At 52.5% G+C, this 56974-nt stretch carries 56 protein-coding genes (2 of these 56 running past the window's edge); 27 read left to right on the forward strand and 29 right to left on the reverse strand.

Going from position 1 to position 56974, the window contains the following annotated elements; genetic code table 11:
- Positions 1–36, forward strand: partial view of an aldehyde dehydrogenase gene (locus tag ABDW13_RS03895; protein WP_343551099.1) — the 3' portion only. Its footprint begins 1437 nt before the window's first position; 36 of the gene's 1473 nt are visible here — the last part of the coding sequence; the start codon falls outside the window, past its left edge; the stop codon is at positions 34–36.
- Positions 37–49: 13 nt separating this feature from the next.
- Positions 50–1627, forward strand: coding sequence for an aldehyde dehydrogenase (NADP(+)) (locus ABDW13_RS03900; RefSeq protein WP_343551100.1), 1578 nt, complete (start codon positions 50–52; stop codon positions 1625–1627).
- Positions 1628–1668: 41 nt separating this feature from the next.
- On the opposite strand, the gene ABDW13_RS03905 is transcribed toward ABDW13_RS03900, so the two are convergent.
- The gene (locus ABDW13_RS03905; protein ID WP_343551101.1) at positions 1669–2364 is read right to left on the reverse strand and encodes an N-acetylmannosamine-6-phosphate 2-epimerase; all 696 of its coding nucleotides are present in this window, start codon (positions 2362–2364) and stop codon (positions 1669–1671) included.
- The gene (locus ABDW13_RS03910; protein ID WP_343551102.1) at positions 2361–3917 is read right to left on the reverse strand and encodes a maltose/glucose-specific PTS transporter subunit IIC; all 1557 of its coding nucleotides are present in this window, start codon (positions 3915–3917) and stop codon (positions 2361–2363) included. The genes ABDW13_RS03905 and ABDW13_RS03910 overlap by 4 nt, the downstream gene beginning before the upstream one ends.
- 154 nt (positions 3918–4071) lie before the next feature.
- Here ABDW13_RS03910 and ABDW13_RS03915 point away from each other — a divergent pair, with 154 nt between their 5' ends.
- Entirely contained in the window at positions 4072–4899 is an 828-nt protein-coding gene (locus tag ABDW13_RS03915; RefSeq protein WP_343551103.1) for a MurR/RpiR family transcriptional regulator, read from the forward strand.
- Here the strand turns inward: ABDW13_RS03915 and ABDW13_RS03920 are convergent, their stop codons facing one another.
- Both ABDW13_RS03920 and ABDW13_RS03925 read right to left on the reverse strand, forming a co-directional pair.
- On the reverse strand, positions 4900–6837 hold the full coding sequence (locus ABDW13_RS03920) for a MacB family efflux pump subunit (RefSeq protein WP_343551104.1): 1938 nt from the start codon (positions 6835–6837) through the stop codon (positions 4900–4902).
- The gene (locus ABDW13_RS03925) at positions 6834–8009 is read right to left on the reverse strand and encodes an efflux RND transporter periplasmic adaptor subunit (protein WP_343551105.1); all 1176 of its coding nucleotides are present in this window, start codon (positions 8007–8009) and stop codon (positions 6834–6836) included. The genes ABDW13_RS03920 and ABDW13_RS03925 overlap by 4 nt, the downstream gene beginning before the upstream one ends.
- 173 nt (positions 8010–8182) lie before the next feature.
- On the opposite strand from ABDW13_RS03925, the gene ABDW13_RS03930 reads away from it, so the two are divergent.
- The 4 genes from ABDW13_RS03930 to ABDW13_RS03945 are packed head-to-tail and all read left to right on the forward strand — an operon-like array spanning position 8183 to position 10634.
- The gene (locus ABDW13_RS03930) at positions 8183–8773 is read left to right on the forward strand and encodes a cytochrome b (protein WP_343551106.1); all 591 of its coding nucleotides are present in this window, start codon (positions 8183–8185) and stop codon (positions 8771–8773) included.
- Positions 8773–9309 (forward strand): hypothetical protein, encoded by a 537-nt coding sequence (locus tag ABDW13_RS03935; protein WP_343551107.1) that lies wholly within the window; start codon positions 8773–8775, stop codon positions 9307–9309. The genes ABDW13_RS03930 and ABDW13_RS03935 overlap by 1 nt, the downstream gene beginning before the upstream one ends.
- 3 nt (positions 9310–9312) lie before the next feature.
- The gene (locus ABDW13_RS03940) at positions 9313–9840 is read left to right on the forward strand and encodes a sigma-70 family RNA polymerase sigma factor (RefSeq protein WP_343551108.1); all 528 of its coding nucleotides are present in this window, start codon (positions 9313–9315) and stop codon (positions 9838–9840) included.
- Entirely contained in the window at positions 9837–10634 is a 798-nt protein-coding gene (locus tag ABDW13_RS03945) for a hypothetical protein (protein WP_343551109.1), read from the forward strand. Before ABDW13_RS03940 ends, ABDW13_RS03945 begins: the two co-directional genes overlap by 4 nt.
- Positions 10635–10769: 135 nt before the next feature.
- On the opposite strand, the gene ABDW13_RS03950 is transcribed toward ABDW13_RS03945, so the two are convergent.
- Together ABDW13_RS03950 and ABDW13_RS03955 are read right to left on the reverse strand one after the other, a co-directional pair.
- On the reverse strand, positions 10770–12476 hold the full coding sequence (locus ABDW13_RS03950; RefSeq protein WP_343551110.1) for an ATP-binding cassette domain-containing protein: 1707 nt from the start codon (positions 12474–12476) through the stop codon (positions 10770–10772).
- 296 nt (positions 12477–12772) lie between these two features.
- Positions 12773–13450, reverse strand: a complete 678-nt coding sequence (locus ABDW13_RS03955) for a hypothetical protein (protein WP_343551111.1) — start codon at positions 13448–13450, stop codon at positions 12773–12775.
- Between the two features lie 178 nt (positions 13451–13628).
- On the opposite strand from ABDW13_RS03955, the gene ABDW13_RS03960 reads away from it, so the two are divergent.
- Entirely contained in the window at positions 13629–13982 is a 354-nt protein-coding gene (locus ABDW13_RS03960; RefSeq protein WP_343551112.1) for a DUF1428 domain-containing protein, read from the forward strand.
- A gap of 346 nt (positions 13983–14328) precedes the next feature.
- The gene (locus ABDW13_RS03965) at positions 14329–15192 is read left to right on the forward strand and encodes a substrate-binding domain-containing protein (protein ID WP_343551113.1); all 864 of its coding nucleotides are present in this window, start codon (positions 14329–14331) and stop codon (positions 15190–15192) included.
- A 34-nt stretch (positions 15193–15226) separates the two neighbouring features.
- Here ABDW13_RS03965 and ABDW13_RS03970 read toward each other — a convergent pair whose 3' ends face one another.
- Complete coding sequence (locus tag ABDW13_RS03970; RefSeq protein ID WP_343551114.1) at positions 15227–15403, reverse strand: DUF1289 domain-containing protein; 177 nt, start codon at positions 15401–15403, stop codon at positions 15227–15229.
- A gap of 100 nt (positions 15404–15503) precedes the next feature.
- On the opposite strand from ABDW13_RS03970, the gene ABDW13_RS03975 reads away from it, so the two are divergent.
- Both ABDW13_RS03975 and ABDW13_RS03980 read left to right on the forward strand, forming a co-directional pair.
- Complete coding sequence (locus tag ABDW13_RS03975) at positions 15504–15779, forward strand: metal/formaldehyde-sensitive transcriptional repressor (RefSeq protein WP_343551115.1); 276 nt, start codon at positions 15504–15506, stop codon at positions 15777–15779.
- 9 nt (positions 15780–15788) lie between these two features.
- Positions 15789–16139 carry a DUF3147 family protein gene (locus tag ABDW13_RS03980; protein ID WP_343551116.1) on the forward strand — a complete coding sequence of 117 codons (351 nt, stop codon included), beginning with the start codon at positions 15789–15791 and terminating at the stop codon, positions 16137–16139.
- 26 nt (positions 16140–16165) lie between these two features.
- On the opposite strand, the gene ABDW13_RS03985 is transcribed toward ABDW13_RS03980, so the two are convergent.
- From ABDW13_RS03985 to ycgZ, 3 genes are all read right to left on the reverse strand, one after another.
- Positions 16166–16702, reverse strand: a complete 537-nt coding sequence (locus tag ABDW13_RS03985; RefSeq protein WP_343551117.1) for a cysteine hydrolase family protein — start codon at positions 16700–16702, stop codon at positions 16166–16168.
- Between the two features lie 245 nt (positions 16703–16947).
- The gene (locus ABDW13_RS03990; RefSeq protein WP_343551118.1) at positions 16948–17238 is read right to left on the reverse strand and encodes a hypothetical protein; all 291 of its coding nucleotides are present in this window, start codon (positions 17236–17238) and stop codon (positions 16948–16950) included.
- A 113-nt stretch (positions 17239–17351) separates the two neighbouring features.
- Positions 17352–17603 (reverse strand): regulatory protein YcgZ, encoded by a 252-nt coding sequence (gene ycgZ / locus ABDW13_RS03995; RefSeq protein WP_343551119.1) that lies wholly within the window; start codon positions 17601–17603, stop codon positions 17352–17354.
- A gap of 268 nt (positions 17604–17871) precedes the next feature.
- On the opposite strand from ycgZ, the gene ABDW13_RS04000 reads away from it, so the two are divergent.
- Positions 17872–18264 (forward strand): type II toxin-antitoxin system RelE/ParE family toxin, encoded by a 393-nt coding sequence (locus ABDW13_RS04000; RefSeq protein ID WP_343551120.1) that lies wholly within the window; start codon positions 17872–17874, stop codon positions 18262–18264.
- Positions 18248–18574 (forward strand): helix-turn-helix domain-containing protein, encoded by a 327-nt coding sequence (locus ABDW13_RS04005; protein ID WP_343551121.1) that lies wholly within the window; start codon positions 18248–18250, stop codon positions 18572–18574. The genes ABDW13_RS04000 and ABDW13_RS04005 overlap by 17 nt, the downstream gene beginning before the upstream one ends.
- Before the next feature lie 37 nt (positions 18575–18611).
- Here ABDW13_RS04005 and ABDW13_RS04010 read toward each other — a convergent pair whose 3' ends face one another.
- Entirely contained in the window at positions 18612–19445 is an 834-nt protein-coding gene (locus tag ABDW13_RS04010) for an oxidoreductase (RefSeq protein WP_343551122.1), read from the reverse strand.
- A 92-nt stretch (positions 19446–19537) separates the two neighbouring features.
- Between ABDW13_RS04010 and ABDW13_RS04015 the strand changes: the two genes are divergently transcribed.
- Entirely contained in the window at positions 19538–20494 is a 957-nt protein-coding gene (locus ABDW13_RS04015; protein ID WP_343551123.1) for an AraC family transcriptional regulator, read from the forward strand.
- 70 nt (positions 20495–20564) lie between these two features.
- Positions 20565–21767, forward strand: a complete 1203-nt coding sequence (locus ABDW13_RS04020) for an FAD-dependent oxidoreductase (protein WP_343551124.1) — start codon at positions 20565–20567, stop codon at positions 21765–21767.
- Between the two features lie 157 nt (positions 21768–21924).
- On the opposite strand, the gene yddG is transcribed toward ABDW13_RS04020, so the two are convergent.
- From yddG to ABDW13_RS04040, 4 genes are all read right to left on the reverse strand, one after another.
- On the reverse strand, positions 21925–22812 hold the full coding sequence (gene yddG / locus ABDW13_RS04025) for an aromatic amino acid DMT transporter YddG (protein ID WP_343551125.1): 888 nt from the start codon (positions 22810–22812) through the stop codon (positions 21925–21927).
- A gap of 80 nt (positions 22813–22892) precedes the next feature.
- The gene (locus ABDW13_RS04030) at positions 22893–23867 is read right to left on the reverse strand and encodes an AEC family transporter (protein WP_343551126.1); all 975 of its coding nucleotides are present in this window, start codon (positions 23865–23867) and stop codon (positions 22893–22895) included.
- A 185-nt stretch (positions 23868–24052) separates the two neighbouring features.
- Entirely contained in the window at positions 24053–24766 is a 714-nt protein-coding gene (locus ABDW13_RS04035) for an SDR family oxidoreductase (RefSeq protein ID WP_343551127.1), read from the reverse strand.
- 16 nt (positions 24767–24782) lie between these two features.
- A complete protein-coding gene (locus tag ABDW13_RS04040) occupies positions 24783–25532 on the reverse strand; it encodes an SDR family oxidoreductase (RefSeq protein WP_343551128.1) in 750 nt (249 codons plus the stop codon).
- A 163-nt stretch (positions 25533–25695) separates the two neighbouring features.
- Between ABDW13_RS04040 and ABDW13_RS04045 the strand changes: the two genes are divergently transcribed.
- Both ABDW13_RS04045 and ABDW13_RS04050 read left to right on the forward strand, forming a co-directional pair.
- Complete coding sequence (locus ABDW13_RS04045) at positions 25696–26619, forward strand: AraC family transcriptional regulator (RefSeq protein ID WP_343551129.1); 924 nt, start codon at positions 25696–25698, stop codon at positions 26617–26619.
- Positions 26620–26808: 189 nt separating this feature from the next.
- On the forward strand, positions 26809–28149 hold the full coding sequence (locus ABDW13_RS04050; protein WP_343551130.1) for a hypothetical protein: 1341 nt from the start codon (positions 26809–26811) through the stop codon (positions 28147–28149).
- 9 nt (positions 28150–28158) lie between these two features.
- Here ABDW13_RS04050 and ABDW13_RS04055 read toward each other — a convergent pair whose 3' ends face one another.
- Both ABDW13_RS04055 and ABDW13_RS04060 read right to left on the reverse strand, forming a co-directional pair.
- Positions 28159–28881: a substrate-binding domain-containing protein gene (locus ABDW13_RS04055; RefSeq protein ID WP_343551131.1), complete on the reverse strand. Its 723-nt coding sequence runs from the start codon at positions 28879–28881 to the stop codon at positions 28159–28161.
- Positions 28850–29920, reverse strand: a complete 1071-nt coding sequence (locus tag ABDW13_RS04060) for an ABC transporter substrate-binding protein (RefSeq protein ID WP_343551132.1) — start codon at positions 29918–29920, stop codon at positions 28850–28852. The genes ABDW13_RS04055 and ABDW13_RS04060 overlap by 32 nt, the downstream gene beginning before the upstream one ends.
- A gap of 139 nt (positions 29921–30059) precedes the next feature.
- On the opposite strand from ABDW13_RS04060, the gene ABDW13_RS04065 reads away from it, so the two are divergent.
- Positions 30060–30395, forward strand: coding sequence for an SMR family transporter (locus ABDW13_RS04065; protein ID WP_343551133.1), 336 nt, complete (start codon positions 30060–30062; stop codon positions 30393–30395).
- Positions 30396–30437: 42 nt separating this feature from the next.
- On the opposite strand, the gene ABDW13_RS04070 is transcribed toward ABDW13_RS04065, so the two are convergent.
- The gene (locus ABDW13_RS04070) at positions 30438–31487 is read right to left on the reverse strand and encodes an SDR family oxidoreductase (RefSeq protein ID WP_343551134.1); all 1050 of its coding nucleotides are present in this window, start codon (positions 31485–31487) and stop codon (positions 30438–30440) included.
- A 97-nt stretch (positions 31488–31584) separates the two neighbouring features.
- Between ABDW13_RS04070 and ABDW13_RS04075 the strand changes: the two genes are divergently transcribed.
- The 4 genes from ABDW13_RS04075 (at position 31585) to ABDW13_RS04090 (ending at position 36245) form a co-directional block, all read left to right on the forward strand.
- Positions 31585–32481: a LysR family transcriptional regulator gene (locus tag ABDW13_RS04075; RefSeq protein ID WP_343551135.1), complete on the forward strand. Its 897-nt coding sequence runs from the start codon at positions 31585–31587 to the stop codon at positions 32479–32481.
- 336 nt (positions 32482–32817) lie between these two features.
- Positions 32818–34266 carry an amidase gene (locus tag ABDW13_RS04080; RefSeq protein WP_343551136.1) on the forward strand — a complete coding sequence of 483 codons (1449 nt, stop codon included), beginning with the start codon at positions 32818–32820 and terminating at the stop codon, positions 34264–34266.
- On the forward strand, positions 34259–35569 hold the full coding sequence (locus ABDW13_RS04085) for a cytosine permease (RefSeq protein ID WP_343551137.1): 1311 nt from the start codon (positions 34259–34261) through the stop codon (positions 35567–35569). The genes ABDW13_RS04080 and ABDW13_RS04085 overlap by 8 nt, the downstream gene beginning before the upstream one ends.
- Complete coding sequence (locus tag ABDW13_RS04090; RefSeq protein ID WP_343551138.1) at positions 35562–36245, forward strand: isochorismatase family cysteine hydrolase; 684 nt, start codon at positions 35562–35564, stop codon at positions 36243–36245. The genes ABDW13_RS04085 and ABDW13_RS04090 overlap by 8 nt, the downstream gene beginning before the upstream one ends.
- Here the strand turns inward: ABDW13_RS04090 and ABDW13_RS04095 are convergent.
- The 4 genes from ABDW13_RS04095 to betI all read right to left on the reverse strand — a co-directional run bounded on the left by ABDW13_RS04095 (position 36216) and on the right by betI (position 41160).
- The gene (locus ABDW13_RS04095; protein ID WP_343551139.1) at positions 36216–37136 is read right to left on the reverse strand and encodes an alpha/beta hydrolase; all 921 of its coding nucleotides are present in this window, start codon (positions 37134–37136) and stop codon (positions 36216–36218) included. The two genes, ABDW13_RS04090 and ABDW13_RS04095, sit on opposite strands and share 30 nt — an antisense overlap.
- A gap of 235 nt (positions 37137–37371) precedes the next feature.
- Positions 37372–39051 (reverse strand): choline dehydrogenase, encoded by a 1680-nt coding sequence (gene betA, locus ABDW13_RS04100; protein WP_343551140.1) that lies wholly within the window; start codon positions 39049–39051, stop codon positions 37372–37374.
- A 29-nt stretch (positions 39052–39080) separates the two neighbouring features.
- Positions 39081–40553: a betaine-aldehyde dehydrogenase gene (gene betB / locus ABDW13_RS04105; RefSeq protein ID WP_343551141.1), complete on the reverse strand. Its 1473-nt coding sequence runs from the start codon at positions 40551–40553 to the stop codon at positions 39081–39083.
- A gap of 13 nt (positions 40554–40566) precedes the next feature.
- Positions 40567–41160, reverse strand: a complete 594-nt coding sequence (betI, locus tag ABDW13_RS04110) for a transcriptional regulator BetI (protein WP_343551142.1) — start codon at positions 41158–41160, stop codon at positions 40567–40569.
- Between the two features lie 232 nt (positions 41161–41392).
- On the opposite strand from betI, the gene ABDW13_RS04115 reads away from it, so the two are divergent.
- Positions 41393–43423 (forward strand): choline transporter, encoded by a 2031-nt coding sequence (locus tag ABDW13_RS04115; RefSeq protein ID WP_343551143.1) that lies wholly within the window; start codon positions 41393–41395, stop codon positions 43421–43423.
- A 59-nt stretch (positions 43424–43482) separates the two neighbouring features.
- Here the strand turns inward: ABDW13_RS04115 and ABDW13_RS04120 are convergent, their stop codons facing one another.
- Positions 43483–44121 (reverse strand): methyltransferase domain-containing protein, encoded by a 639-nt coding sequence (locus ABDW13_RS04120; protein ID WP_343551144.1) that lies wholly within the window; start codon positions 44119–44121, stop codon positions 43483–43485.
- Between the two features lie 18 nt (positions 44122–44139).
- Positions 44140–46416, reverse strand: a complete 2277-nt coding sequence (locus ABDW13_RS04125) for a glycosyltransferase (protein WP_343551145.1) — start codon at positions 46414–46416, stop codon at positions 44140–44142.
- Positions 46417–46623: 207 nt separating this feature from the next.
- Between ABDW13_RS04125 and uvsE the strand changes: the two genes are divergently transcribed.
- Entirely contained in the window at positions 46624–47598 is a 975-nt protein-coding gene (uvsE, locus tag ABDW13_RS04130) for a UV DNA damage repair endonuclease UvsE (protein WP_343551146.1), read from the forward strand.
- Here uvsE and ABDW13_RS04135 read toward each other — a convergent pair.
- Genes ABDW13_RS04135 through ABDW13_RS04145 form a run of 3 tightly spaced genes read right to left on the reverse strand, consistent with a single transcriptional unit; the run spans position 47585 to position 49831 of the window.
- A complete protein-coding gene (locus ABDW13_RS04135) occupies positions 47585–48058 on the reverse strand; it encodes an OmpA family protein (protein ID WP_343551147.1) in 474 nt (157 codons plus the stop codon). The genes uvsE and ABDW13_RS04135 overlap by 14 nt on opposite strands.
- Positions 48055–49269 (reverse strand): diguanylate cyclase, encoded by a 1215-nt coding sequence (locus ABDW13_RS04140; RefSeq protein WP_343551148.1) that lies wholly within the window; start codon positions 49267–49269, stop codon positions 48055–48057. Before ABDW13_RS04140 ends, ABDW13_RS04135 begins: the two co-directional genes overlap by 4 nt.
- A gap of 1 nt (position 49270) precedes the next feature.
- On the reverse strand, positions 49271–49831 hold the full coding sequence (locus ABDW13_RS04145) for a YfiR family protein (RefSeq protein ID WP_343551149.1): 561 nt from the start codon (positions 49829–49831) through the stop codon (positions 49271–49273).
- 492 nt (positions 49832–50323) lie between these two features.
- Between ABDW13_RS04145 and ABDW13_RS04150 the strand changes: the two genes are divergently transcribed.
- Positions 50324–52423, forward strand: a complete 2100-nt coding sequence (locus tag ABDW13_RS04150) for an FUSC family protein (RefSeq protein WP_343551150.1) — start codon at positions 50324–50326, stop codon at positions 52421–52423.
- 30 nt (positions 52424–52453) lie between these two features.
- On the opposite strand, the gene ABDW13_RS04155 is transcribed toward ABDW13_RS04150, so the two are convergent.
- Both ABDW13_RS04155 and ascF read right to left on the reverse strand, forming a co-directional pair.
- Positions 52454–53878, reverse strand: coding sequence for a 6-phospho-beta-glucosidase (locus ABDW13_RS04155; protein ID WP_343551151.1), 1425 nt, complete (start codon positions 53876–53878; stop codon positions 52454–52456).
- Between the two features lie 11 nt (positions 53879–53889).
- A complete protein-coding gene (gene ascF, locus ABDW13_RS04160; protein ID WP_343551152.1) occupies positions 53890–55329 on the reverse strand; it encodes a PTS cellobiose/arbutin/salicin transporter subunit IIBC in 1440 nt (479 codons plus the stop codon).
- A 257-nt stretch (positions 55330–55586) separates the two neighbouring features.
- Between ascF and ABDW13_RS04165 the strand changes: the two genes are divergently transcribed.
- Together ABDW13_RS04165 and ABDW13_RS04170 are read left to right on the forward strand one after the other, a co-directional pair.
- A complete protein-coding gene (locus tag ABDW13_RS04165; protein WP_343551153.1) occupies positions 55587–56615 on the forward strand; it encodes a LacI family DNA-binding transcriptional regulator in 1029 nt (342 codons plus the stop codon).
- A gap of 250 nt (positions 56616–56865) precedes the next feature.
- A protein-coding gene (locus ABDW13_RS04170) for an acyltransferase (protein WP_343551154.1) crosses the window boundary here: on the forward strand, positions 56866–56974 show its beginning. It continues 959 nt past the right edge of the window; the window shows 109 of its 1068 coding nt (coding positions 1–109); its start codon is at positions 56866–56868; its stop codon lies beyond the right edge, outside the window.

Genomic DNA, 56974 nt, shown 5'->3' on the forward strand with positions numbered 1-56974 from the left:
ACACAATTAAAAACCATCTGGGTTTCACTGAGCTGAAACGGGAGCCAGCATGAAGATTAGCGGTTTGAATTTTATTAATGGCGAGCGCAGCGGCGAAAATCCGCAAACGCTCTCCAGTTTTGACGCCCACACCGGGGAAGCTTTACCGTGGCAATTCCATCAGGCCAGCCGTAAAGAAGCCGAAGCCGCTTGTCACGCGGCAGCGGCGGCTTTCACGGCGTATCAAGCCACTTCGCCCGCGCAACGCGCCGAGTTTCTTGATGCGATTGCCGATGAGTTAGATGGATTAAATGATGAGTTTATTCAGTTAGTGATGCGTGAAACCGCGCTGCCGGAAGGGCGCATTCGTGGAGAACGCGCACGTACCAGCGGCCAGATGCGCTTGTTCGCTAGCGTGCTACGGCGCGGCGATTTCCTCGGTGCACGTATCGATCAGGCGTTGCCGGATCGCACGCCGCTGCCGCGTCCAGATTTGCGCCAGGTTAAGCGCGGCATCGGCCCAGTCGCGGTATTTGGTGCCAGCAATTTCCCGTTGGCGTTTTCCACTGCCGGCGGCGATACCGCAGCAGCGCTGGCGGCGGGTTGTCCGGTGGTGATGAAGGCGCACAGCGGACACATGGCGACGGCGGAATGTGTGGCGCAGGCCATCACCAATGCCATTACACGCTGCAATCTGCCTGCGGGCGTGTTCAATATGATTTATGGCGGTGGCATTGGCGAAGTGCTGGTGCGCCATCCGTTGATTCAGGCGGTGGGTTTCACCGGATCGTTGAAAGGCGGCCGTGCGTTGTGCGACATGGCGGCGGCGCGTCCCAGCCCGATTCCGGTGTTTGCCGAGATGAGCAGCATCAACCCGATGATCGTGCTACCTGCGGCACTCAAAGCACGCGGTGCCAGTATCGCCGCCGATTTATCCGCTTCGGTGGTGATGGGATGCGGGCAATTCTGCACCAATCCCGGCTTGTTTATTGGTATCAAATCGCCGGAGTTCTCGCAGTTACTGGAAAAGATGAAAACGCGCCTGGCGCAAAGTCCGGCGCAAACCATGCTCAATCGCAGCGTGTTGAGCAGCTACGAAAAAGGGTTGAATCATCTGCATCTTCATCCCGAAGTGACGCATTTAGCTGGCGAATTGCAGCAAGGTTTCCAGGCGTTTCCGCAGCTCTTTCAGGCATCCGCGCAGATGCTCATTAGTGGCGATGCGTTGTTGCAGGAAGAGGTGTTTGGCCCGGTGACCATCGCGGTGGAAGTCGCTGATCGGCACGAACTTGAGCGGGCGCTGGCAGGTTTGCGCGGTCAGTTAACGGCGAGCCTGCTGGCCGACCCTGAGGACTTGCAGCAATTTGGCGCGCTGGTGCCGCTGCTGGAGCAAAAAGTTGGGCGCTTGCTGCTGAACAGTTATCCAACCGGTGTGGAAGTGAGTGATGCGATGGTGCACGGCGGGCCGTATCCAGCGACATCTGATGCGCGCGGCACATCGGTGGGAACCTTGGCAATTGATCGCTTCTTGCGCCCGATTTGTTATCAGGGTTATCCGCAGGAATTACTACCCGATGCGCTAAAAGACGCCAATCCGTGGAATATCCGTCGTTTAGTGAATGGCGAGTGGAGCGAGGCGGCATTGTAATGTCAGCAGGTCACCATAATTGGTGACCTGATTTGAAACGCTTACATCGCGTTTATAGCTTTCACAAAACGCTGAGTGATCTGCTGCGGGCGGGTGATTGCGCCGCCGACCACAACGGCGTGCGCGCCTAATGCCAGACAGTGGGCGGCCATTTCTGGCGTTTCCACATTTCCTTCGGCAATCACTGGCACCTTCACAACCGCGAGAACCTCGCGCAGGAAACGGTAATCATCCGCCGCTAAATAACAGCCTTGCGTTTCAGCGGTGTAACCGTGCAGCGTGGTGCCGACGCAATCAAAACCTAACTCGGATGCCTGGCGCGCTTCCTCCACGGTGGCGATATCCGCCATCAACAACAACTGCGGATAGCGTTTACGAATAGCCGCCACTAATTCTGGCAACTGCAAATCGCCCGGACGCTGATGCAGCGTGGCATCCAGCGCAATCATCGCCGGATTCGCCGCCATCAACTCATCCACTTCGCGCAGGGTTGCGGTGATGTAAACATCGCTGCCCGCGTAATCGCGTTTGATGATGGCGATGATCGGCAAATCCACGGTTTGCATGATGTGCTGCACATCAATTAGGCTGTTGGCGCGAATCGCTACCGCGCCGCCTTGCATTGCCGCCAAAGCCATACGCGACATAATCAACGGGCTGTGTAACGGCTCGTCTTCCAGAGCCTGGCACGAGACCACCAGTTTTCCTTTAATCTGTGCCAGCATCGGTGCTTTCATAGCGCGAGTAACTCCTCTACTTCATTTTTGATAATGGTGACGTGCGGGCCATAAATCACCTGCACACCATTGCCACGTTGGATCACGGCACGTGCGCCGGTGGCTTTTAATCCGGGTTCATCAAGTTTGCTGCTATCGATCAGCGTGATGCGCAAGCGGGTGGCGCAGCAATCCAATTCGGCGATGTTTTCTCGTCCACCCAAGGCTTCGATCACTTGTTGTGGCCGTTCACCGGCGGCGATTGGTGCGCTTTCAACGCTGACATCTTCGCGGCCCGGCGTTTTGAAATTGAAGCGAGTGATCAGCAAACGGAAGGTGAAGTAATAGAGCAGGAACCACGGCACGCCGACCAACGGCACATACCACCAATGGGTTTTTGCTTCGCCTTGCAACACGCCGAACAGGATGAAATCAATCAATCCACCTGAGAAGGTTTGCCCGATGGTGATGTGCAGCATGTGAGCGATCATAAAGGCCAAACCATCGAACACCGCGTGAATCACATACAGCACCGGCGCGACAAACAGGAACGAAAACTCAATCGGTTCGGTAATGCCGGTCAGGAATGAGGTCAAGGCGGCAGAGAGCAGCAAACCGGCGACACGTTTGCGGTTCTCTGGCTTCGCGGTGTGATACATCGCTAAACATGCGCCAATCAGGCCAAACATCATGGTGATGAAGCGTCCTGACATAAAGCGCGAGGTGCCGACATAGAACTGCTGGGTATTGGGATCGGCGAGTTGCGCAAAGAAGATGCGCTGCGTACCTTCGACTAAATGCCCATTGATCACTTCGCTGCCGCCGAGCGCGGTGGTCCAGAACGGTAAATAGAAAATGTGATGCAGGCCAAACGGGCCAAGCATGCGCAGTACGAAGCCGTAAATAAAGGTGCCGAAATAGCCAGTGGCATCGACTAATCCGCCTAAGCCAAAGATCACTTTCTGGAAATGCGGCCAAACGATGGTCATCGCCGCTCCCACCAGAATCGCCACCAATGAACTGATGATCGGCACAAAGCGTGAGCCGCCAAAGAAGCCGAGGAACTGCGGCAGGGCGATTTTGTTGTAGCGGTTATGCAACATTGCCGTGACTAAGCCAATCACCACGCCGCCAAATACGCCGGTTTCCAACGTTTGAATGCCGAGCGCCATGCCTTGCCCGACGGCGCTGAGATTGCCTTGCGCCAGCACGCCGGTCAGCGTCAATAGTGCATTGATGGTGGCGTTCATCACCAGATAAGCCAGCAAAGATGCCAAGCCCGCGGTGCCTTTGTCGCTTTTCGCTAATCCCACCGCCACGCCCACCGCGAACAGCACCGCGAGGTTGGCAAACACTACCGAACCGGCGCTGGCCATGATGGTGAACACGCCTTGTAACCACGCCACATCAAGGAACGGATAGGCTTTAACGGTGTTGGGATTGGATAACGCGCCGCCAATGCCCAGCAGCAAACCGGCGGCAGGTAACACCGCAATCGGTAACATGAACGATTTGCCAAAACGTTGTGCTTTCTCGAACCAGCCTCCCGAAGAGGCACCGCTGAACAATGACATAAATTTTTATCCCCGAAGTGTTGTTATGGTAAAAATTATTACCACAATCTAGTTCATCGGTTGAAAATTTCCATCATTATTGTGATAGCTTTCACTTATAGCCCGATCTGCTGCACACTGTGCGCCATTAACGACGTGAAGAAGGACCGCCGCCATGACGGATAATGAAAACATTCTGTTGCACCTGCGCCAGGGTTTACCGGGATACAGCCCAACGCTGCAAAAGCTGGGCGACTTCATCCTGACTGAACCGCAACGCGTGCTGTATCTCACCATCACCGAACTGGCGCGCGAGACCGATACCAGCGAAGCCAGTGTGACGCGCTTGTGCCGCCATCTGGGCTGCAAAGGCTATACCGAATTCAAAATGGCGCTGGCGTTGGACGTGCAACACAGCCAACCGGCGGCGATGGCCAGCGGTGATAGCATTGACATGCTGGTGGAAGAAACGGTACAGGCGCTACGCGATACCGGTAAATTCATCAATCGCGAGGTGTTGCAGCAAGCGGTTGAAGCGTTGCATCAGGCGAAAACTATCCAAATTTATGGCGTGGCCGCCAGCGCGATCACCGGCGAATATTTGCACTATCGCCTGTTGCGCTTAGGTAAATCGGCGCAGTTGTTTGGTGATATGCATCGCGCAGCGATGAATGCCGCAACGTTGCAGCAGGGCGATTTGGTGATCGCTATCTCAGCATCAGGTTCGACCAAAGATGTAATGCATGTGGTCAAGGTGGCGAAAAAGCAGCAGGCGCAAGTGCTGATGTTGAGTAACACGCTGCGCAGCCCGATGGGCAATCTAGCCGATATGTTGCTGGTGGCAGCGCGCCCCGAAGGGCCATTTAATGCCGGTGCGTTGAGCGGCAAAGTGGGCGCGATGATGCTGGTGGAAGTGTTGATCAACGAATTGATGACGCATGATGCGCGGTATCTGGCGGCCAGCCAGCAAACGGCAACCGCTACGTTGCCGATGCTGATTTAATTATTCACTGGCCAATGCCGCTACCGGATCCATGCGTGCGGCTTTGCGAGCGGGCAGATAACCAAAAATCATGCCGATAATAGTCGAGCAGGCAAACGCCGCGCCTGCCGATTGCCATGAGAAAATCGCGGTGATTAAGCCACCGGCGAGCAAGCCGATAATTGGGCCAATCACCAACGCCAGCGCTACGCCGAGCGAACCGCCAACCAAACACACCAGCACCGCTTCAATCATAAATTGCTGCATGATGTCGCCGCGCCGTGCGCCCACCGCCATACGTACGCCGATTTCATGAGTACGTTCGGTGACGGACACCAGCATGATATTCATCACGCCGATGCTGCCAATCATCAACGCAATCGACGCCACCAACAGAATCAGCAACGTCAACGTGGCGGCGGCATCCTCAATCGCTTTGCGGTATTTGTCGCGGTTGAACATCAGAAAATCTTTGGTGCCGTGGCGCGCGGTGAGCAGTTGCGTCAGCGATTCAACCGCCGGGCCACTGACCACATCGTCTTTTAACTTGATGCTGATGCTGGTGAGCGCGGTTTGCCCGCTGATGCGATACATCACCGTGCTCCACGGCAACCACACGCTGAGGCGATTGGGGGAAATGCCGTCGTTATTATCTGCTACGCCAATCACCCGCACCGGCACCGAACCCAGCACGATCATCTTACCAACCGGGCTGCCGCTGTCGGCACCAAACAGCTTATTGCGCGTGTTGGTATCAATAATGATCTCCTGGCGCGCATGGCGTTCATCGCTGAAGTTGCTGCCTTCCAGCAATTTGATGCCCTGAATCTGGAAGTAATCCTTACCCACGCCATACACCGCGGTTTTCGAGGAATTAGAAAGATAGCGAATCGGCTGATTAGCGATCATTTCCGGGCTGACCGCCGCCACAAACTGCTGGCGCGCAATCACTTCCGCATCGGCCATCACCAACGTCAGCACCGGATGCGCTTCATCTTCCACGAAATCGCCCCCGGCATACACTGACACCACATTGGTGCCGAGCCCGGAGATGCTTTCCAGCGTTTTTTGGCGCGCGCCCTGGCCGAGCGCCACCACAGTGACCACCGCCGCAATGCCAAAAATAATCCCGGTCATGGTGAGCGCAGTACGCAGGCGATGCGCATTCATGGCATTCAGCGCCATACGCAGCGATTCGCCCAGGCGATCAAGGAAACCCCGCAGTGGGCTCTGCTTTTTGCGCGCTGGCGGCACAAAACGCGCCGTAACTTTATCGGCGCTGCGCCCGCTATCGGCAACGATCTCGCCGTCCTGAATCTCAATGATGCGATCAGCATGCTGCGCGACTTTCATGTCGTGCGTGACGATGATCACCGTGTGGCCCTGGCGATTGAGATCGTGCAAGATGCGCAGCACTTCTTCGCCGGAGTGCGAATCCAGCGCGCCGGTCGGTTCATCGGCAAGGATGATCTCCGCGCCGTTAATCAAGGCACGCGCGATACTGACGCGCTGCTGCTGGCCGCCTGATAATTCACCGGGTTTGTGCTGCTCGCGGCCTTGCAAGCCCAAACTCGCCAGTAAATCCGCCGCGCGCTGCAAGCGTGCTTTGCCTTGTGCATTGGCGTAAATCGACGGGATTTCAACGTTGCTCAATGCGCTGAGATCCGGCATCAAGTGATAACGCTGGAAGATAAAACCGATATGCTCGCGGCGCACTTTCGCCAGCGCATCCGGCGATAAACTGGCGGTATTTTGTCCGCTAATCCAGTAGTCGCCGCTGTCCGGCGCATCGAGGCAACCAAGAATATTCAGCAGCGTTGATTTCCCCGAACCGGAAGGGCCGATAATTGCCACTAATTCGCCACTGCTGATGCTGAGATTGATATCTTTCAGCACATGCAACGCTTCCGCACCGTTCACATAGCTGCGCTGAATGTTTTTCAGTTCGATGATGTTCACATCACCACCTTGTCAGCACCCGCCGTTTGTGTGGCAAGAATCACTTTCTCGCCGGCTTTTAACCCGCTCAGCACCTGAATATCCACGCTGTCGGTGATGCCGGTGGTGATGATGCGTTTCACCGGTTTGTTGTCGTTATCCGGGATTTCGACGTAGGTTTTGCCATCGGCATCCTTTTTAGTGGCTTGCACCGGCACCAACAACACATCTTTAGCGGAGTCGCGTAACAGATTGACCTGCGCCGTCATGGAGATGCGCAACGCGTTGTCCGGATTAGGCACATCCAGCAGCGCGTTGTAATAGACCGCCGCGTTGCTGTTACTGCTTGCTGTGCTCTCGGCGTTGCCCATCAGCGCGTCATCTTTCATCACCGATTCCGGCGCCAGTTCGAGGCTACGCAAGGTGGCGTTGTAGCGTTTATCGGGATTGGAGAAGGTGGTGAACCACGCTTGCTGGCCCGGCTGCACGTTATTGATATCCGCTTCGGAGATCTGCACTTTGATGGTCATGGTGCCGAGCTGTGCCAGCTTGGCGATGGTCGGCGCAGTTTGCACCGCATTCACCGTTTGGCCTTGCTTGGTGACGATGGCAATTACCGTGCCGTCCATCGGCGCCATAATGCGGGTGTAACCGAGATCGAGCTGTTTCTTATCGACTTCAATTTGCGCCTGAATTACGCGCGCCTTTTGCGCGGTTAACTCAGCACGCGCGCTGCGCCAATCGTTTTCCGCAGTATCAAAATCCTGGCGTGAAACCGCATTGGTTTTCACCATCTGCTGTAAACGCTGGAATTGCGCCTGCTGGCGCACCAGCGCGGCTTCGCGGGTTTCCAAATCGGCCTGCGCCACGCTGAGTGCTGCTTGCGCATTACGCAAATCGCTGCGTTGCGGTTGATCGTCGATTTCCGCAATCAGCTGGCCTTTTTTCACCACATCGCCGGCTTTGATATACAGCTGTTTAACCTGGCCGGAAACCTGCGCACCAACATTAACGCGTTCGACCGCATCCATTTTGCCGGTGGCGGCAATCACGTTTTCGATATTGCCCTGACGCACCACGGCAGTCACCACCGCATTGGGCTGATGGCTTGAAGCGGCGTAGCGCCAGACAATCAGGATGATGACCAGTACGGCGGCAGCGATTAGCCACCGCTTCTTAGAGATATTGAGCATAAGCGTCCCTTTTATGAAGCGAGAATAGTAATCACTAAACGCAATAAAAAGGAGGAACTTCGTCAGAAGATTCTCAGTAAATCGTCAGCGTTGAGAAAAGATTAAAAATTTCCGAATAGAAACTCAGGCTGAGTTGTTTACAGCGTATCTGAGTGACTTTTTGGGAAAACACCATGCCTGCAAAACCTGCTTCACCGCGTCAACGCTACGATGCTTTCAGCATGACGCTGCATTGGATCACCGCCTTGAGCGTGATTTTTCTCTTTGCTTCCGCGCACATTTGGGAGCAGTTGGAGAAGGGCACGCCGCTGCGCAAAGGCTTACAGGCCTGGCATATTTCGTTTGGCATTTTATTAGCGCTAGTGATGATTGTGCGTCCGCTGTGGCGCATTTACAGCCAGCGCAATTCGCAATTGGCGGTGACGCCTGCGGAGAACAGCGTGGCGATGCGTGTGATGGCGCACGCGGTGCACGGCGCGCTGTATCTGCTGTTGTTCCTGCAAGTTGCGCTCGGCTTTATGTTCCGCTGGTCGCAGCAGGAACCGTTTCAATTCTTCGGTTTGTTCAACATTCCACTGATTTATGTTGATCCGGCGCTACGTCATACGTTGGGCGGCTTACACAACAATGTGGCGTGGGCGCTGATCGTGCTGGCTGGTGCGCACGCGCTGGCAGCGTTGTTCCATCACTATGTTATGCGTGACAACGTGCTGCGCCGCATGCTGCCGTTGCGCGACTCCGTACCACTCCGCGAGGATAAATGATGAAAACGATCACCAAAGTTCGCTGGTTTGCCGTTTCTACTTTGCTGCTGACGCTGCACGCGCCGGTTGCTATGGCGATGGGCGATGATGACAGCGACAAGAAAACGCCGGATTGCCCGAAAGGCCAGGTTTATGACAGTAAATCTAAGTCCTGCGTGCCGGAAAAAACCAGCATGCTGAGTGACAGTGATAAGACCAATTACGCTTATCACCTGGCGAAGAAGGGCGAATATCAAGCAGCCCTCAATTTGCTGGATACGCTGCATAATCAAAACACCAAAGAAGCGTGGAATTATCGCGGATACGCCACGCGTAAGCTGGGCCGCACCGACGAAGGCATGAGCTACTATCAGAAATCGATCGCCTTAGATCCAAAATATGCCAAAGTGCGCGAATATCTCGGCGAAGCCTGGATGATTAAGGGCCGCCCGGATTTGGCGAAGCAACAGCTGACGATTATCAAATCGTTGTGTGGTGTGAATTGTGAAGAGTACCGCGATTTGGATGCGGCGATTCAGGGGCATCCAGAAACGTGATGTTTGGAGGACGAGAAAATCACCAGCACTGAAGTCCGCCAGCACTTAGCGGCGCATTTGGCGCGCATGTGGCGTTACGCGATGGTGTTATCGCGCAACCGCGACGTGGCCGAAGAACTGGTGCAATCCACCTGTGTACGGGCGCTGGAACGCAGCGCTCAGTACCAGCCCGGCACGCGAATTGATCGCTGGTTGTTTACCGTGCTGCATTCAGTGTGGATCAACGAACTGCGTGCCCAACGGGTGCGCAGCGGGCAAGGTTTTGTCGCCAGCGACGAGTTGATAGCGCCAGATCGCCAGCACCATGACGAGCAACGTCGCCAATACGAGAAAGTGATGCAGCGCGTTAGCCAGTTACCCGAAGCACAGCGAAACGCGGTATTTCTGGTTTACGTAGAAGGGTTTACTTATCAGGAAGCCGCAGACACGCTGGCGGTGCCGATTGGCACCATCATGAGTCGCCTTGCGGCGGCGCGCACCACATTAGCCAGCGCGGTTGCGCGACCGGCGGTACAGGAGAAGCGTTTGTGAAGGCTGCACGTTTTAGTTTGCCCTATGCGGATGAAGCCATTGTTGCCTGGCTGGACGGCGAAATGCGTCCGGACGAAGCGCAGGCGTTTGAAGCGGAGCTCAAGCGCAGTGAAGTGCTGTCGGCGCGCACTGCTGAGCTGATGAAAAGCAATCAACCTTTTGCTGAGGCGTTTGCGCCGCTGCTGGATGAAGCGCCGCTGGAGCGCATGTCGCAACGTGTAGATTATCTATTGGCGAATACGCCAGCGAAGCCCGCAGGGCAAGTCAGTCGCCGCGCGTTGATTGCTGCTTCAGTAGGATTTTTATTGGTTGGCAGCGGCGTGGGATTTTTGGCGCGACCGGTGGCGCAGGTTGAGCAGGGTGAAAGTGCGCGCATTCGGGAATTAGAGGCGCAATATATGTCGCTTTACAGTCCGGAAACATTGGCCGATGTTGATAGCTCGCCTGCGACGTTACAACGATCGCTGGCGCGAACCGCGCGTGATTTGGATTTGCAGCTTAGCGCGGCGCAATTAACCTTGCCGGAAGCCAGTTTGAAAAGCGTGCGCATGTTGCGTTACGACGATGCGCTGATCACGCAAATCGCCTGGAATCACAGCAATTATGGCCCGATGGCGCTGTGCATTTCGCGTGAAGATCATCAGCGCACCAGCGATGTGGCGCTGGAAAAACGTCACGGCATGAACGTGGTGTGGTGGCATCGTGCGGGATATCAATATGTGTTGATTGGCCGTAATCCGGCGGATCAATTAAAGAGAACCGCGATGTCGTTGAGCCAGACGCTATCTGTTTAGGTAGGCGCGATATTGACGATTTCCATAGAATCGTAGCGGCGCAATTTATTGCGCAATGCCAGGATGGGCGGTGTGCCACATCCGGCAAGGTCAAAACAACGCGATAAATCGCGCCGCTACAGTAGGTGCAAATTATTAGCTCAAATCAAGCTGCTGTTTCAGCGCTGCAATCTCTTCACGCCATTGCGCCTGGATTGCCGGTTTTTGATGCTTCGGCTTGCGCGCCACATCCTCTTCCAGCTTGCTTTCCAGTTCTAACAAGGCAAACAGCAAGGCGTCTTCATCACTGATTCTGGCGGGTTTGGTGCGCGCCAGAGGTTCTGTAGCCTCAACCATTGGCTGCTCGGCCGCCATACGTTCAGTCACAACCTCAAAGTCATGCCACTCTTGCAGTTGTTGATCCTCAATCAGCCAAAAGCGATTGCAACTGCTGGCGATCAAACTGCGGTCGTGTGACACCAACAGCACGGCGCCCTCGAACTGATTTAGCGCTTGTGCCAGCTCCTCTTTGCCCACCATATCCAAATGGTTAGTCGGCTCATCCAGCAACAGCAATGAATAGCGCGCCAGGGTTAATCCGACGAACAACAAGCGCGAACGCTCGCCGCCGCTCAATGAACCAATCAACTGCTGATGGCGCATATAAGGGAATCCAGCACCGATCAACGCCATTTTGCGTTGTTCATCGCTCAGCGGCGCAAATTGCGCCAGCGCCTGATTGAGCGAATCGCTATCGCGCAACTGATGCAGACTTTGGTCGTAATAGCCAACACGGGCGCGGGGATGAAACAGTGCGCTGTCTTGCTGCTGATACTCGCGCCACAGTTGACGTAACAGCGACGATTTACCGCTTCCGTTGCGACCAACAATCGCGACGCGATCGCCACTTTTCACCTGCATCGCAGGCAGGGAAAACAGCGCGGGCGCATCATCTGTGGGATGAATCGACATCTCTGGCAGCGCCAGCACGCGATCGGCATCCAGCGCTTCGCCGTGCAATTGCAGCCGCCACAATGAACCTTCACTGAGCGTGGTCTGCGCCTCTTTCAGCCAGTTGGCGCGTTTCTCCATCTGCTGCGCTTTACGCGATAAACCTTCGTTATCGTAAGTGCGCCCCCAAATCGCCAGACGTTTGGCGCTTTTCTCAACGCGATCAATCTCCTTTTGCTCGGCCTGAAAACGTTGCTCGTCGGCTTGGTCCTGCTCAATCAGCGCCTGACGCGCCTGCGTGCAGGGCAAGCGAAAGAATTGCAGGCCGCGATCGCGCAAGATCCAACTGCAATTGGTGACGCAATCAAGCAAGGTACTGTCGTGAGAAACCAGCACAAAGCTGCCGCTCCAGCTAATGAGGAAATTCTCCAGCCAGAGCAACGTGGGCAAATCGAGATGGTTACTGGGTTCGTCCAGCAGCAGTAAATCCGGCCGCAAGATCAATGCGCGCGCCAGTAGCAGGCGCATATGCTGGCCGCCGCTCAAGGTGGCAGCGCTTTGCGTTTGCTGTTCGGCGCTAAAACCCAGACTGCCGAGCAAGGCTTCGGCTCGCCAGCGTTCGCTGTGATCCGCCAGGCGCGCCATCACACCTTCAAGCAGTGATGATTGGTGCAATTCCGCTGGAAGATGTTGCTCAATGCGCGCCAGCAAACAGTGATTGGCAGGCGTGACGCTGCCGTGGCTGGCTAACAGCTCGCCGCTAAGAATTTTCAGTAAGGTACTTTTACCGGTGCCGTTGTCGCCCAGCAAACCGATGCGATCGCCTTTTTTCAGGCTGAAATTGATGTCGTGAAAAAGTGAACCGAAGGCGTTTTCGAAGCCGACAGCGTGTGCGGAAAGTAATGTGCTCATGTGCTTACTCATAAGTTGCAGGCGTAACAAGCCCGACGTCAAAAAAAGCTGACGACAACCCGGAGTAACTCAGATTTTAATAAACTTCGTTCAGGACGGATTATCGCAGCATGAGTGCGGAAATGCCTGAACGCGGCCAATTACTATAAAAGTGTGAGTAAACAAACAATTCACACAGCGGCATAGTAATCCTCCTTAGTTATCAATGAGTGGATAGATGCGCTGATGATAATGTGTGCGGAAATGTTATGCCAGTGTTAAATGCGCAGCGCCAGAACGACGCTGCGTGAGAGAAGTTACTTCTTCGGTTTTTCGTCTTCAGCGGGAATTACCGGCTCATCAATCGCCAGGCTGGTGTTGGATTTCAGCAACTGAATATCCAGAATCACGTAGGTCATGGTAGTGATAAACAGGGAAATAACGCTGCCAATCACGCCGCTGGTAGTGAAGGTGAAATAGTTATACATCACCACCCACGTCACACAGATAAACAGCGCCAACGCTACGTTAATCGCCGACAGCGAATAATTGGTGGTACGCGAACCCATTTCATTTATCGGCAAGGTTAGATTGGCGCCGCTGTACTTCTCCAGCAGGAAAATGCCTTGCTCCCAATTACGCAAACGTCGGGCGCCGCTACGCGTCAGGAAGACATACAGCAGCGAAACGAACAATCCTGAGAAGGCGATCAGCACCGGCACTGCTTCGAGCGCGTACGCCAGGCTTTTATGGCTGGAGGCTTGCGGCGTGAGATCCAAAGTTAACGATGCGCCCAACGCCGCATACAAAAAGATAAACAGAGTAAGAAACAGCGCATTGCGTCGCCAATCGAGGTCGGCTTCATGATTTTTTTGCTGACGCGCCACGTTCAGCGCCTGCTGCAAACGCGGGTTTTCGCTGTCAATGTCGGTGACTTCTTCACTTAATAAACGGTGAATGAATGGCTGGTCGGCCGCTTCCAGGGTAATACGCATAGATCTCTCGGTGACGTAATAATCGTGCGCGTCAGTGTAACGTAATTTGCGCGGCGTAGGATTTTTCTGCGAGTAAGCGCGCAGTTTTTCGGCATGTTGACGGTTGGGGTTGAACGTTATTTGTACACTTGATCTGCGGTTATTGTTGACCGCGCTAATGACGACGGGGTGACTCGCTATGTCGTACGTTGATGGTTTTGTTGTGGCGGTGCCGGAAACCAATAAGGAGGATTATCGCGCCATGGCGGCCAAAGCCGCGCCGCTGTTTAAGGAGTTCGGCGCCACGCGCGTGGTCGAATGCTGGGCGGATGATGTGCCCGAAGGTAAGCAAACCGATTTCTATATGGCGGTGAAATGTGAAGAGGGCGAAACGGTGGTGTTTAGCTGGATCGAGTATCCATCAAAAGAGGTGCGCGATGCGGCAAACCAGAAAATGATGTCCGATCCGCGCATGAAAGAGATGGGCGAAAACATGCCGTTTGATGGCAAGCGCATGATTTATGGTGGATTTGCGATACTGCTGGAGGAGTGATTGTTTAAGTCTCGAAATTCTTCACGTTCAGATCGCCATAAATTACGTGATGTTTAATCTTTCGCTCATTCCCCGTAGCGGCGCGATTTATCGCGTTCAGTTGATTTTAAAGGTCAACACAACGCAATAAATTGCGCCGCTACGGTTCGAGCGTGCTGTTCTTTCTGTCTTCATCTCTTTACTTACGAGCAGTAAGCCATACATGACAACCCACAATATTTGATTGAATTACATCATGGTGCCGCGCGTGCTCAGTTGGCGATAAACCATTATTCGGGTAAGTTGGAATTCTTCCACAGTTACCTACACATAATGACCGCACGCTAAGTTGCAGGAGAGCCAGGTTATGGCAGCGAATTCCCCTCTCATCGGTATTGTTAGCGATGAATTTCACAATCCCAACACCATTAAGTTGCTGAATGAAGTGACGCGTCAGCTCATTCAGCGTGGCTTAAACGCCTTGCTGATTAACGTTAATTCGCGCGAGCAATATCAAACTGCGTTGCGCAATGCGGCGCAACATTCTGTAAATCGATTGATCTTTCTGACATCACTGTTTGACGATGAACTAAGCTTCGCTGCTGAAATTTTGCCGCAGCTAGCGACGGTTCATTTGGGCCACAGCGCTAACAGCGACGCCAATGTGGTGATCGCCGATGGTTATGACGCCGGTGAAGAGATGGGATTGCTATTGCTGTCGCAGGGACATCAACGTTTCGGTTTTATGCATGCGCAGGAAAATGCCGTGCCGGCACGTCAGATGCTGGGTTTCGCCGCTAGCCTGCAAGCAGAACAGAAAGCGTTGAATCTGCAACTGGTCGCCGGTGGCAACGATCGCGAACTGGCGTATCAGGTGATGATGGCGTACCTGAAGAAAACCCGCGCCGCCGAGCGGATCAATGCGTTGTTCTGCGAAAGCGACGTTTTAGCGTTTGGAGCTTTGCAAGCAGTGCGCGATTTCGGGCAGGGCGCGCATGTGGCGGTGGTCGGTTTTGATGATGTCGATGAAGCACGCGCTTCAACCTGGCATCTCACCAGTTGGGCACAGCGTCGTGATCTGCTGGTCACTGAAGCGTTGAATCGTTTATTGGAAAATCGCGTCGATCATAGCGATACGTGGCAACAAGGCGAATTGCAGGTGCGTCATTCCCATCATGGCAAATATGTGCCGGGTGAAATGTCGCAATGCGGCTGCGCGATACGCCACTGATTCTCTCCCGCGGCGTGCACTGGCATGCCGCCACTTAACCTCGCTCCATTATGGCAATGCGATCTTTTAGCGCCCGCTCAATGGCTTTACGATGATAAGGCGACATCTTGCGCCACTCTTGAGTTTCCTTACGCGTGCGGGCGCAGGCGCGGCACCAGCCATTTTTGCCATCGAAAATGCACACATCAATACAGGGTGATTTCACAGCCATTCGGTAGCTCCTTAATCAATCAAATGTTAAGCAACGTTGAAAACGTCATAATGCCAATATACTATACCCCAGTATACATGATGATCAATGGAGTGAAATAATGGGCCACACACTCAAGCATCAAAAGAGTTTGTTAACGCGCGTGCGCCGCATTAAAGGCCAGGCGGCGTCATTGGAAACCGCACTGGAATCAGGTGAAGAGTGTTTGAAAGTGCTGCAGCAAGTCGCCGCGGTGCGTGGGGCGGTCAATGGTTTGATGGCTGAATTGCTGGAAGGGCATATCAAAGAGCATCTGATGAATGCCGCTGCCAGTGAAGCCGAGCGTGAGCAGGATTTAGAAGAAATCGTGGCGGTAATCCGTTCCTATATGAAGTAGGAGAGAACAATGTTGTGGCTTATCACGAAATACGCCATTACGGCGGGCATGGTGGTATTGATTTCTGAGGTGGCGAAACGCAGCGATCGCCTGGGCGGATTGATTGCCGCTTTGCCTTTGGTCACCGTACTGGTGTTGATTTGGATGAAATTGGAAGGGCAGAGCCAGACGAAAATCGCCAGCCACGCGTGGTACACCTTTTGGTATGTGGTGCCCACCTTGCCGATGTTTGTCGCTTTTCCCTTTCTCTATCAGCGTTTGGGATTCTGGCCGACGCTGGTGGTGAGTTGTCTACTCACCATCCTGCTATTTGTGCTTTGGGCGACGTTGTTGAAGCGTTTTGGCGTCGAACTGATGTGAAATGATGAGGGCGTTTGCCCTCATTTTCAGAATTGATATGCCGCGCTCGTTGCCAGTTGCACAAACGGCCCGGCGAGAGTCTGATTATGGTGCGCGATAATCTGCTCGGCGCTCAGTTGGCCGTTATCCACTGAACTATGACCATCCTCGATCAAAACCACTCGGAACCCTAAATCAGCGGCCGCACGACAAGTTGTATCCACACAGAACTCGGTTTTCATCCCCACAATCACTAATTCTCCTATCCCGACCTGTTTAAGCGCCGCGAGCAGTTCGGTTTCGCGAAAGCAGTTGGGATATTTTTTGATGAACACCACATCGCTGTCAGCATCAACATTAAGCTCCGGAATTAAGCGGGTTAACGGACTGCTCTCAGCAAATGGCGATCCGTCTGGGCCAGTGTGACGCGCGCAGAAAATGGGTACATCAGCTTTACGGGCAAGCGCGATTAAATGGTTAATGTTTGATAACAGAGTGCTGGCAGCAAACGGTGCTTGGGGTCCATGAAACAGGCCCTGTTGCATATCGATAATTAACAGGGCTTTTTGCTGGGATGGCTGCATGGTGCGTCTCCTTTCAACAGGCTATGAACGGAGACCATTCCCCGTCCAGTTAAGGCGGGGCTGGCAATCTGCGGGCTTAAGTCTTCGCTACAGATGCACACGCGCCGCCGCCAGAAGCGGTGGTGAATGTGGTACCTGTGATTAACGCGTTGAAATAAGACATGAAAGCTCGCAACAAATTGGCGTGAATTTCGAATCTAACAGAACAAAGTGAAAAAACAAAGCGGGATGCGCTCAGCAATAAATCAATGCTTGGCACCTTTATCCGCACCATCGCGGTTACGAAAAATGTGCGTCACGTTGTTGTGATCTTTAATCGGCACGCCACTATTTTCCGCGATTCCCATGCTCTGGGTTACTTCAACCATCGCGCGGCGCAAGGCGTTTTGACGTAATGGATCGTGCTCCACCAAAGCCATCGTGCGCAATTTGTCCATCAAGGCCCGAGCCGAAACCGGACCGCGTTTTTTTAACAACTGGATTACCGCATCACCCATGATGATGTCGGTAAGGCGTTCTTCATCACTTCTGTACATAAATACGCTCTTTAGCGCGGCTAGCCTGGCAGCTAACAAAGTGGATTCAGTCTAACGAGACAAGGCTGATACAGCGGAAGCCACTTGGTTAATTTTCAGGACAACGGCGTAGCTTATGACTCACGTTCGACGGAAAATATCAGCCCGATTAATTGTTGATAGTGAATTTCTTCATCAGTACCGCGCGCTTGTTCCATACGGCAAAGCAGTTTAGTGCACAGCGTTTTACGACTAAGCGTCCGTCCTGAACGCAAGATTTCAACCACCAGTTGCCCCAGCGTTTCCTGTTGCGATGGCTGCGAAGCTTGTTTGAAGTAGCGCGATAGGGCGTCTGACGCGGTGAAAAGGTTACGTACCTGGCGCATGATTTTGGTCCCTCATAAATAACGTGCGAAATCTAAGCCCAATAAACTTATACAAAGAATATTAATCTGTACAGGAATATGGCGGAACAATTTCGCGATGACGTGACCAAAAATGCTTACTTTTTGATAACAATAGCTTAAGAAACAGCCTTGTTGATTTTTTTGAGTAATGATCAATTTACGAGCATTAAGCAAATTGCTATTGTACCTGGTAGTACAAATGAACATGTCAGGACAAGGATTGTCCGCTTAAAAAGTAAGGATGCCTATGGCCATTTATGTTTTGAAGCCATTCGACAGAAACACCAAAGGTGACAACATTGGTGATGCAAAGTTGTGTACTGCGGCGTATGAAGTGATGGTTGGAATTTATGAAGCCAGTTTTGGCGGCGGTGTTTTCAAAAAGCGCATTGCTTTGGAGGCAGGAAAGAGCGGTGGAGCTCGAGCCGTAGTGGCATTTAAAACTGAGAAACACCTCTTTTTTGTCAACGGTTATGCCAAGTCAGCGATAAAAAATAGTGTGCGGGAAATATCGGAATCCGATCTTGTTCTCTATAAACAGATTGCAAAACAGCTATTTGAAATGACACCACAACAAGCTAACGTCGCTGTGAAGTGTGGAAAGATGCGTGAGGTTATATGTGATGGTCAACCATCTTAAGGATTTACAGGAGATCGCCCATGATTTCAACGAAATTGGCGTGGTCTCAAATGCACTGAAAGAGAAGATTGACTCACGTGCTCGGTTGCGCGAGTTACGTTCATCGCTGCCGGTACTGCATATGATGTCTGGTGAAGAGATAAACCAGTTACGTCAACGTCATGGCTTGAGCCAGGCGATGTTAGCGGCATACGTTGGCATGTCGGTGGCGACAATTGTTAAATGGGAACGCGAGGAGAAAAAACCAAACGGTGCGGCATTAAGGTTGCTCAATCTGATTGAGCGCAAAGGTTTGGATATCTTGCGTTAGGAAATTGCCCCGCTTTGAACGGGGCACCTTATTTCAGTCAGCCATCTGTTGAGCGCGTCAATGCCTCCCACGCATCAATCTCGGCGTTGTAAGCCGCCAGTTTTTGTCGCACCAAGCCTAACGCATCGCTGCCCAGCAGCAGATGCGCGGGTGGATTGCTGTGCTCGATAATTTCTAACATGGCGCGCGCCGCTTTGGCCGGATCGCCAAGTTGTTTACCGCTTTTCTCTTCGCGTGCCTGACGAATCGGGTCAAACAGCGCATCGTAATCAGCGATACTGCGTGCGCTGCGCACCATTGAGCGTCCTGCCCAATCGGTGCGGAACGATCCGGGGGCGATGGCGGTGACGTGAATGTTGAACGGCGCGAGTTCCTTGCTCAAGGTTTCTGAAATGCCTTCCAGGGCAAATTTGCTGCCGCAATAATAGCTGATGCCCGGCATGGTGATGAAACCGCCCATCGACGTGATGTTGATGATGTGGCCGCTGCGGCGCTGGCGCATATAAGGTAGCAACGCTTTGGTCATCGCCACCGCACCAAACACGTTAACGTCAAATTGCTGACGCATCTCTTCCAATGATGACTCTTCCATCACGCCTTCGTGTCCATAACCGGCATTGTTAACCAGGACATCAACTGGCCCAATTTGTTGCTCAACATCAGCGATAACTGCATCAATTGCCGCGAAATGTGTGACATCCAATTCAACAGCAAATGCGTTATGCGCATGTAATTGCTCGAATTCGGCTTTGGCGGTGGCATTACGCACCGTGCCAATCACGCGATACTCGCGGCTTAGCGCTTCCTGCGCCAATGCGCGACCAAAACCGCTGCTGACACCGGTAATCAAAAGAGTTTTTAAGTTAGACATTTGCACATCTCCATAAATCAGGTGAAGATGCATAATATTCTTGTGCCGATGAGGTTTTAAGGCCTTATCTTCTGCTTATCTTGCCTATTCTTATGAGTGGTTCAGCGGTAAACAATGACGATCTGCAACAACAACTGACCATCCAACTGCTCAAAACGCTTGCGCCGCAGGAAGGCTACAATCTGACTGCATTGCCAGAAGTGCGCATCCTGCGTTCCGATCGCCCGTTGGCGCGTACGCCGGTGCTGTACGATCCCGGCATCGTGATTGTTTGTCAGGGTTCGAAGCGCGGGTTCTTTGGCGACAAAGTGTATCTCTACGATGAGCAGCACTACTTGGCGGTGGCGGTGCCGGTGCCTTTTACCATGGAAACGGTGGCATCGGCGGAACATCCGTTGCTGGCGATTTATCTGCACCTGGATTTCAACCTCGCCACGGAGTTGATGTTGCAGTTGGAGCGACAAGATGTCGCGGTCGAGGTGCAAGCGGCGCAGAGCATGATGTCGAGTCCGATGGATGCGACGTTGCGCGATGTGGTGCTGCGTTTTCTCCAGGCGTTGCTCCATCCGCTGGATGCCAACATGCTCGGACCTTCTCTGATGCGTGAAATCTATTATCGCGTGCTCACCGGCGCGCAGGGCAGCGCGATGCGGTCGGCGCTGGCGCTGCAAGGTCAATTTGGCAAAGTGGGCAAAGCACTGAGCCACATCCATGCGCAGTATGCACAATCGTTGACGCTGGGCGCGTTAGCCTCGCTGGCGGGTATGAGCGTGCCAACCTTTCATACCCATTTCAAAAGCATCACGCAGCAATCGCCGATGCAGTATGTGAAATCAGTGCGGCTGCATCAGGCGCGCATGTTGATGGTGCGCCAGGAGATGACTGCTGCCGCGGCGAGTCACGCTGTTGGCTATGAAAGTCCGTCGCAATTCAATCGGGAGTTCAAACGTTTGTTTGGCTTGCCGCCAGCGGAAGAGATTAAACGTATGCAGCGCAATTTCGCCGTGCCGCCTACACGTCAAGCTTCGCAGTTTGTCTCATCGCACTAAAGCGTGATCGCCTTTTCGCCGGCATATGCTATAAATGATAACCATTATCATTAATGGCTTGAGGCAAACTATGCAGACAGCAGAAGGAAAAGCGCTTACTACCGATTGCTGCATTGTCGGTGGCGGACCAGCGGGTTTGATGCTCGGTTATTTGCTGGCACGCGCTGGGTTGCGTGTGATGGTGATCGAGAAACATCCCGATTTTCTGCGCGATTTTCGCGGCGATACCATCCATCCTTCAACGCTGGAGATCATGCGCCAACTGGGATTGCTGGATGAATTGTTAGCTTTGCCGCATCAGCGTGCTGAGAAACTGCAAGCCGAAGTCGCCGGACAGGAAATCACCATGGCTGATTTCTCACGCTTACCGGTGCAATGCCGCTTTATTGCTTTTATGCCGCAATGGGATTTCCTCAATTTTCTCGCCGCCAAAGCGGCACAATTCCCCGGCTTTACTCTGCTGCAATCCACCGCTTTCAATGATTTGGTGTATGAGAACGGCACGATAACTGGCGTGAAAACGTTACAGGGTAACGAAGAGCTGATGATTAAAACCACCCTGGTTATTGGTGCTGACGGACGCAATTCGCAAGTAAAAGCCAAAGCGGGATTAACCGGCAAAAGTTTTGGTTCGCCGCGTGATGTGTTGTGGTTCCGTCTGGATAAACATCCCGACGATCCGCATTGGGGCATGGGCCACAAAGGGCCGAAGCAAAACTTTATCGTTATTGATCGCGGCGATTATTGGCAATGCGGCTATACCATCCAAAAAGGCCAATTTGAGGCGCTGCAACAAGCGGGCCTGGAGGCGTTAAAAACCACGATGTCGCAAGTTGCGCCATTCAGCGCTGAACGCATGGCCGAAGTGGATGAATGGGACAAGTTGAAACTGCTGTCGATTCGTATCGACCGCCTTGATCAATGGATGAAGCCGGGTGTGTTGTGTATTGGTGATGCGGCGCATGCCATGTCACCGATTGGTGGTGTTGGCGTCAATCTGGCGATTCAGGATGCCGTTGCCGCCGCCAATATGCTGATCCCACCGTTACGGCAAGGCAAGGTTACGTTGCGCGATCTGCAAAAAGTGCAGCAGCGCCGTCAATTTCCTACCGTAGCCACGCAGTTCCTGCAAATCAAAATGAGCAGCAATAAACGTCCCCGCAGCACGCCGAGTAAAGTGCCGCAGATCATCAGCCGTTTCCCGTTTCTGCGTCATCTGTTTGGCCGTTTGATCGGTTTGGGATTCCGCAGCGAAAAGCCGCGTTATGTGTAGGCAAAAAAAAGCCCGCTAAGCGGGCCAGGTAAAACGTTACCAATCTGAAAATTCTCGTAGCAACGCATTGCTGTGTGTGTTGCGTCACTATATTAGCAACGAAGTCTCAACAGTACAGAAAATGTTCTATGAGTTAATTTTGCGCTGTTGATAAGCATTATCTCTGCTGTGCGCGGGTTGACCACCAGCATAGCAGCGAACCGAGGCTCACCATCGCGGTGCCTTGCCAGAAAGAGACCGCCAGATGCGAGCTGAGGATAAAGGCGGCCAGAATCGACGAAATGATCGGAATAAAGTAGGAAGCGGCAGCAAGAATGGTAACGTTTCCATGCAAAATGCCCACGTTCCATGCCGCATAGCCGAAGCCCATTGCCATCGCCGCTAACGCCAAACTGAGCCAAACTTCAGTGGAATAGACGAACGCCGGTTGTGGCGAGAGCAGAAATTTCACCCACAACGTCAGCGCCGTTAAAATGAAGAATAGGGTGATGCCATTGCTGCCGTTGGCGATTTTCTTGGTCACCACACAATACACCGCCCAGATGATCGCACCACTCAAGGCCAGGCCATAGCTCAACGGATTGTCCATCACGTTATTCGCCATTTCACTGAACGAAAAACCGTGATCGCCACTCAGAACACGACAAATCCCAGCGATGGCCAGGATTACGCCGGGAATGATGAGCGGGCTGGTTTTTTGCCGAGTGACGATCACCGATAAGACGATGGTCATGCTCGGCCACAGATAATTAACCATGCCGACTTCAATCGCCTGGCGACCGCTGTGGGTGAATCCCAATGAAAGGGACAAGCACAGTTCATAACAGACAAATAACACGCTGCCGGTGATTAAATAGCTGCGTGGAAAGGTGCTGAGTTTGGGCAGGCCTACGCTAAAAATCAGCAGTAACGCGCTGGCGCTATAGATTAACGCCGCGCCGCCAACTGGGCCAAAACCCTCGCTGACGTTTTTAATTAATCCGACAATTGCGCTCCATAACAGAATGGCAACCAAACCAATCAGCGTCGCTTTCTTTTGCGGCATCGCCCGCGTCCTTATTTGTATCCTTGAGGGCCAAAATCCTAACAAATCAACGGCGCTTTGTATTGGTCATGCTAAAACACTTAGCCAATCGGCGTGACCTGCATGACATGCATAATCGCGACCAGCGTGATGATCGACAGCACAGTGGAAATCAAAATCGCCGCAGAGGTGATCTGCGCATCGCGACGATAATACTCCGCCAGCATAAATGGACCCGTTCCGGTTGGCAGTGCGGCAAGCAGAACTGCCATGTGCGTGAGTTCAGCGGGCAGGGCAAATACCCAAACCGCCACCATCCACGTTAACAAAGGCTGAAGCACTAATTTGGCGATCACCACTAATCCTACCGTAGTCACACTGAGCCTGGCGCCAGTCGGCAACTCGCTGAATTTGGCTTTTTGTCGGCTGGCGAGAAACACGCCTAAACACACCAGCGCACAAGGGCTTGCCGCGCCGCCTAATAATTTAAGGAAGGTTTCGATGCTATTCGGCAACGTCAGGCCAGCGCTAGAGCAGGCTGCACCCAATAGCGGCGAGATGATCAGCGGGTTCTTGATAATGGCGCGCACCACTTTCAGCGCCAGCAGGTGCAACTGACGCTCACTCTGCAAACCGATCTCAATTAACGCGATGGCGATCGCAAACAAAATACACGCCACAATGATGGTGGAGGTGGTGGTGGGAATCAGGCTGTTTTGACCAAAGATCAGCAGCAGTAGCGGGAAGCCAAGATAGCCGGTGTTGGGATAAGCTGCCGCTACACCATCAACGCTGGCATCAGCGGTGGATTTGCCTTTTAATTTTTGAAAGAAGAACACCAATAAAAACGCGGCGGCACAGCCAATGGTAAAGGCCCAAAAGAAGCCGGGCTGATAAATGGTGTGCCACGGCGTATGCGCCATAATGTCGAAAAGCAGCGCCGGAAGCGCTAACCAGACAACAAATTTATTTAGTTCAGTGGCCGCAGTTGGACCTAAAACCCCAACCATACGACAGCCGTAGCCCGCCGCAATTAAGCCAAATATCGGCAGCAGAATCAGAAAAGTGGTTAACACAATATCTCCCCGGAAAATGGCATAATGTTCGACATGCCAAAACATCAACACTAACATTATGCAAAACAGAGAGTTAATTTAAAAAATGTTAGAATTTATTCGCGTTTTCAGGCTGAAATCGCCAAAATTTTATCGAGTTTGCTCTGTGGATCGACGCTGATTTGCACTAGCACCTTGTCATGCTATCACCACGGCCAGTATTCCCCTTTATAATCAATAAATAAGTGATTGTTAGCGTGTCGATATTGCTCAACAACCTCCACCATGCCTTGCACGCTGGTAGCCACATCAATCTCAGCCTCTACTGCACCATCCAGTGTACCCATTGCCGTTGCGACCCAGCCAGGATGAATCGATAAAACCGTATGTCCAGCTTCTTGAATGTCGAGGAAAATGCCGCGCGCCAGCATATTGAGTGCAACTTTACTGGCACGATAAAGTTCAAGTTCGATTCCCTGCTGCGTATGCGCGGCAATGCTGGCACGGTGCGAAGCCATAAACGCCAGCGTTGCTTTGGCTTTCAGCAGCGGAATTAGGCTACGGGCGAGCCGAATGGGGCCGAACGTATTGGTTAGCATAATTTGCTGAAACTCATCATCGCTGGCTTGCAGCACTGATTGATGCAGCGGGCCAAAAATGCCAGCGACCAGAAAGATCACATCAAAGGCTTTTCCACCCATTTGTGCCAGCAGAGGTGGGATTTGCTCTGCGCGGGTCACGTCAATGCTGCCGATAGTCAGCGTATCTGGATGTCGCTTCTGCAATGCGTTGAGCTGCGCTACATCGCCATTTGGCAAATGCGTCGCGAACACCTCCCAGCCACGCGACAGCCACGTTTCGGCCAGCCCTAAACCCAACCCCTTTTCTGCGCCAATAATCAATACGCTGTTGTTTTGCATGCTGTTTCCCCTGAAATTATTGTGCGGTAAAGCCGCCGTCGGCCATTAGCACTGCGCCAGTGACGAAGCTCGCTTTTGGTGAGGCCAGCCAAATTATCACCTCGGCGATTTCTTCTGGCTGCGCGACTCGGCCTAGCGCGTGCAGATGCCCGAAGCTGGCCAGGGTTGCCCGGCTATCAGCCACCATCCCGCTGAGAATGTTGGTTTCCACCACGCCGGGCGCAACGGCATTGACACGGATATTGTGCTCGCCCGCTTCCAGCGCAAGCACTTTGGTCAGCTGTGCAATGGCACCTTTAGATGCGGCGTAGGCCGCTGTTTGCTTCAATCCGATACGGCTGACAATCGAGGCAACATTAACGATGGAACCTTGTGCACGCGGCATCATGGCTTTCAAAGCTTCCCTGGCGTGGAGAAAATAGCCTCTGGCGTTGATTGCCATCAGCGTGTCCCACTCATCAACAGTTGTCTCGAGGGCAGGTTTGTTAAGCGTTCGCCCGGCGTTGTTCACCAGAATGTCCAGCTGTCCAAAGGCGTCTTTAGCCAGTTGAATAGTGTGCTGAGCGGAATACTCATCTCGCACGTCATTGATCACCGGCACAACACGCTGATGAAGTTCCAGTTGATTAACGGCGGGGTTGATATCTTGCGCAATTACATTGGCACCGTGGTCGAGCAGAAGTTTGACGGTGGCTGCACCAATGTCGCCTGCTGCGCCAGTCACTACTGCCACTTTGCCTCTTAGTCCGTAAAAGTTGTCGCTCATGTTAGGCTCCTGAACCGATGTTGACCGGACACAGCCTAAACAGTGATGCCATGAGCAACAATGGCGATTAGGAAAGCATTATTGCCTATTTCTCTTTTTTTATTTCGTAATGGAAGGGATTAAGTGCATATTATTATCCGTAAATATTAATGCGGATATCGCTATGTCTGGCTTGTCTCAGGATCTACATCAGAAGCTTATCGCCGCTGTCCAGGCGCTCACCCCGCAAGAAGGTTACAGCCGCACCGCAATCAGCGAGGTCAAGCTGCTACGCGTTGATGAAGCAATGTCGCATACGCCGGTGCTGTATGAACCTTGTATTGTGATCGTATTGCAGGGGCGAAAAGTGGCGATCGTCGGAGGCAAAGAGTACATCTATGATCCGCAACACTATCTGGTACTCGCTGTGCCGTTGCCATTTACCAGTGAAACAGTCGCGTCACCTGAATCGCCGTTACTGGCGCTTTCTATCTCGCTTAACCTGACAACCATCGCCGAGATTCTTTGCCATCTGGATGTCGAGGATGAAAAAACGTCGCGCTCGGTAACGCTGCAATCCTCACCGCTAGAGGACGATCTCGGCAGCGCATTGCTACGGTTGATCACGGCTGCCAGTGACGCTAACGAAGCGAAAATTATTGGTCCAGGTCTGCTGAAAGAGTTTTACTACCGGGTTTTGATTGGCGATCAGGGAAAGGCGATGCGTGCGGCGTTGTCCAATCGTGGACACTTTGGTCAGATAGCCAACGCCATCCGCACGATACATACCGGCTTTAATTACCACATTGACGTGAGTTCACTGGCGAAACAGGCCGGAATGAGCGCGGCTGCTTTTCATTTGCATTTTAAAAGCTACACCGGCACTACACCGATTCAATACCTGAAATCAACGCGATTACATCAGGCGCGTTTTTTGATGGTGAAGGGCGGCGTGACGGCGGCAGATGCCTCCGCACGAGTCGGTTACGAAAGCCCATCACAGTTTAATCGAGAGTTTAAGCGCTTCTTTGGACATTCGCCGCTGAAGGAAGCGCAACGCTTGCGCCATCTCCTAAAAGTTAAAGCCGAAACGTTCTGGCCCGATTAAGACACACAAGCATACGCTCATCACTTTTATCAATCATTAAGCCAATTTTAAGCTTCGCCAAGTACATTGCCTGCAGAATGACAACCATCAGTAAACGAAATCAGGATTGATGAGTGTCAGCAGAACTCCTGCTGAAAACTCGCGTCTACAGAACGTGCTGAATTAAGAGTTAAATGCTGGGGTGTTTCTTTGTTGCGACTACTGTTTCTTCTGATGGGCGGGCCAGCACTCAGGTCAGGTTGGCCTTATCTCGCCGGGTTGGGCGTGATGTGTGTCGCCGCCAGCGCCGGCATCGTGATCGATTTATTGCAGCATGGCAGCGTGTCGTTCCCGCTGTATGTGCTGGGAATGTTTTTGGTATTGGAAGGCGGCGCGGAAGCACTCAGCGCCATCTATGCACTGGCGGGCATTGCCTGGCCGTCGCTCGCCAAATCAGCAGCGTTAATAGTTTTCGGCGCGGCAGTATTTCTGGTGCCGCACGATAGCGGCCTGTGTATTTCACTGGTGTTTGCCGCGGTATTTTTGCTGGATGGCGGTTTCCGCGTCATCTCTTGCTGTCTGATGCGCTGTCGCCGCTGGACGCGCAAGCTGACGCTGGGCTGCGCGGAAATGGCGCTCAGCATCTTTATTGCCGCCGATTGGCCGCTTTCACCACATGTGATCGTGCCGTTGGGTTTTGCGCTGCTGCTGGTGGGTTGGGGAATCAATCTGCTGGTGATGGCGGCGCAAATTCATGCGCTACCGATCAACACCAGCGTTACGGCGTTGCCTTTGTTTACCCGCACCGGCCTGCGCGCTCCGCATGGATTAGGCTACGTTCATCCGCCTATTAGCCAGCAATCGCCCACCACGCCGCTCAACGTCTATATCTGGACGCCGGTCGGTTCCGGCGATGTGGTTGGGCGTCGTCCCTGGTTTGATCGTTGGGTCGCGGCGATTGATCACCGTGGTGAAGTGTCAACCGGGCATACCTCTGTGGAAATGGGCGATGAGATGTATATCAGCCTGTATCCGGCGGACGATGTTTCACGCGATTTTCGCGGCTTCCTGAAAACGCTGCGGGCGAAAGAGGAATTCGATGTCGAAGGCTGTTTCCTGCCGTCGCTGGAGAAAGAGATCAAAGCGTGGTGTCGCCCTGATAAGCGCTTGACGTTGCAACATTACAATCAGCAAGCCCTGCGCAATTATTGGCAGAGCAACGCCAGCGATACGCGCTACAACCTGACTTCGCGCAATTGTTCTACTAGCGTGATGCAAGCGGTTGATGTGGCGACAGAAGGATTGCTGGGTGAACGCGGATTGAAGGGATTTTGGGTGTTGTTTAATCCCGATTTCTGGCTATTAAGCCTGGTGCGCAGTCGTGCAGAAGGCATGACATGGACGCCCGGTTTAGTAATGGATTACTGCATTCTGCTGCGTCATGTGCTGGCACCCGACAATCGTTATAGCCGTTACAGCCGAGCACTTAACGGCCTGCGTGCAGAGATACTCAACCAGATCAGCAGCAAACGTTCGGCCACTGATCCTTGAATGCGGTTTTCAGTTGATGGATTGAAAGCCGTGTTGCCGTAACAAATCTTGCGCGATGTCGGAACTAAGAAACGCGGCGAAAGGCTGGGCGGCCTGCGAACAGCGCGCCCAGCCATATTCCGCCTGAACGTTGTAGGGGGCTGGAATGTCAAATACCTGCAACTGCGCACAATGGCGTAAACGCGGCGCATAGCTGCTGTAACCGATAAACATCTCCGCGTGTTGCTGTTCAATCAGCCACTGCGCGGCGAGAGCACCCGCTGGAACCGGAAGGCTGATCGTTCCTCCAACCAGCGGTTGTGCTTTTTGCCGCAGTTTTTCACCCCATCCAGCGTGGCGCATTTCAATGTTATCAAACAGTTGCCATGTGTAATCGCCAGAGGGATCGCACAACGGCGTTGAGGTGGCGAGCCGTAAATCGTCGCGCATTAACAGCGATAACCAGTCACACTCCGGCGTGACGATGTCACGTTTCACCGTCAAGCACAGCGTGTTCGCGGCAAATTTACCCACCTGATCGGCCCGCCTTTGCTCAAGCAAAACTTGCGGATGATGCCAGTTAGCCGAGGCGAAAAAATCGCAGCGTTCGCCCGCCTCAATCCGTTGGCGTAACAGGCCAGCCGGACCAAAATCGGTGGTAATCGTGTAGCCCGATTGCGCGCTGAAAGCCGCAATTAAATCCGGCCACACTGCGCGCAAACTACCGGCTGCCAAGATGTGTAGCGTTGTCATGGTAATGCGTCCGATAGAAGCGTTGATACCAATTATCGGCTTGCTGTTGCATGTCGATATCACGGAATTTTTCTGGATAGAGTTTCTTCGCTATCCACAATTCACCTAGACCAATAGCTTCTGGCATCGGATAGCCCCACGCTTTGGCGTACTCTGGCATCAGCCAAACCTTATGGTTTTTCACCGCATCAATCGTCTGCCAGCGCGGGTCTTGCTGGATTTCCTGCACCACTTGCGGATAGCGATCCTGCACGAAAATCACCTGCGGATTCCACGCCACCACTTGTTCCATGCTGACTTGTTTAAAGCCTTGCACGGTAGCGGCGGCGACATTTAAGGCACCCGCGTGCGCCATCATTAGTCCGGTATATTTGCCGGAACCGTACGTAGTGAGATCGGGGTTAGCCATATAGGCGCGCACCCGTTGTTGTTCAGGAAGATTTTTTAGCCGATCGCTAACCAATTTGCGGCCAGCAAAAGCGGCATCGATTAATTTTTTCGCCTGCTGCGGCTTGTTGACCACATCCCCGATCAGCGTGATGCCTTGTTTAATGCCCAGATCGTAAGCTTGATCTTCATTGTTCATGCTGGGATTGATTTTGCTTTGCTGACCGGCGTCATCATGACGGAGCGAAATCGCCAGTACCGGAATACCCAGCGCGGAAATCTGGTCGATCATTTCTTTCGGTGCATAGTTGGTGACGAACACCACTTGCGGATGCAGCGCCACCAGTTGCTCGAGATCGACATGCGTGAGATCGCCCAACATCGCTTTATGGGTGAGTTCTGGCACCAACTGCGCGTAACCATCGCCCAGTTGCTGTTTCCAGTTGGCCAGAATGCCGACAATTTTATCTGTGGCGTTGAGTTGCACCAGCAAGTTTAGCGTTTGATGTTGCAGCACCACCACGCGATCCACTTCGTCGGGAATGGTGACCTGGCGACCAATTTGGTCAGTGACGATGCGGCTGGCATAGCTGTGTAGCGAGGTGAAAGTGAGTAAACCGGCCAGAAAAACCCGGCTAAAAATGGGCTGCATAATCGCTCCTTGTACGTTGTGCAGCGGATTATATAGCGGTTAATTAGGGCTGGATATGAATGTTTGTGGTTGAGTTGCTACGCTTTGGTGCGGAATCAGCGTTTAACTTTTTTATCTGACATGTATAGGGAATAAAGACATGAAAAGCGTTTACGTGATATTGGCGATATCGATTCTGGCCGAGACAGTGGCGACCACCATGATGAAGGCTTCCCAAGGATTCACTCGCCTGATTCCAAGTGCGGTGGTGGTAATCGGTTATGCCATCTCGTTTTATGGTCTGTCGCAAGTGGTCAAGCAGATGAATGTCGGCATCGCCTATTCAATTTGGGCCGGCATGGGCATTTTTCTCGTCTCGATCATGTCGTATCTCTTTTATGGGCAGAAACTCGACTGGCCGGCGCTGGCGGGCTTGATGTTGATTGGTTTGGGTATTGTGGTGATTCAGGTTTTCTCCAAAACCATTCTGCATTAATCGTTCAGCAGAGTAGGGAAGCAGACGCTTCCCTTGAGGGGATTATGGGATAATCCTCGCCGCGCGCAGTTCAGCGAAGAGATCAAAAAACATCTGGTCCGTAGCGCGATATCCGCTGAAACCTGCGCGCCGGAGTTTGCTGCCATCGCCAAACATGTCGTAATCCCAACTGAAAACAAAATCGGCAAACTGACCATCATTGAGCTGCAAAATGTCTGATTCGGCAAGTTGATGCTGCGCGGCTAATCCACGCCAAACGCCTCGGTAATCCTGAAAAAGCTGCTGAAAAGATAAGTTGACCGCGGGTGCCATTTCCAAACCAAACCAATCTGCTATCGCGGGCCATAACTCACTCCAGCGCCATAAATCGCCATTATTGATATTGAACGCCTGATTGCGCGCGTTGGGGGCATCAGCCGCCCATAATGTGGCCTGCGCCAATAAGTCGGCATCGGTATGATCTACCATGCTATTCCACGTCTGCCACGACGCGGGAAAACGCAATGGCAAACCTTGCGCTTTGCACAATGATGCGTAAATCGCGATGCTCAGTGCCAGATTCATGGCGTTGCCGGTGGCTGCGCTGCCGACCACGCCGGGGCGCAGTGCTTGCCAATACCAGCTTTTACCGTGTTGATGTTCACGCAGCCAGCGCAACTGCTCTGCGTTGAATTCGGCCCCAGGAACGCCGGGATCGCTTTCCCGCGCAGGCGTTTTGAACGCCCCTAAATGCGCGCCATACACTTTGTAGCCCTGCATCAAACTCACACTGCGTAACGGCGCGACGTTTTCGATTTGCGTCACCACGTTGCGCAGCATCGTGACGTTCGGTTCGATCATCTCCTGCCAATTGGCGGCATTCAGCCAGGCGCTATAGAAAATATGCGTAACCTGATTAAGCGGCGCCAGGGCTTGCGCGCTGTATTGCGCATCCAGTAAATCGACTTCGATGATGGGAATAGCGTTATCTGTGGATGAGTGACGTGATAATCCGATGACCTGCCATTGCTGCTGGCGCAGCGTTTTGATCAATTGACGGCCGACAATGCCGGTTGCCCCCGCGACTAACGCAACGCGATTCTCCTGCGACATGTTTTTTCTCCTCAGAACAAGACACGCCCAGTGTTATCTATTATTTTTATTGCTGATATCCCTCGAACCCGATGTCACTTATCAGAAAAATCATTAAATGAATAACAAACTCAACGCCATCAATACCTTTATTTGTGTGGCTGAAGCAGGATCATTTTCGGCGGCGGCACGCCAAACTGGCATGAAGCAATCAGCCGTGAGCCAGCAAATTGCGGCGCTGGAGGATGAGCTTGGCGTGGTTTTATTGCATCGCACCACGCGCGCCATGGCATTAACCGAACAAGGCGAACGCTATTTGCAGCAGATGCGGCCGCTGCTTGCCGCGATGCAAGAAGTAGAAGGCCAGCTTCGTCCGGTGCAGCAAGCGCTCAAAGGCAAGGTGCATATTCAGCTTCCCAGCGGATTGGGGCAGCTTTTTTTGCCGCATTTATTGAATTTGCAACGGCTCAACCCCGAATTGCATCTCACCCTCGCGTTAGACGATCGGATTGTGGATGTGGTGAGCGAACGCGTCGATATTGCACTGCGGCTCAGCGAAACCCCACCGGAACAATATGCAGCGCGTTTTTTATCGCGTATAGAAACGCCGCTGTTTGCTGCATCAGAACGTGTACGCGATCAACCGATCACCACGCTTGAGCAGTTGGCTCAGCAGCCATATGTGCGTTTCAGCGCGATTGCACAAGATGCACCGCTGCGCCTTATCAGCGATAAACAACAAAGCGTGACGCTGAAAGTGAATACCGTGTTCCGCGCTAATAGCAGTGAAGGTCTGCTACAGGCGCTGCAAGCCAATATTGGCGTCGGCGCGATGCAGCTGCCACTGGTGAGTGAGGCGGTCAAAACGGCAAGGTTGGTGCGAATCCTGCCGGAATATCGTTTGCCGGACCGCTTTCTGTATGCCGTTTTTCCTGATGCGCGGTTTATTCCATTGCGCGTTAGACGCGTGGTAGAACTCATTGAACAGGTTGTGGCGGAGCTGCCACCGAATTAGAAATTATCAGTTCATCGCAGGGAACCACATTCACAGAACGAACGTATCGTAGCGGCGCGATTTATCGCGTTGTCTTGACCTTTTAAAATCAACTGAACGCGATAAATCGCGCCGCTACGGAATGCGCAGTTATTGGATGCCGTGTCCATCATGGCGCATCTCTGCGCCATTTTCGTGCCAATCCACACCAACGCTGCTTCGTAAAGAAACATAAGTATTCGATCTTGTATCCAAGAGCGTATCCCATCTGGCTTTGCTTGAATTGCCGGCATTTGCCAACCATTTTGGCACGTTAACTGCAATCTTCCTGATAAATCATAAATCGGGAGTATTCGCATGTTTGATGCACTGTTGGATGAAGATGCCACCACGCTGGCAGCGTTAGTACGCGGCGGTGAGGTGTCGGCACGAGAGCTGGCGCAGGCCACTATTGATCGTATGGAACAGCGCGAGCCACAGATTCAGGCGTTTTGTACCGCTACGCCGCAACTGGCGCTGCAACAGGCGGCGGCGATTGATGCCCGACGTGCACGTGGCGAAACCTTAGGGCCGTTAGCGGGTGTGCCGCTGGCGGTGAAAGATTTGATTTGCACCGCTGGCGTGAAAACCACCTCAGGTTCGGTTGCCTATGCAGATTTCATTCCGGAAGAAGATGACATTACCGTTGAGCGCCTGCTGGCCGCCGATGCGGTGTTGCTTGGCAAAACCACTGCGCCGGAATTTGGTTACAGCGGCGTGGGGCACAATCCGCTGTTTCCTTCACCGCGCAATCCGTGGGATTTGAGCAAAACGCCAGGCGGTTCAAGTGCTGGTTCCGGTGCGGCGTTGGCTGCACGTTTATGTCCGATTGCGCTTGGCAGCGATGGCGGGGGATCGGTACGCATTCCGGCGGCCCATTGTGGTGTATATGGTCTGAAAGCCTCGATGGGGCGCGTGCCGTTGTGGCCCGGCTGCCGCGATGAACGTTATCCCGGCGTCTCAAGTTGGGAATCTCTCGAACACATCGGCCCAATGACGCGCAGCGTGCGCGACAGCGCGCTCATGATGTCGGTGATGGCAGGACCGGATATGCGCGATCGCCATTCGATTCCATGCAGCGATGTCGATTGGCTGACGTCGCTGGAGAAACCACTTAGCGGCTTGCGCATCGCCTTTAGTGCGGACTTCGGTTATATCGCTGTCGATCCCGAAGTGCGTGACGTTGTCACTCAAGCCGCGCGACGCTTTGCCCGTGAATTGGGTGCTGAGCTGGATGAAGTCGATCCCGGCATCGCCGATGAGGGCGCCACCTTTGCCGCGCTGGTGGCGTTTGAAAGCGATCTGACCGGCATGCGTCAGATGCAAACTGCGCTGGGATCGCAGATGTCGCCGCATCTCTCCACCATGTTGCAACGTGAATGGCGCGCAGAGCACTTCACTGATGCCAATACCACGCGCAAGAAACTGTGCAATCAGATGTGGCGTTTTATGCAGCGCTACGATCTGCTGCTGTCGCCCACGCTGACGGTGCCGCCGTTTCCGCTCAACATGCAGGGGCCAGAGATCATCGATGGTCGCATGGTGCGCAACGATCATTGGCTCTCTTTCTGCTTCCCGTTCAATTTCACCGGCCAACCGGCGGCATCTGTTCCGGCGGGCTTCACCGCCAGCGGATTGCCGATTGGCATGCAAATCGTGGGTCGTCATTTGGACGATGGCCTGGTGCTGGCGGCAAGTGCTGCCTTCGAGCGCATTCAACCATGGAATCACATTCTTCCTGCTTCAATCGGAGTTGCCCATGACTAACAAAAATTCACCTGCGCTGGAGCAGGAGTTCGAGCATGAACCGGTACCGCTTAGCCATCGTCATTCAACCGGTTCTGTCTCCGCGGTATGGTTTGGTTTCCCGATGATCCTCACCAACGCGCTGTTCGGCGGCATCATCACCTGGCACTTGGGCTTTTGGCCGGCGCTGCTGGCAATTCTGCTCGGTAATCTGGTGCTGTTTGCCTACGTCGGCGCGCTGAGTTGGTTTGCGGGCAATACCGGCATGAACTTCGCGCTGCAAGCCAAACGTACCTTTGGCACCAAAGGTTACATCCTGGTTTCGGGCTTTCTTTCTACCGTGGTGATTGGCTGGTACGCCTTCCAAACCGGCTTAACCGGCACGGTGATCAATCAAACTTTCGGCTGGAACGCGCTGGCGGTAACGGCATTCGCTATGGTGCTGTATACCGCGATTACCTTCCTCGGCGTGCGCGCGCTGTCAGTGCTTGGCATGATTGCCGCGCCGTTGTTTGTGGTGCTCGGTGTCGTCGCACTGTGGTTTATTGGCAAAGATCATGATTTAAGCACCATCACGCAATTTACCGGCAGCAGCAGTGCAGTTGGCGCGATGAGTATGGGCACCGCAGTGACGATGGTGGTCGCCGGTTTTGCCGATTCCGGCACCATGACGGCTGATTTCACCCGCTGGTCGAAAGATGGCAAATCGGCGGTGATCGCCGCGTTTTCTGCCTTCCCAGTGGCTAACGTCATTTCATACTTGTTTGGCGTGGTGATTGTCGCGGTGGGCGCAGCGGTTGATCCGGTCAACAACGGCGGTAATTTCCTGCCGATGCTGATGGGCCACGGCATGTGGCTTTCGGTGATCGCGTTCCTGTTTGTGTTTATCAATCTTGGTTCGGTGTGCACGCATTGCCTGTACAACGGCGCAGTGGGTTTCAGCCATCTATTCAGCAGCAAAATGCGTTTATGGACGGTGATCCTCGGGGTGATCGGCGGCGCACTGGCGCTGGCGGGCGTGTGGTCTTATTTCCTTGAATGGCTAAGTTTGCTCGGCATTGTGGTGCCACCGTTTGGTGCCGTGATGATCGTGGATTTGATCTTCATGGCGAAAATCAGTGAACAGCGCAAAATGCGTCGTCTGCGCGGCAGCGCCTTTGCGGCTTGGGCGATTGGCAGTTTGTGTGCGGTGATCGCGCACATTGAATTCCCGCAGTTTGGGGAAGCGGTGATTGGATTGGTGACCGCGGCGATTAGCTACACGCTGATTGTGAAATTGAAACGCGAAAGCGCGGTTAACCTGATGGAGCAGAAAAATGCCTGATTTTGCCATTGATTCAACCCCGTATTCGTGGCCGTTTGATGGACGTTGCAGCGCGGCAGATACCGCGCTGATCGTCATCGATATGCAAACCGATTTTTGCGGTAAGGGCGGTTACGTGGATAGCATGGGATACGACATCGCCCTTACGCGTGCGCCCATCGAACCGCTGCAACGGGTGTTGGCCGCGATGCGCGAATTGGGTTTCCCGATCATCCATACCCGCGAAGGACATCGTCCGGATTTGAGCGATCTACCGGCCAATAAACGCTGGCGTTCAAAACGCATGCAGGCGGAGATTGGTGCACCAGGTCCGTGCGGTCGCATCCTGGTACGCGGCGAGCCGGGTTGGGAGATCATTCCCGAATTGGCGCCGTTGCCCGGCGAAATCATTATCGATAAACCCGGCAAAGGCTCGTTTTATGCCACCGATTTGGAACTGATTCTGCGCAGTCGCGGCATACGTAATCTGATCATCAGCGGCATCACCACCGATGTCTGTGTGCATACCACGCTGCGTGAAGCCAACGATCGCGGCTTCGAGTGTTTGGTGCTATCAGATTGCTGCGCCGCGACTGAGTTAAAACATCATGAAGCGGCGTTGAGCATGATCCACATGCAGGGCGGAATTTTTGGCGCGGTGGCCAGTTCAGGAAGGTTGCTGGCGGGATTGGCTTAGCCATTTCTCATACAATCCCGGCCACTGAGTAGTTGGTGTGCCGGGTTTTCCCATGCCAAATCCGTGGCCGCCGCTAGGGTAGCGATGCATCTCAACCGGTACATGTTGACGCTGGCAGGCAGCAGCCATGATCAGCGTGTTATGCGGATCGGAAATCGGATCGTCTTCTGCCTGCACCAGGAAGAAGGGCGGCGATTGCGGATTCACAAATTCCTGCACCGACCAGGCGGCATCGGCGCTGGCGCTTGCCTGTTTGCCGACCAGAATTTTGTGGGTGGAAGTATGCGTATAAGGCGCTTCAAGCGTGATAATCGGATAAATTAACGCTGCGCGGTCGGCGCTGGCGGGCAAATTATCCAACGCATCGGTTGCCATGTAAGAGCGGAAATCCGGGCGCGTTACTGCCATGCCGAGCAGATGCCCACCCGCCGAAAATCCCAATACGCTGACCTGTTTTTCCCGCTGACGCAGCATGCGTAATGCGCGCTGCGCATCTTGCAATGAAACAAATGCGCCATCTTTCCAACCTTCATGCGGCAAGCGATAGCTCAACACATAGGCGGTATAGCCGCGCGCGGTCAACCATGTTGCGGCGGGCCACGCTTCTTTCGCCATTTCAATGCGCGTGTAGCCACCGCCTGCGGCGATCAACACGGCATGTCCATTAGGTTTTGGCGGCGTTAAAACGGTGAGCGTAGGCATCGCGATATTACGTTGTGCGCCTTTGCGTGAAACCTCCAAACTGCCTGAAGGACCGCCGCCGCCGGGCGGTAAATCAGGCCACAACGGCAAAACTTGCCGCGCTATAGGTGTTGATGTCGCAAAAGAAAATCCACTTCGCGTACTTAAAGCCGTAAGAGCAAGACACGACAGAAAATCACGGCGATGCATGGCAAATCCTCATCAAATGGGATGTGTATTGAAACAGAGAAATCGGCAGAGAAGATGAAGTAGGTGTGGATTTGTATGTCCAAATGCGAAAAGAAAGGAAATTAGTGGTTATAGTTACAACATACTTTAATATTGAAGATGTTACTTACGCCTAACCTTCCGTGCGATTTAATTTCTACCAGTGTGATTAATAGCAAAGAGAAAAGGGCGACAGAACGCCGCCCAAAGATAAGATTTATGCGCGCATCGGTTCTGCACGTACCGGCATTTCACCGGCAACGAAGTAATCTGCTTCGCTGCGCGCCAATGGCTCGCGACCGCGAATATTATCCGCGATTTTTTCACCAATCATAATGGTGGTGGCGTTCAGATTGCCGGTAATGATCAGCGGCATGATAGAGGCATCTACCACGCGCAGCGCTTCAACGCCGTGCACGCGGCCTTCGCCATCCACTACCGCCATCTCATCGCTGCCCATTTTGCAGGTGCCGCACGGATGATAGGCGGTTTCGCCGTGATTACGCACAAACTCATCCAACTGCTCATCGGTTTGGCAATCCAAACCTGGGCTGATTTCTGCGCCGCGATACTTATCTAGCGCCGGTTGGTTGATGATTTGACGCGTAATACGAATCGCATCGCGGAATTCCTGCCAATCCTGTTCGTGTGACATGTAATTAAACAGAATTGCCGGATCACGACGCGGATCGCGTGATTTCAGGCGCACGTGACCACGGCTTGGCGAGCGCATCGAACCAACGTGACATTGGAATCCGTGTGCTTCCACCGCGTTTGAGCCGTTGTAATTAATCGCCACCGGCAAGAAATGATACTGAATATTCGGCCAGCTGAACTCTTCACGGCTGCGAATAAAGCCGCCGCCTTCAAAGTGGTTGCTGGCACCAACGCCAGTGCCGTTAAACAACCATTCAGCACCGATTTTCGGCTGGTTCCACCATTTCAGCGCGGGGTAGAGCGACACCGGTTCTTTGCACTCGTATTGCAGGTACATTTCCAGGTGATCCTGCAAATTCTCGCCCACGCCTGGCAGATCATGCACCAGCGGAATATCGAACTGTTTCAGCAATTCCGCTGAGCCAACGCCAGAACGTTGCAGAATTTGTGGCGAGGCAATCGCGCCTGCACACAGCAGCACTTCGCGACGAGCGTAAACGTTATGCGAGGTGTTGCTCGCGCCCTGTAAAAACTGAACGCCGACGGCACGCTTGCCTTCAAACAGAATGCGGTCGGTGGTGGCGTGCGTGATGATTTTCAGGTTCGGACGCACTTTGGCGGTATCAAGATAACCGCGCGCGGTGCTGGAGCGGCGTCCTTTCGGCGTCACGAAGCGATCCATCGGGCCAAAGCCTTCTTGCTGATAGCCGTTAAGATCGTCGGTACGCGGATAACCCGCTTGTACGCCCGCTTCAATCATCGCCGCAAACAGCGGGTTGTTGCCCGGTTTGCAGGTGGTGATGCTGACTGGACCTTCGCCGCCATGATAATCATTGGCGCCGATATCGCGCGTTTCAGACTTGCGATAATAGGGCAGGCAGTTGAGGTAGCTCCAGTTTTCCAGACCAGGTTCTTTGGCCCAATTATCCAGATCCATCGCATTACCGCGGATGTAACACATACCGTTGATCAGCGATGAGCCGCCTAAACCTTTGCCGCGTCCGCATTCCATGCGGCGGTTATTCATGAAAGGCTCAGGTTCAGTCTCATACGCCCAGTTGTAACGCTTGCCTTGCAATGGATAAGCCAATGCCGCTGGCATCTGTGTACGGAAATCGAAGCGGTAATCTGGGCCGCCCGCTTCTAAAAGCAGCACGTTAACGCTGCTATCTTCGGTCAGTCTTGTTGCCAAAACGTTCCCTGCGGATCCGGCTCCGATAATGATGTAATCAAATTCCATTAGTCGTTCCTCAGGTTAAAAATCAAAAATTAAAATACCGACTGAAAACGGGTCATTTCGACCTGCACAGATTTCACTTGGGTGTAGTTTTGCAGCGTCATCAGGCCGTTTTCGCGACCGATGCCGGAGTGCTTATAACCACCAACAGGCATGGCGGCATCCGATTCGCCCCAGGTGTTGATCCAGCAAATACCCGCTTCAATCTGGTGAATCACGCGATGCGCGCGGTTAAGATCTTGTGTTACCACGCCAGCGGCCAAACCAAATTCGGTCGCGTTGGCGCGGCGTACCACTTCTTCTTCGCTGGTGTAAGTCAGAATCGACATCACCGGCCCGAAGATCTCTTCGCGCACAATGGTCATCTCATCGCGGCAATCGCTGAACACGGTCGGAGCAACCCAGGCGCCGTGATCAAAGCCCGCACCGCTCAGACGTTTGCCGCCACACAGCAGACGCGCGCCTTCGTTGATGCCGGATTCGATATAACGCATTACGTTGTCGCGATGGGCGAAGCTCACCAGCGGACCGAAATTGGTGGCGGGATCGTTCAGATCACCGGCTTTGATGCGCGCCACGCGCTCGGCGATTTTCGCTTCAAACGCCGATTGCAATGCCGCAGGAACAAATACGCGCGTGCCGTTGGTGCACACCTGGCCGGAACTGTAGAAGTTGGCCATCATGGCAATATCGGCAGCAAGATCGAGATCGGCGTCATCGAAGATGATCAGCGGAGATTTACCGCCCAGTTCCATGGTGACTTCTTTCAGGGTCGAACCGGCAGCATTGGCCATCACTTTTTTGCCGCTGGCGACACCGCCGGTGAACGAAACTTTATCGATGCCCGGATGATCGGTAAGCAGCTGGCCAGTCACCGCACCGCGTCCGTTGAGCACGTTAAACACGCCGTTGGGCACGCCCGCTTCGGTGTAGATCTCAGCCAGTTTCAGCGCGGTGAGCGGCGTGACTTCGCTCGGTTTGAAAATCATCGCGTTACCCGCAGCCAATGCAGGTGCAGATTTCCATAACGCGATCTGAATCGGGTAGTTCCACGCACCAATGCCGGCAACCACGCCGAGTGGTTCACGGCGGGTGTAAACAAATGCCGTTTCACGCAGCGGGATTTGCTGGCCTTCCAGCGTCGGAATCAAACCGGCGTAATACTCCAGCACATCGGCACCGGTCACGATATCCACGTATTGCGTTTCGCTCAGCGGTTTACCGGTGTCGAGCGTCTCCAGCGCTGCGAGTTCATCATTGCGCTCACGCAGAATATCCACCGCACGACGCAAGATGCGCGAACGTTCCATTGCGGTCATCGCCGCCCAGATCTTCTGGCCTTTTTGTGCCGCAGCAACTGCACGATCGACATCGGCTTGTTCGGCTTGATGGACTTCAGCCAGCACTTCGCCATTGGCCGGATTGATGGTCTGGAAAGTCTTGCCAGAAGACGCTGGCACCAATGCGCCATCAATGTAGAGATGTTGTTCGGGGAATCGGGACATGATTTCTCCTTCCTCAGTGATTCTGGTCAGCCAACTGCTGACGAATGAATTGGGTGGTGAGCGTTCTGGCAATCGACAAATCAAACGGTTGACCGCTTAACGCGGCACGCAACCACAATCCGTCGATCAATGAAGCCAGGCCATGCGCGGCTAAACGCGCTTTCTCACGCGGCAACTGGCGATGAAATTCAGCTGCAAGCGTGGAAAACAAGCGACGGCTACTGACGCGCTCTAAGCGGCCCAACTGTGGCTGATGCATGCTGCTGGCCCAAAAATCCAGCCAGGCCTTCATCGCCGCGCTGTGTACCTGCGTGTCATCGAAGTTACCTTCGACAATCGCCACTAAACGCGCTTCGGTGCTGGCACCGGCCAACGGCTTTAATCTTGCCGCAACGGCATCGCGTAATTGTCGTGTGACGTCGCGCATGGTGGCTTCCAGCAAACCGTTCTTGTCTTTGAAGTAGTGGCTGATGATGCCCGTCGAAACGCCTGCACGCCGCGCAATCTGCGCAATTGTGGCGTCGTTAATTCCGACTTCGTTAATGGTACTCAGGGTCGCATCAATCAGTTGCCGACGACGTATCGGCTGCATTCCCACCTTTGGCATAACGCTCTCGCTCCACCGCAATGTAAGGACACTATTTAAACTTTTTTTGATTGCACGTTCAATATAAAAAAGAAATTTGTTAGGATGCTGTGCTTCGATTGTTAAAAAAACGGAGCGGTTAACTGAACTTAGCCGGAGAAAAACCTGCACCGACCCTTGTAGGGTCGCCATTTATGGTGACCAACTCACGCTTGAATGGCTTGTATTACAGGAAATTAACCAGAGGTAACCGATGATTAATCCACCTGCCAGTGAAAAAGACAGAATCAATCCTGTGGTGTTTTACACCTCAGCCGGACTGATTCTGACATTTTCACTTGTCACTATTTTTTACAGCGAACTGGCTGCCAGCTGGATCCAAACCACCGTCAATTGGGTGACGTCGACGTTTGGCTGGTACTACATGCTCGCTGCCACGCTGTACATCGTATTTGTCATCTATATGGCGTGTTCGCGTTATGGCGCGATCAAACTTGGACCCGAACAATCCAAACCTGAATTCAGTTTACTCAGCTGGTCGGCGATGTTGTTTGCCGCCGGTATTGGTATCGATCTGATGTTCTTCTCGGTTGCCGAGCCGGTGACGCAATACATGCAGCCGCCGGAAGGGGCTGGACAAACCATGGAAGCCGCGCGTCAGGCGATGGTATGGACCTTGTTCCACTACGGCGTTACCGGCTGGTCGATGTATGCGTTGATGGGCATCGCGCTGGGCTACTTTAGTTATCGCTACAACTTGCCGCTCACCATCCGCTCTGCGCTGTATCCGATTTTTGGCAAACGTATCAACGGTCCGATTGGACACACGGTAGATATCGCCGCGGTGATCGGCACCATCTTTGGTATCGCCACCACTTTGGGAATTGGTGTGGTGCAGCTCAATTACGGGCTGAACGTGCTGTTCGATATTCCAGAAGGCTTTACCGCCCAGGCCGCGTTAATTGTGCTGTCGGTGATCATCGCCACCATTTCAGTCACATCCGGCGTGGATAAAGGCATTCGTATCTTGTCCGAACTCAACGTCGCGCTGGCGTTGGGCTTGATTCTGTTCGTGCTGTTTATGGGTAAAACCGACTTCCTGTTGAACGCGCTGGTACTCAACGTCGGTGACTACGTCAATCGCTTCATGGGCATGACGCTCAACACCTTTGCGTTTGATCAGCCGAAAGAGTGGATGAATAGCTGGACACTGTTCTTCTGGGCGTGGTGGGTGGCGTGGTCGCCGTTTGTTGGTCTGTTCCTGGCGCGTATTTCGCGCGGACGTACCATTCGTGAATTCGTGCTGGGTACGCTAATCATCCCGTTCACCTTCACACTGTTATGGCTTTCGGTGTTTGGTAACGCAGCGCTGTATGAAATCATTCATGGCGACGCCGGTTTTGCCCAGGAAGTAATGGCGCACGCTGAACGCGGCTTTTATAGCTTGCTGGCGCAATATCCCGCCTTCAAGTTCAGTGCGTCAGTTGCCACCATCACCGGTATGTTGTTCTACGTGACATCGGCGGATTCCGGTTCGTTGGTGCTGGGTAACTTCACTTCGAAGCTGAAAGACATCAACAGTGATGCGCCAAACTGGCTGCGCATTTTCTGGTCGGTAGCGATTGGTGTGCTGACCATGGGCATGTTGATGACCAACGGTATTTCAGCCTTGCAGAACGCCACGGTGATCATGGGCTTGCCGTTTAGCTTTGTGATCTTCTTTGTGATGGCGGGATTGTATAAATCGCTGAAGGTCGAAGATCATCGCCGCGCCAGCGCCAGTCGCGATACGGCGCCGTATATTCCGGCCAACAACGATCGTTTGAGCTGGAAGAAACGCTTGTCGCGTCTGATGAACTACCCGGGCACCCGCTACACGCAAAAAATGATGGAAGAGGTATTGTTCCCGGCGATGCAAGACGTTGCCAAGGAGTTGGAGCTGCGCGGTGGCCGCGTGTCGCTGGAGCGCATTGAACCAGAAGCGGGGCAGCCGCTGGGCCATCTTGATTTGCGCGTGTTGCTGGGCGAAGAGCAGGATTTCGTCTATCAAATCTGGCCGCAACAGTACTCGGTACCGGGCTTTACCTATCGCGCACGCAGCGGTAAATCAACTTATTACCGTCTGGAAACCTTCTTGCTGGAAGGCAGCCAGGGCAATGATTTGATGGATTACAACAAAGAGCAGGTGATTATCGATATTCTCGATCAGTACGAACGCCACCTGAACTTTATCCATCTGCATCGCGAAGCGCCGGGCAGCAATATGACGTTCCCAAGCGTGTAATCGCTGTTCACCTAAAAATAGCGGCGCAAATTTTCGCGCCGCTATCGTACGAATAATTATTATTTTTCGCTGCGACGGAAAATATAGAAATTGGCAAACGATGTGTTGTTTTGATCATGAACACTAAACGGATATTTATTCGGAATCAGTTTATGAAAATCCCATGAGTAGGCCATGTTTTGGATCACCCATTGGGTAAACTTACGATGACGAACATGTTTTACATGATTGCCCAATAACTGGTTCAGTTTCTCATCATTTGAAGCGTAGATAATCACAAATCGGCTAGCGGCACTGAACAATGTTTCCATATATTGTTCAAATACGGTGTCTTCGATTAAATGGTAGAGTACATCAAGTGACAGTGCCAATTCCGCCTGTTGCCCATTCCATTGCTCAACCGAGTAAAAGTCTTTTGACGCATCGTTAGCATACATCTGTTTACAGCGTTGCAAAGCATGTTCCGAAATATCAAAGCCGGTGTATCGAGGGTAGCGAGCAAGTGACAATTGATTACCGTCACCACAGCCAAACTCCATCACCGATTGAATATTTTCAGCTGCGACAAAATCATTAATCACTTCGGCTTTAAAGTCAGCTAAACATCCGTATGAACCCGCGCCTGAGTTACCTTGTAAACGATAGCGGTCATCCCAGTATTGCGCGGAGTGTTCAAAGGATAGTGTTTCACTTTTCATTATAAGTTACTCAAAATATTAAATAGCTAACGGATGAAATGCATCCGGCAGGTTTATATTGTTAAGAATGGCGGTTTTAAGTGCAGCGATTGACGCAGTATCTTGGGGTACGTCATTAGTGAGCACAAAGAATCGATGATAAATATCCGTTGATTGATTACGCACGTAATCTCTAACTTTTTCAGGATTGAGAGAATCCATAATCAGCACCGGAAGGCTGGCAAAGGGAAGCTTTTTATCAGACACAACGATGATGTTAAAACGCTTGTCATCCTGCGTTCTTAGCCATTGCGCTTGCTTAATGAGATTTTCAACAGAAGCATCAATGGCATTGATTACCACGGTAATGCCATCCACATCTGTTTCGCTATAAAGTGCGGCACGCCGCTGCGCCACAAAATCCTCAATCTCTTTGCGCTTAATGCCAGGGAATAATGACTCATAGCGATATCGTTTAAGTATGCTTTCGAATATACGCCACTCATAGGTGGTGTCAGAAAGCTTGCCAATTCCGGTTAAATTTCCATCATGCAGTCGATACATGATATTGCATTGGGCGGTGAAGGCAATTTTGCTATTTCCCACCACACGCGACCAAAACTCGTAATCATGGGCGCGGGGATAAGCCACATCATATCCGCCAAGCTGATCATAAATTGAACGGCGTACGCAACAGCCAGGATTGGATATAAAGTTGCCATGCGGCAGTTGCGGTAACCAGTTTTGCGGTGGTTGGTTATACAGTGAATAGTATTTCTTCTCGCCATCCAGCGACTCCAGTCCGCAAGAAATCACATCGACCTGCGGCCAACGCTGGATCACTGTTCGGTAGTGAGAAAGGGCATTGCTGTGCAGAATATCATCACTGTCCAGCCACACTAAATATTCGCCGCGTGCTTCTGCAATACAGCGATTACGCGTATCGGGTGCATTTGAATGTGACTTATGAATGATGCGCAGCCGGGAGTCACTAATATGCGCGAGCGAAGCAACGCTATTATCAGAAGAACCATCATCAACTACGATAACTTCGAAATTAGCGTCGCGCTGGCTCAACGCGGAACTCACCGCCGTAAGCAGATATCGCTCGCGGTTGTAGCACGGAATTAAAATAGAAATCAGCGACGATGACTTTTCAGCAGGCAGCCAGATTGCCGGATATTGCTCAACTAATGCCAGTTGATTCAATAGCGCCTGTGCTTCCTCGATGTAGGCTTCAGGCGATACGTTGCCGTCGAGAATACGTGCAATTGCCTCTTCGAGTGAGATAAAGAGATATTTCGCAGGCAAATATTCGCTTAAGCCACCCTGCGCATGGAATGCAACGGGTTTTAAGCCCGCCAGCATGGCTTCAAATATGCCCATGCCCTGAGATTCATTGTAACTGGCAGAGATGATAAACGACTTATCAGCGTACCAACCTGGCATGTTTGAAGCGGGGAGATTGCCACAAATAACAATGTTGCGCTTTAAGCCGTAAACATCAATCAGGTGACAAAAACTGTCATAGAGGCATTGGTCTTCAATTCTGCCGGCAATGAACAGTTTGTAGCGGGAATCTTTTTTTACCAGCGCCTGCATAATCGGCAGCAGTAAAATAAGATTTTTTTGTGCCGCAAAACGCGCAACGCAAGCCAAGTGAAAAGGATTTCTCTTTTTCGCAGTCTGAGCCAGCGGTTGATGATCCGATAAATTGGCCAAAACCGTTACTTTGAGATGGGCGGGTAAATTTGATGCTAACTGAGAAATGAAGCGTTGTTTCATCGCCTGACTAACCAGAATAACTTCGTCGATGTTCTCCCAGTTCACTTGCAAAAAATGATCATTGTAGAGTTCATAACGATGAATACGACAAACAATGCGGCAATATTTTGGCAACTTACTGGCGGTAATAATCGCTGAGTCGCCCCATTCAAACCATGCGATATCGCAGTGCCGCAGCGCGGAAAGTAGCGAATTCTCTGTGAGGTTAAGCTGGCTCAATTCCGTGACATGATGCCCTTGCGCGCGCATCAGTCGCATAACTGGCTGCATAAAATGCAGATTGTCGTTGGTCGCCAGAACCAGAATACGTTGTTTGCCTTCCTCCATAACGACAAATTGATGCCTAATAGGCTGATCGGTTTGCCCGACACACTGATAGCCTTGCTGCTGGATGCACCATGAAATTTGGGCAAACTTGTCTGGATTTGCACCCGTGAGCGTTATAGGTGAACGTTGGATTGCAGATGCTGCAATGATGTCGAGTTGCGACTCAAGCGCCATGTCAGCCGCGATAGTGTTGTGTGAGCTCATTTATCAGTGCCAGATTATTGTTTTTACGAAGGCCTCAAATGATCGCGAATGCAAAGCGCATGTCAGGCACTGCTTTAATCCGACACAACTAAGCCGATTCTTAAATGAGTGGTTTTCGTGATGAACAAATCGGCTGATTTCTCTGCGCCATCATGCACATCTGCGAATCACAGCTAGACTATCAAGCTGATTAAACCGGGGGATGTCATGAAACTAGGCTTTGCGTGCAAGTATTTTGATTCACAGGCGAAACAGCCGTATCCGTTTAAAACCACCACGCGCACGCGTTTTCTTGGCCTGGATAACGATGCGCGCGCGACCTTGCTGCATCAATTAGCGCATCACAATCTGCAAAATCTGTTTCTCACTCTGCAACAACTGGCGAAGCAACCCGAGGCATTACGCATGATGCGTATTGGCAGCGATTTGCTGCCTTTATATACCGTGCCGGAAGCCACGCAGTTGTATGGCGTATTACTGCGCGATCTTAAACCGTTGTTGGAACAATGCGGCGCACTGGCCCGCGCCAACAATATCCGCCTGTCATTTCATCCCGGTCAATACACGGTGCTGGCGTCAGATAATGAAGGCGTGGTCGATCGTGCGATTGAGGATGTGGAATATCATGCAACCTGCGCGGTATTAATGGGTTATGGTCGCCAGTTCCAGGATTTTAAAATCAATATTCACATGAACGGTAAGAAGGGCATTGACGGATTTCGTGCCGCGTTTCACCGCTTATCGCCGGAAGCACGCAATATGCTGACGGTGGAAAATGATGAAATATCTTGCTCGCTGGATGATGTATTACAGGCGCGCGAACTTTGCCCGGTGGTGCTGGATATTCACCATCATTGGGTGAAAGAGAATCAATTTATTCAGGCGGACGATGCACGCATCGCACTGATTATGGAATCCTGGCGCGGCGTGCAGCCGGTATTACATTATTCGATAGCGCAGGAAGGGATCATTCCCGATCACGGCTTTCCTGATCAGCAAGAGTTAGCGGTTTCGAAGTCGAAATTGCGCGCCCATTCGGATTATTACTTCAATCAGACGTTAAATGATTGGGCGCTATCATTTACTGCTTTCGACATTATGTGCGAAGTCAAAATGAAGAATTTAGCGCGCGACCGCTTGTATCAATACGCGGTCGAGCGCGGGGTGATCACGGCGAAGTGATCACAATCGCCACGCGACGATTTTGCGCGCGGCCCTGATTGCTATTATTGCTGGCAACCGGCGCGCTCATGCCTAAACCGCGCGTAACAATGTTGCTGCGCGGCACTTCAGCTCCAATCGCCCACTGCTCTGCGACGGCATTGGCGCGTTTCAACGAAAGCTGCTGGTTGTAATCCGCTTTGCCGTAATTATCGGTATGACCATCAATGCGGACATGATTAATGCCGGTGGCGGCGAGGTTTCTCGCCATCGCTGAGATGTTACTTTTGCTGGCCGCAGTCAGTTCCGATTCGTTAACGCCAAACAGAATCTTGTCTGATAATCCCAATCCCCAGCCTTCGCTATTTTGGCTGAATCCGGCGTTACGCATCGCGGAAATTTGCTCGTCGCTGAAGCGGCCCTTTGCCTGGCATCCGACCAAAGCCAAAACACCTATCAGTAGGAAAGTTTTAATTTTCATACGCGTACCTTGGTTATTCCCTTGTTTTTGTACATATTCATATCGGCGCGTTCCAGAATCGACTCTACGGTGTCGCCGTGCTGCGACCACGCATAGCCGATGGTCACCGACGTGTTGATTGGCGTGCCTTCGGCAATCACAATCTTCTCGCTGATGGCTTCATGAATGTCCTGCATCAGCAGCTGTAATTGCGCATCGCTCGGGCGGCTGGTCATCAACATGGCAAACTCATCACCACCGAGGCGCGCCACTAAATCGCGCTTATAGGCCAGAGCAGAGAGGCGCGAACCAATCGCTTTGAGCACTTCATCACCCGCAGCGTGACCCCAATTGTCATTGATGCTTTTGAAGCGATCGCCATCGAGAAACAGCAAGACAAAGCGCTCTTTCGCCAGCTGCTGGTCGAGCAACTGTGTCAATCGCGCGACAAAAGCCGCGCGGTTAGCGAGACCGGTCAGCGGATCTTCCAGCGCTTTAGCGGCCAGCGTGCGATTATCGCGCAGCATCGAAGCCTGTAATGTCTGCATCTCAGCCAGCAGCGAGTTAAGATCGTCGGAGAACAACTGAAACTCGCGCGTCGGACTTTCCGGGATGCGTAATGAGAAGTCGCCGGAATGAATCACGTAGTGAATGGTACTGGTGATATTACGCAATGATGCCAGAATGCCACGATGTAAAAACTCGCTGAGCAAGAATGAGATAATTAATACGCACAGCATGCCGCTGGTCAGAATCATCAGCGAATAGCGAATAAAATCCGCGGCACCAGTGATGGTGCCTTCGAGCGTCAGCGTTCCGACAATAGCTTCTGAGTGATTGATATTGACGCTCAGTGGCTTAACGTAAATCCACTCACGCAATAATTGTGAATACCAACCGTTTTGTTCCTGCTGATCGTGCCAATCCACTAATACCGTTTGATCGTCGGTGACTAATTTCGCCGAATCGAACATACCTTCGTTACCGAGCCGGGCAATTTTATTATGCGCATCATAACTGTCTTCAAATACCGTGGCGGCGGTCAAGGTGGTACTTAAGGTAGAGGCGATCAGTTCGAGATTTCTTTTCTCGTAGCTTTTAATAAACAGCAGGGAAGTGGATGACAATAACAGCCAGCACAGCAGCAAAATCACCGCTGAATTGATGGTGCTTATTTGGCGCAATTTATTGCGGAACGATGATTTATCGTTGTTTAAATTTTCAACTTTCATCTTATTTGCTTCCATTGCGCGACAGCAACAACACGTCCGGACTGACCTTCACGCCGCTGCGGGCCAGCGAATCAAGATTGACGGAAAACAGCGTGTGATCGGGTTTGAAGATCAAACAGAAGGCAGCGCCAACGGTGCATTCCGCATTGTTTTCAGCCAGCGTCAATACCGCTTTGCTCTTGAAATGCTTGACCAGTTCAACCTGTTCACCAGGCGATTGATCGCCAAAATAAACCGCATCACACCGTTGCGTGGCGAGTTCATTGGCGTTAGCAAGGTAAACCACGCTGAATGAGGTGGCCGCAGGCAAACTGTCTTGCGCTAAAGAGAGATGCTGCGCAGAAGAAAATACGCACAGTTGCGGCGCGCCGGTTAATCCCGGCCAATGGGAAAAACTAATGATGCCGCTAACGATGCGATTGGCTTTGTCATCTTTATTGGCGGCAACAGCCGCATGAGAAATAAACAACAGTAGCAAAAGGGCATTAAAGAAAACTTTGCAGGCATGAATAAGGGAAAGCAGTGAATCATTTTCCCGATAATGGTGTTGTGTATATAACATACTGCGTTCCCGAGAGTTTTCGCATAGTTCCGTGCCGGATTGAGCGTACGAATAATACCATTGGCGCGTTTAAAAATGTACCGTCGCTGATTATCCGCAATCCTTTTGTCGCCATTTCTGGTGACCAGGCATTAGTGCATCTGGCACAAAATTGATCACGCGCATCCATCCTCATTTCTTTGCGCGAAATTATTTTATGGAAAACCCGCTAAAAACTCGGGTTTGCAGCAAAGTGTGATCCAGCACACATTTATTGCCCTGAACTCTGATCCGCGAGAAAGGCGGCTAAAGCGCGATGAATGTACATAATCATGGTAAAAATCATTCTGCGCAACTAAATCCCATAAGCAACGTTAAAGATTTAGCCGCGTAGAAATTGCGGTTTTAAAGCGTGATTTTTGATTGCGAAACAATTTGTCATATTTATCGAGGTGAGGCTTTTTCACTTTCTGGCAGGATACGCAGCATTCCGCTTCTCCTGGTCTTTGCGTCATGCAGTGGTTTTCAAAAAACGCCGTTTTTTTTGCTGTAAAAACCTGTCTGGCCGCCTTTCTGGCACTTTATCTCGCACTGGAACTCAACCTGGACAAACCGGCTTGGGCGGTGACCACGGTGCTGCTGGCGTCGCAACTTTATTCAGCATCAACGATTTCCAAATCGGTGTTTCGCCTGCTTGGTACCTTGCTTGGTGGCGTGTTTATCTTCTTTATCTTTCCGCCTACGGTGCAACATCCGCTGCTATTCTGTTTCTGCGTTTCGTTGTGGGTCAGCGTGTGCCTCTATTTATCGCTGCACGATCGTACCCCCAAAAGTTATGTCTTCATGTTGGCTGGTTACAGCGCGGCGATCATGGGATTCCCGGAAGTCGCCACGCCGCTATCGATCACCAGCACCGTGTTGTCGCGCATCGAAGAGATCACCTTAGGGATTGTGTGCAGCAGCCTGGTGCATGCGCTGTTGTTTCCGGTGTCGATGCGCAGTTTGCTGGAGCAGAGCGTCAGCGTTTGGTATCTCAACGCGCGCAAATTGTGTAGCGATCTACTCTCTGGCATTCCCAGCGATACCTCTCCAGAGCGTGACGATATCCTGATCCGCATGGCGACCAATCCTCAGCAGGTAGAAGTGCTGATCACGCATTGCGTCTACGAAGGCGATGCCGCCCGACGGTTGATTCGCTTGGTCAGCGTGCAGTATCAACATCTTTCCTATCTGATCCCAACGCTGACGGCGATCGAACTGCGCTTGCAGCGTTTGTCGGCATTACAAATTGCGTTTCCAGAAAATGTCGCCCAAACCTTCCAGCAGTTTCTGCAATGGCTACACGATGGAGAAACGGTAGGGGAAACCAGCGGCATTCAGCAAACGCTTAGCGATTGCCAGCGAGAACTTAATGCCGTTTGGCAGCAGGGCGAAATGCCCACAGAAAACTGGTTGCTGTTTACCGGATTGCTGGAGCGATTGGCTGATTTTGTGCGGATCGCCGGGGCTTATCAGAGTGTGGGTGGCTTGGTCAGCGACTTATCGGGCGACACCACCTTAGCACGCGGCAAACGTACGCACCGTTTCTTCGATAAAGGTCTGATTCGGCTCTCAGCGCTGACGGCGTTTTGCGCCACCTTTGGTTCATGCCTGTTTTGGATGGCTTCCGGTTGGCGCGATGGCGCTTCTGCGCCGGTGATGGCGGCGATTCTTTGTTCGCTGCTCGCCAGCCAGGATACGCCGTTAACGTCAATGAAGCTGTTCGTGCGCGGAGTGATCGTGGCGATTCTGATCAGCATCGTTTATGTCGCTTTATTACTGCCGCAAGCAACCTCATTCGAAGCTTTGCTGATCTGCTTAGCGCCGGGATTGATCATCCTTGGTCTGATGATTGCGCGTCCCACCACCAATATGATTGGTTTAAGCGTAGCGATTCAAATTCCCGGATTTATCGGCCTCGGCCACCATTTGAAGCCAGACTTGGTGTTGCTGATCAACAATGCGATTGCCTCGATGGTCGGCGTGATATTCGCAGTGGCCGTGACTGCGATCATGCGTAATAAACGCCCATCATGGACCGCGCGCCGTGCGGTACGTCAGGGTTTGCGCGAGCTGTTGCGCTTCATTAAAGAGACCGAACGTAACGGTTCATCGCTATTGGGACGGCAACGTTTTATCGGTTTGATGCTGGATAAAGTTAATGTGGTGCTGCCACGTTTGCGCCTTGACCCTCAGCCGGATATGCGCAGCGCGGGCATGTTATTGGCGGAAGTGTGGTTGGGCGTAAACAGTTTTGACTATTACGCGCGACACAAGGATTTGTTGCAGCATTATCAATTGGATAGCGGACAGATGTTTCATGAGCTGGCACTGTTTCTCAAGCGCCGATTGAAATCGCTGCAAACGCCGCCGCATGCGGATTTGCAGGAAGAGCTGGATTTGCTGCTGTTGATGCTGGAACGCCTGGCGAAGCGTGATGAAAGGGTGCTGACGCCACTGTTCCACCTGTTCAGCATCCGGCTGTATTTGTTCCCGCAGCAATCCTGGCCGGTCGCCACGCCGCGCCAAATGGAAATCATGCAGCGCCAGCGCTATCGGTTATCCAATCCGTAAGGCCGCCATTTATGGCGACCGATTAACGGCTTAAATCGATGCCAAATCACGTCCATTACTGGCAATGACTTTTTTGTACCACCAGAACGATTTCTTACGGATGCGCTCAAGGCTGCCGTTGCCCTTATCATCGCGATCGACATAAACAAAACCGTAGCGTTTGCTCATTTCCCCGGTTGATGCGGCAACCAGGTCAATGCAGCCCCACGTGGTATAGCCGATCAACGGAATGCCATCGTCAATGGCGTCGCCCATCGCCTGGATATGTTGTTGCAAATAACTGATGCGGTAATCGTCATTGATCTCGCCAGCAGCATTCAGTTCATCGTGTGCGCCTAAGCCGTTTTCCACCAGAAACAGCGGTTTTTGGTAGCGGTCATACATCATATTCATGGTGATGCGCAGGCCGAGCGGATCGATGCCCCAGCCCCAATCACTGCGTTTTACATGTGGATTCGGTAGCGATTTCACCACGTTGGCGGCGCTGCTGTTTTGCTCGTTCATATCTGCTGAAGCACAGCGTGAGGCATAATAGCTAAAAGAGACAAAATCCACTGTATGGCGCAGCGTGGCGGCGTCTTCCGGCTGCATTTCAATTTCCACGCCTTTCTCACGGAACACGCGCGCCGCATAGGAGGGATACGCACCGCGCGCCTGCACATCGATAAAGAACAGGTTTTCGCGATCTTTCTCCAGCGCCGCCCAAACATCTTCCGGTTTGCACGACCACGGATAGAAATTGCCACCCGCCAGCATGCAACCCACCTGATTCTCCGGGTTAATCTCATGAGCGATTTTGGTCACCAGCGCGCTTGCCACCAACTCATGATGCGCCGCTTGATACTTGACCTGCTCAGGATTTTCGCCCGGTTCAAACACCAAGCCTGCACCGGAAAACGGGCTGTGCAGCAGAATGTTGATCTCGTTAAACGTCAGCCAATACTTCACCAGCCCATTAAATTCTTCGAAGCAAGTGCGCGCGTAACGGCTGAAAAATTCGATCATCTTACGATTGCGCCACGAACCGTATTCGGTCACCAGATGCATCGGTACGTCGAAGTGGCACAGCGTTACCAGCGGCGTGATGCCGTATTTTTGGCACTCTTCAAACACGCTGCGATAAAAGGAAATGCCTTCGGCGTTGGGCACTGATTCATCGCCGTTAGGATAGATGCGGCTCCAGGCAATCGAGGTGCGAAACACCGTAAAGCCCATCTCCGCCATCAGCGCGATATCGTCTTTATAGCGATGATAAAAATCGATAGCGTCATGGCTGGGATAGTATTCATCTTCGCGCAGCGTGAAGCGTTTTTCTAATCCCAGTTTTACCGGCATGCGATGTTCACCGTGGGGAATCATGTCCACCGTGGTTAAGCCTTTGCCGCCCGCCAGATAGCTCCCCTCTGACTGATTAGCGGCTAACGCGCCGCCCCACAAAAATCCCTCTGGAAACATAAAAACCTCGATTAATTAACGTTGACGGGCTGCGCGGCATCCGCTGCGGGCTTAGCCTTGGCAGGTTCGCTAACCGGAATGTCTTCAAAGCCCAGCATCAACGTGAGAATGAAAGAGAGCACCACCGAAAGCACCATCACTCCGCCGACCCAAACAATGCTCATTGGATTGCTGGGATCGAAAAATTGCACGCTGGTAAACAGGCCGGGTGACGCCATGGAATGGCTGGCTAATCCGCCAATCCCGGCGACTGCGCCACAGATAAAGCCGCTAATCAGGCTGGCGATTAACGGTCGTTTCAAACGGACCGCCACACCATATAAAGCCGGTTCAGAAATCCCGGCGATAATCGCTGAAGCCGCAGCGGCCAGCGCAGTCTGGCGCAGTTCAGGATTTTTGGTTCTCAACGCCACCGCCAACGATGAACCGCCGAGCGACAGATTGGCGCCAATTTCTGACGGCATCACCATGCCTTCTTTGCCGGTTTCGGCGATGGTTTGAATAATGGTCGGGGTGAACACGCGATGCATGCCAGTGATCACCAGCAGAGGCCACAGCGCGCCCATAATCGCTACCGATAACCAGCCCAAATAGCCGTGAATGGTGTAAACCAACGCGGAAATGCCGCTACCGATCCAGATACCAATCGGGCCGATTAACACGATGGCAATCGGTGCCGCGATTAGCACAATCAGCATCGGTTTCAGGAAGTTTTTCGTCACCGCCGGCGTAATGCGATCAACCCAATATTCGATGTGCGACAGAATCCAGGTCATCACTAATGCTGGGATCACCGTGTAAGTGTATTTCACAGCAGTAACCGGGATGTAGGCGAACTCCACTGCCTGGCCTTGTGCCGCTTTAGCCATCAAATCGACAAAGTTGGGATGCACCAGCACGCCCGCAATGGCGATGGCCAGCGACATGTTGGTTTTGAATTTCAGTGCTGCCGAAGCTGCCACCATAATGGGCAGGAAGAAGAAGGCGCCGTCGCCAATCACATTGAGGATCACCAGCGTCGATGAGCCTTTCGCCAGTACGCCGCTCATTTCCAGCACCATTGCCAGCAGCTTTACCATCGATCCGCCGATGATCGCCGGGATCAGTGGCGACATGGTGCCAACCAGCGCATCAAGAATGCCAGCCCCGATGCTGCGCAGGGTGATTTTGCGTTTCACTGGCGCTGCACCTTCGCTGCTTGGCGTGCCCAGTTTCAACACTTCCTGATAGGCGAGGTTAACGTTATTGCCGATGATCACCTGACACTGCGTATCGGTGTGCACCACACCCATCACGCCGGGAATAGCTTTCAGCGTGGCGTTATCAATCCGCGCGCTGTCTTTCAGCACGAAACGCAGGCGCGTCATGCAGTGCGTCACCGCTTCGATATTGTTCAAGCCGCCAAGCGCCGCCACGATGGCGCGTGAGACTTCCGCATAATTTTTAGCCATGGATTTTTGGTCTCTGTTTTTTTAAGTAGAGGTACAGCTGATTTATGGTTGAATTTTGCACATGAGAAACCGGTTTCACAAAATCATGAAGATCAGCCGCTAGTCAGGCAAGAAATTTAAAAACGGATATTTGAAACTGTGAAGTTGATCGTGATCGTGATGGTGTGGGCGGGTACGAATAGATGAAGTGAGAAAAATTGCCGCATAATTCGATGCTTAGGTACACTGATGCAATCAGCGCGGAAAAAGAGTGGAACATGGCGACCATACTTGAGGTGGCAAAAGTAGCAGGCGTATCTAAAGCAACGGTTTCTCGAGTGCTGTCTGGCAATGGTTATGTCAGCCAGGAAAAACGCGAAAAAGTCTATCAAGCCATTGCGGTGACTGATTTTCGGCCTAATTTACTGGCACGAAATCTGGCGACTAAATCCAGTCAAACCATTGGCTTGGTGATCACTAATACCTTGTATACCGGCAGTTATTTCACCGAGCTGATGCAGCACTCTGCGCGTTTAATGGAACAGCAGGGACGTCAACTGTTGCTGGTGGACGGTAAACACAGCGCGGAAGAAGAACGCGCGGCGATTCAGTTTCTGCTCGATCTGCGTTGTGATGGCGTGATCATCTATCCGCGTTTTCTCAACACCGATGAAATGGACGCGATTATTGCGCAGCACAAACATCCGATTTTAGTGATCAATCGCCGCCTGCGTCAGCATCACAGCTATTGCATCTACGCCGATCAGCTGCGCAGCAGCACGGAAGCAGTCGCGCAACTGATTGCACTAGGCCATCGCGACATCGCCTTTATCACCGGATCGTTGGATTCGCCCACTGGGCGCGAGCGGTTGGCGGGGTATAAAGCGGCACTGACACAACATCACATCGCGATTAATGATGCATTGATCGTCGAAGGGAAATGGCAGCCGCAAAACGGTGTGGCAGCAGTGGAAAGGCTGCTAGAGCAGGGCGCTCAATTTACAGCGCTGGTTGCCAGCAACGATGATATGGCGGTCGGCGCGTTGCAAGCGCTAGCGGCGCACGGAATCAATGTGCCAGCGCAAGTGGCGGTAATCGGTTTTGATGATATTCCGCTGGCGCCATTTACCATTCCCGCGTTATCAAGCGTGAAAATGCCAGTGACCGAGATGATTCAGGAAACCATCGCTCGCCTGATCTCGATGCTTGATGGTGGTGAAATGCGCAATGATAAAACCTTCGCTGGCGAATTAATGGTGCGTGAATCGCTGGGCCACGGCCCGCATCACAAAGCCAATGAAATGTAGGGTCGCCATTTATGGTGACCGACAATGTTACTTAGCGAATAATTGAATTATAGAAATAATTTTTCAGGAGTGATAAATCTTACCACTGAATTTATTCATGAATCCTCACATTTCTCTGTTAATTAATGGCTTTTGTTTTCTGAAAAACATCTTATTTTAGCGGCGTTAATCAGAATTTGTCTGATTGATTGTAAAACTCTGTCAATACTAGTTTGGCTTAACTTATCCGGTGATATTTCCTGAGGGAATTATGCACGCACGTATTACGCATCTTGATGGAATGCGCGGTTTAGCGATTCTCATGGTGATTGGTTATCATGCCTATGCGCGATGGCCGGAATTACTGCCCTATGTCGCGA

Source organism: Pantoea sp., assembly GCF_039594315.1.
Classification (GTDB): domain Bacteria; phylum Pseudomonadota; class Gammaproteobacteria; order Enterobacterales; family Enterobacteriaceae; genus Pantoea.

Coding starts and splice junctions, on each gene's coding strand:
- ABDW13_RS03900 (WP_343551100.1), top strand. CDS start 50: ATGAAGATTAGCGGTTTGAATTTTATTAATGGCGAGCGCAGCGGCGAA.
- ABDW13_RS03905 (WP_343551101.1), bottom strand. CDS start 2,364: ATGAAAGCACCGATGCTGGCACAGATTAAAGGAAAACTGGTGGTCTCG.
- ABDW13_RS03910 (WP_343551102.1), bottom strand. CDS start 3,917: ATGTCATTGTTCAGCGGTGCCTCTTCGGGAGGCTGGTTCGAGAAAGCA.
- ABDW13_RS03915 (WP_343551103.1), top strand. CDS start 4,072: ATGACGGATAATGAAAACATTCTGTTGCACCTGCGCCAGGGTTTACCG.
- ABDW13_RS03925 (WP_343551105.1), bottom strand. CDS start 8,009: ATGCTCAATATCTCTAAGAAGCGGTGGCTAATCGCTGCCGCCGTACTG.
- ABDW13_RS03930 (WP_343551106.1), top strand. CDS start 8,183: ATGCCTGCAAAACCTGCTTCACCGCGTCAACGCTACGATGCTTTCAGC.
- ABDW13_RS03935 (WP_343551107.1), top strand. CDS start 8,773: ATGAAAACGATCACCAAAGTTCGCTGGTTTGCCGTTTCTACTTTGCTG.
- ABDW13_RS03950 (WP_343551110.1), bottom strand. CDS start 12,476: ATGAGCACATTACTTTCCGCACACGCTGTCGGCTTCGAAAACGCCTTC.
- ABDW13_RS03955 (WP_343551111.1), bottom strand. CDS start 13,450: ATGCGTATTACCCTGGAAGCGGCCGACCAGCCATTCATTCACCGTTTA.
- ABDW13_RS03960 (WP_343551112.1), top strand. CDS start 13,629: ATGTCGTACGTTGATGGTTTTGTTGTGGCGGTGCCGGAAACCAATAAG.
- ABDW13_RS03965 (WP_343551113.1), top strand. CDS start 14,329: ATGGCAGCGAATTCCCCTCTCATCGGTATTGTTAGCGATGAATTTCAC.
- ABDW13_RS03970 (WP_343551114.1), bottom strand. CDS start 15,403: ATGGCTGTGAAATCACCCTGTATTGATGTGTGCATTTTCGATGGCAAA.
- ABDW13_RS03975 (WP_343551115.1), top strand. CDS start 15,504: ATGGGCCACACACTCAAGCATCAAAAGAGTTTGTTAACGCGCGTGCGC.
- ABDW13_RS03980 (WP_343551116.1), top strand. CDS start 15,789: ATGTTGTGGCTTATCACGAAATACGCCATTACGGCGGGCATGGTGGTA.
- ABDW13_RS03985 (WP_343551117.1), bottom strand. CDS start 16,702: ATGCAGCCATCCCAGCAAAAAGCCCTGTTAATTATCGATATGCAACAG.
- ABDW13_RS03990 (WP_343551118.1), bottom strand. CDS start 17,238: ATGTACAGAAGTGATGAAGAACGCCTTACCGACATCATCATGGGTGAT.
- ycgZ (WP_343551119.1), bottom strand. CDS start 17,603: ATGCGCCAGGTACGTAACCTTTTCACCGCGTCAGACGCCCTATCGCGC.
- ABDW13_RS04000 (WP_343551120.1), top strand. CDS start 17,872: ATGGCCATTTATGTTTTGAAGCCATTCGACAGAAACACCAAAGGTGAC.
- ABDW13_RS04005 (WP_343551121.1), top strand. CDS start 18,248: ATGGTCAACCATCTTAAGGATTTACAGGAGATCGCCCATGATTTCAAC.
- ABDW13_RS04010 (WP_343551122.1), bottom strand. CDS start 19,445: ATGTCTAACTTAAAAACTCTTTTGATTACCGGTGTCAGCAGCGGTTTT.
- ABDW13_RS04015 (WP_343551123.1), top strand. CDS start 19,538: ATGAGTGGTTCAGCGGTAAACAATGACGATCTGCAACAACAACTGACC.
- ABDW13_RS04020 (WP_343551124.1), top strand. CDS start 20,565: ATGCAGACAGCAGAAGGAAAAGCGCTTACTACCGATTGCTGCATTGTC.
- yddG (WP_343551125.1), bottom strand. CDS start 22,812: ATGCCGCAAAAGAAAGCGACGCTGATTGGTTTGGTTGCCATTCTGTTA.
- ABDW13_RS04035 (WP_343551127.1), bottom strand. CDS start 24,766: ATGCAAAACAACAGCGTATTGATTATTGGCGCAGAAAAGGGGTTGGGT.
- ABDW13_RS04040 (WP_343551128.1), bottom strand. CDS start 25,532: ATGAGCGACAACTTTTACGGACTAAGAGGCAAAGTGGCAGTAGTGACT.
- ABDW13_RS04045 (WP_343551129.1), top strand. CDS start 25,696: ATGTCTGGCTTGTCTCAGGATCTACATCAGAAGCTTATCGCCGCTGTC.
- ABDW13_RS04055 (WP_343551131.1), bottom strand. CDS start 28,881: ATGACAACGCTACACATCTTGGCAGCCGGTAGTTTGCGCGCAGTGTGG.
- ABDW13_RS04060 (WP_343551132.1), bottom strand. CDS start 29,920: ATGCAGCCCATTTTTAGCCGGGTTTTTCTGGCCGGTTTACTCACTTTC.
- ABDW13_RS04065 (WP_343551133.1), top strand. CDS start 30,060: ATGAAAAGCGTTTACGTGATATTGGCGATATCGATTCTGGCCGAGACA.
- ABDW13_RS04070 (WP_343551134.1), bottom strand. CDS start 31,487: ATGTCGCAGGAGAATCGCGTTGCGTTAGTCGCGGGGGCAACCGGCATT.
- ABDW13_RS04075 (WP_343551135.1), top strand. CDS start 31,585: ATGAATAACAAACTCAACGCCATCAATACCTTTATTTGTGTGGCTGAA.
- ABDW13_RS04080 (WP_343551136.1), top strand. CDS start 32,818: ATGTTTGATGCACTGTTGGATGAAGATGCCACCACGCTGGCAGCGTTA.
- ABDW13_RS04085 (WP_343551137.1), top strand. CDS start 34,259: ATGACTAACAAAAATTCACCTGCGCTGGAGCAGGAGTTCGAGCATGAA.
- ABDW13_RS04090 (WP_343551138.1), top strand. CDS start 35,562: ATGCCTGATTTTGCCATTGATTCAACCCCGTATTCGTGGCCGTTTGAT.
- ABDW13_RS04095 (WP_343551139.1), bottom strand. CDS start 37,136: ATGCATCGCCGTGATTTTCTGTCGTGTCTTGCTCTTACGGCTTTAAGT.
- betA (WP_343551140.1), bottom strand. CDS start 39,051: ATGGAATTTGATTACATCATTATCGGAGCCGGATCCGCAGGGAACGTT.
- betB (WP_343551141.1), bottom strand. CDS start 40,553: ATGTCCCGATTCCCCGAACAACATCTCTACATTGATGGCGCATTGGTG.
- betI (WP_343551142.1), bottom strand. CDS start 41,160: ATGCCAAAGGTGGGAATGCAGCCGATACGTCGTCGGCAACTGATTGAT.
- ABDW13_RS04115 (WP_343551143.1), top strand. CDS start 41,393: ATGATTAATCCACCTGCCAGTGAAAAAGACAGAATCAATCCTGTGGTG.
- ABDW13_RS04120 (WP_343551144.1), bottom strand. CDS start 44,121: ATGAAAAGTGAAACACTATCCTTTGAACACTCCGCGCAATACTGGGAT.
- ABDW13_RS04125 (WP_343551145.1), bottom strand. CDS start 46,416: ATGAGCTCACACAACACTATCGCGGCTGACATGGCGCTTGAGTCGCAA.
- uvsE (WP_343551146.1), top strand. CDS start 46,624: ATGAAACTAGGCTTTGCGTGCAAGTATTTTGATTCACAGGCGAAACAG.
- ABDW13_RS04135 (WP_343551147.1), bottom strand. CDS start 48,058: ATGAAAATTAAAACTTTCCTACTGATAGGTGTTTTGGCTTTGGTCGGA.
- ABDW13_RS04140 (WP_343551148.1), bottom strand. CDS start 49,269: ATGAAAGTTGAAAATTTAAACAACGATAAATCATCGTTCCGCAATAAA.
- ABDW13_RS04145 (WP_343551149.1), bottom strand. CDS start 49,831: ATGTTATATACACAACACCATTATCGGGAAAATGATTCACTGCTTTCC.
- ABDW13_RS04150 (WP_343551150.1), top strand. CDS start 50,324: ATGCAGTGGTTTTCAAAAAACGCCGTTTTTTTTGCTGTAAAAACCTGT.
- ABDW13_RS04155 (WP_343551151.1), bottom strand. CDS start 53,878: ATGTTTCCAGAGGGATTTTTGTGGGGCGGCGCGTTAGCCGCTAATCAG.
- ascF (WP_343551152.1), bottom strand. CDS start 55,329: ATGGCTAAAAATTATGCGGAAGTCTCACGCGCCATCGTGGCGGCGCTT.
- ABDW13_RS04165 (WP_343551153.1), top strand. CDS start 55,587: ATGGCGACCATACTTGAGGTGGCAAAAGTAGCAGGCGTATCTAAAGCA.